The organism is Pseudomonas sp. 9.1(2019) (genome assembly GCF_009910445.1).
Lineage (GTDB): Bacteria > Pseudomonadota > Gammaproteobacteria > Pseudomonadales > Pseudomonadaceae > Aquipseudomonas > Aquipseudomonas paraversuta.
Genome location: NZ_VBWF01000005.1, coordinates 678550 through 735273 on the forward strand (window position 1 = coordinate 678550; position 56724 = coordinate 735273).

51 protein-coding genes, 4 tRNA genes, 1 pseudogene and 1 riboswitch (2 of these 57 cut by a window edge) are annotated in these 56724 nt (G+C 58.5%); of the genes and pseudogenes, 34 read left to right on the top strand and 22 right to left on the bottom strand.

Annotated elements, in window-relative coordinates; genetic code table 11:
• Positions 1-72: riboswitch (cobalamin riboswitch) on the top strand (it extends 172 nt beyond the left edge of the window).
• A 79-nt stretch (positions 73-151) separates the two neighbouring features.
• The 14 genes from cobO to FEZ21_RS09260 all read left to right on the top strand — a co-directional run bounded on the left by cobO (position 152) and on the right by FEZ21_RS09260 (position 11550).
• Complete coding sequence (gene cobO / locus FEZ21_RS09200) at positions 152-763, top strand: cob(I)yrinic acid a,c-diamide adenosyltransferase (RefSeq protein WP_003442773.1); 612 nt, start codon at positions 152-154, stop codon at positions 761-763.
• Between the two features lie 10 nt (positions 764-773).
• A complete protein-coding gene (locus tag FEZ21_RS09205) occupies positions 774-2087 on the top strand; it encodes a cobyrinate a,c-diamide synthase (RefSeq protein ID WP_010655756.1) in 1314 nt (437 codons plus the stop codon).
• Positions 2084-2734, top strand: a complete 651-nt coding sequence (gene bluB, locus FEZ21_RS09210; protein ID WP_003442766.1) for a 5,6-dimethylbenzimidazole synthase — start codon at positions 2084-2086, stop codon at positions 2732-2734. The genes FEZ21_RS09205 and bluB overlap by 4 nt, the downstream gene beginning before the upstream one ends.
• Entirely contained in the window at positions 2731-3639 is a 909-nt protein-coding gene (cbiB, locus tag FEZ21_RS09215) for an adenosylcobinamide-phosphate synthase CbiB (RefSeq protein WP_003442764.1), read from the top strand. Before bluB ends, cbiB begins: the two co-directional genes overlap by 4 nt.
• Positions 3632-4624, top strand: coding sequence for a threonine-phosphate decarboxylase CobD (gene cobD, locus FEZ21_RS09220; protein WP_160626919.1), 993 nt, complete (start codon positions 3632-3634; stop codon positions 4622-4624). The genes cbiB and cobD overlap by 8 nt, the downstream gene beginning before the upstream one ends.
• A complete protein-coding gene (locus FEZ21_RS09225; RefSeq protein ID WP_127196168.1) occupies positions 4621-6072 on the top strand; it encodes a cobyric acid synthase in 1452 nt (483 codons plus the stop codon). The genes cobD and FEZ21_RS09225 overlap by 4 nt, the downstream gene beginning before the upstream one ends.
• 76 nt (positions 6073-6148) lie before the next feature.
• On the top strand, positions 6149-6670 hold the full coding sequence (cobU, locus tag FEZ21_RS09230) for a bifunctional adenosylcobinamide kinase/adenosylcobinamide-phosphate guanylyltransferase (RefSeq protein ID WP_160626921.1): 522 nt from the start codon (positions 6149-6151) through the stop codon (positions 6668-6670).
• Complete coding sequence (gene cobT / locus FEZ21_RS09235) at positions 6667-7722, top strand: nicotinate-nucleotide--dimethylbenzimidazole phosphoribosyltransferase (RefSeq protein WP_003442757.1); 1056 nt, start codon at positions 6667-6669, stop codon at positions 7720-7722. Before cobU ends, cobT begins: the two co-directional genes overlap by 4 nt.
• Positions 7719-8294 (top strand): alpha-ribazole phosphatase family protein, encoded by a 576-nt coding sequence (gene cobC, locus FEZ21_RS09240; RefSeq protein ID WP_003442755.1) that lies wholly within the window; start codon positions 7719-7721, stop codon positions 8292-8294. The genes cobT and cobC overlap by 4 nt, the downstream gene beginning before the upstream one ends.
• A 2-nt stretch (positions 8295-8296) precedes the next feature.
• Positions 8297-9034 (top strand): adenosylcobinamide-GDP ribazoletransferase, encoded by a 738-nt coding sequence (locus tag FEZ21_RS09245; protein ID WP_160626923.1) that lies wholly within the window; start codon positions 8297-8299, stop codon positions 9032-9034.
• Between the two features lie 115 nt (positions 9035-9149).
• The gene (locus FEZ21_RS09250; RefSeq protein WP_003442752.1) at positions 9150-9563 is read left to right on the top strand and encodes a MarR family winged helix-turn-helix transcriptional regulator; all 414 of its coding nucleotides are present in this window, start codon (positions 9150-9152) and stop codon (positions 9561-9563) included.
• A gap of 52 nt (positions 9564-9615) precedes the next feature.
• Positions 9616-10824 carry an MFS transporter gene (locus tag FEZ21_RS09255; protein ID WP_010655760.1) on the top strand — a complete coding sequence of 403 codons (1209 nt, stop codon included), beginning with the start codon at positions 9616-9618 and terminating at the stop codon, positions 10822-10824.
• The gene (locus FEZ21_RS22750; RefSeq protein ID WP_003442738.1) at positions 10821-10943 is read left to right on the top strand and encodes a hypothetical protein; all 123 of its coding nucleotides are present in this window, start codon (positions 10821-10823) and stop codon (positions 10941-10943) included. The genes FEZ21_RS09255 and FEZ21_RS22750 overlap by 4 nt, the downstream gene beginning before the upstream one ends.
• A 55-nt stretch (positions 10944-10998) precedes the next feature.
• Positions 10999-11550 carry a glutathione peroxidase gene (locus tag FEZ21_RS09260; protein WP_010655761.1) on the top strand — a complete coding sequence of 184 codons (552 nt, stop codon included), beginning with the start codon at positions 10999-11001 and terminating at the stop codon, positions 11548-11550.
• A gap of 85 nt (positions 11551-11635) precedes the next feature.
• Here FEZ21_RS09260 and FEZ21_RS09265 read toward each other — a convergent pair whose 3' ends face one another.
• The 3 genes from FEZ21_RS09265 to FEZ21_RS09275 form a co-directional block, all read right to left on the bottom strand.
• Positions 11636-12904 carry an OmpP1/FadL family transporter gene (locus FEZ21_RS09265; protein WP_010655762.1) on the bottom strand — a complete coding sequence of 423 codons (1269 nt, stop codon included), beginning with the start codon at positions 12902-12904 and terminating at the stop codon, positions 11636-11638.
• Positions 12905-13050: 146 nt separating this feature from the next.
• The gene (locus FEZ21_RS09270) at positions 13051-13530 is read right to left on the bottom strand and encodes a hypothetical protein (protein WP_160626925.1); all 480 of its coding nucleotides are present in this window, start codon (positions 13528-13530) and stop codon (positions 13051-13053) included.
• A 266-nt stretch (positions 13531-13796) separates the two neighbouring features.
• Entirely contained in the window at positions 13797-14021 is a 225-nt protein-coding gene (locus FEZ21_RS09275; protein ID WP_003442709.1) for a hypothetical protein, read from the bottom strand.
• 971 nt (positions 14022-14992) lie between these two features.
• Here FEZ21_RS09275 and FEZ21_RS09280 point away from each other — a divergent pair.
• Both FEZ21_RS09280 and rmuC read left to right on the top strand, forming a co-directional pair.
• Positions 14993-15316 carry a hypothetical protein gene (locus tag FEZ21_RS09280; RefSeq protein ID WP_039735148.1) on the top strand — a complete coding sequence of 108 codons (324 nt, stop codon included), beginning with the start codon at positions 14993-14995 and terminating at the stop codon, positions 15314-15316.
• A gap of 173 nt (positions 15317-15489) precedes the next feature.
• Positions 15490-16854 carry a DNA recombination protein RmuC gene (gene rmuC / locus FEZ21_RS09285; RefSeq protein ID WP_177412972.1) on the top strand — a complete coding sequence of 455 codons (1365 nt, stop codon included), beginning with the start codon at positions 15490-15492 and terminating at the stop codon, positions 16852-16854.
• Between the two features lie 99 nt (positions 16855-16953).
• On the opposite strand, the gene FEZ21_RS09290 is transcribed toward rmuC, so the two are convergent.
• Complete coding sequence (locus tag FEZ21_RS09290) at positions 16954-20424, bottom strand: PAS domain-containing hybrid sensor histidine kinase/response regulator (protein WP_160626927.1); 3471 nt, start codon at positions 20422-20424, stop codon at positions 16954-16956.
• Positions 20425-20662: 238 nt separating this feature from the next.
• Here FEZ21_RS09290 and FEZ21_RS09295 point away from each other — a divergent pair, with 238 nt between their 5' ends.
• Positions 20663-21814, top strand: coding sequence for a TDT family transporter (locus FEZ21_RS09295; RefSeq protein ID WP_010655765.1), 1152 nt, complete (start codon positions 20663-20665; stop codon positions 21812-21814).
• A gap of 133 nt (positions 21815-21947) precedes the next feature.
• Positions 21948-23822 (top strand): MFS transporter, encoded by a 1875-nt coding sequence (locus FEZ21_RS09300; protein ID WP_160626972.1) that lies wholly within the window; start codon positions 21948-21950, stop codon positions 23820-23822.
• Between the two features lie 71 nt (positions 23823-23893).
• Here the strand turns inward: FEZ21_RS09300 and sugE are convergent, their stop codons facing one another.
• The 3 genes from sugE to rdgC all read right to left on the bottom strand — a co-directional run bounded on the left by sugE (position 23894) and on the right by rdgC (position 26285).
• A complete protein-coding gene (gene sugE / locus FEZ21_RS09305) occupies positions 23894-24208 on the bottom strand; it encodes a quaternary ammonium compound efflux SMR transporter SugE (protein ID WP_003442696.1) in 315 nt (104 codons plus the stop codon).
• A gap of 118 nt (positions 24209-24326) precedes the next feature.
• Entirely contained in the window at positions 24327-25292 is a 966-nt protein-coding gene (locus FEZ21_RS09310) for a bile acid:sodium symporter family protein (RefSeq protein WP_003442694.1), read from the bottom strand.
• 72 nt (positions 25293-25364) lie between these two features.
• The gene (rdgC, locus tag FEZ21_RS09315; protein ID WP_003442690.1) at positions 25365-26285 is read right to left on the bottom strand and encodes a recombination-associated protein RdgC; all 921 of its coding nucleotides are present in this window, start codon (positions 26283-26285) and stop codon (positions 25365-25367) included.
• 160 nt (positions 26286-26445) lie between these two features.
• On the opposite strand from rdgC, the gene FEZ21_RS09320 reads away from it, so the two are divergent.
• The 4 genes from FEZ21_RS09320 to FEZ21_RS09335 all read left to right on the top strand — a co-directional run bounded on the left by FEZ21_RS09320 (position 26446) and on the right by FEZ21_RS09335 (position 27008).
• Positions 26446-26521 (top strand) — tRNA-Val (locus FEZ21_RS09320).
• A gap of 19 nt (positions 26522-26540) precedes the next feature.
• Positions 26541-26617, top strand: a tRNA-Asp gene (locus FEZ21_RS09325).
• A gap of 219 nt (positions 26618-26836) precedes the next feature.
• Positions 26837-26912 (top strand) — tRNA-Val (locus tag FEZ21_RS09330).
• 19 nt (positions 26913-26931) lie between these two features.
• Positions 26932-27008, top strand: a tRNA-Asp gene (locus tag FEZ21_RS09335).
• A 196-nt stretch (positions 27009-27204) separates the two neighbouring features.
• Here the strand turns inward: FEZ21_RS09335 and FEZ21_RS09340 are convergent.
• The 8 genes from FEZ21_RS09340 to FEZ21_RS09375 form a co-directional block, all read right to left on the bottom strand.
• The gene (locus tag FEZ21_RS09340) at positions 27205-29643 is read right to left on the bottom strand and encodes a TonB-dependent siderophore receptor (protein WP_160626929.1); all 2439 of its coding nucleotides are present in this window, start codon (positions 29641-29643) and stop codon (positions 27205-27207) included.
• A gap of 76 nt (positions 29644-29719) precedes the next feature.
• Positions 29720-30706, bottom strand: a complete 987-nt coding sequence (locus FEZ21_RS09345) for a FecR family protein (protein WP_003442684.1) — start codon at positions 30704-30706, stop codon at positions 29720-29722.
• Between the two features lie 7 nt (positions 30707-30713).
• Positions 30714-31232, bottom strand: a complete 519-nt coding sequence (locus tag FEZ21_RS09350; protein WP_160626931.1) for a sigma-70 family RNA polymerase sigma factor — start codon at positions 31230-31232, stop codon at positions 30714-30716.
• 143 nt (positions 31233-31375) lie between these two features.
• Positions 31376-32110: a phosphoadenylyl-sulfate reductase gene (locus tag FEZ21_RS09355; protein ID WP_003442671.1), complete on the bottom strand. Its 735-nt coding sequence runs from the start codon at positions 32108-32110 to the stop codon at positions 31376-31378.
• 68 nt (positions 32111-32178) lie between these two features.
• Positions 32179-33522, bottom strand: coding sequence for an aminodeoxychorismate synthase component I (pabB, locus tag FEZ21_RS09360; protein ID WP_160626933.1), 1344 nt, complete (start codon positions 33520-33522; stop codon positions 32179-32181).
• 204 nt (positions 33523-33726) lie between these two features.
• Positions 33727-34710, bottom strand: a complete 984-nt coding sequence (locus tag FEZ21_RS09365) for an alpha-L-glutamate ligase-like protein (protein ID WP_003442658.1) — start codon at positions 34708-34710, stop codon at positions 33727-33729.
• Positions 34710-36242 carry an inactive transglutaminase family protein gene (locus FEZ21_RS09370; RefSeq protein ID WP_003442656.1) on the bottom strand — a complete coding sequence of 511 codons (1533 nt, stop codon included), beginning with the start codon at positions 36240-36242 and terminating at the stop codon, positions 34710-34712. Before FEZ21_RS09370 ends, FEZ21_RS09365 begins: the two co-directional genes overlap by 1 nt.
• Before the next feature lie 5 nt (positions 36243-36247).
• Positions 36248-36784: an ATP-dependent zinc protease gene (locus tag FEZ21_RS09375; protein WP_003442655.1), complete on the bottom strand. Its 537-nt coding sequence runs from the start codon at positions 36782-36784 to the stop codon at positions 36248-36250.
• Between the two features lie 279 nt (positions 36785-37063).
• Between FEZ21_RS09375 and FEZ21_RS09380 the strand changes: the two genes are divergently transcribed.
• The 5 genes from FEZ21_RS09380 (at position 37064) to prpF (ending at position 43863) form a co-directional block, all read left to right on the top strand.
• Positions 37064-37786 carry a GntR family transcriptional regulator gene (locus FEZ21_RS09380; RefSeq protein WP_003442652.1) on the top strand — a complete coding sequence of 241 codons (723 nt, stop codon included), beginning with the start codon at positions 37064-37066 and terminating at the stop codon, positions 37784-37786.
• Positions 37783-38670: a methylisocitrate lyase gene (gene prpB, locus FEZ21_RS09385; protein WP_003442649.1), complete on the top strand. Its 888-nt coding sequence runs from the start codon at positions 37783-37785 to the stop codon at positions 38668-38670. Before FEZ21_RS09380 ends, prpB begins: the two co-directional genes overlap by 4 nt.
• A 101-nt stretch (positions 38671-38771) precedes the next feature.
• Complete coding sequence (prpC, locus tag FEZ21_RS09390) at positions 38772-39899, top strand: 2-methylcitrate synthase (RefSeq protein ID WP_003442646.1); 1128 nt, start codon at positions 38772-38774, stop codon at positions 39897-39899.
• Positions 39900-40033: 134 nt separating this feature from the next.
• Positions 40034-42625 carry a Fe/S-dependent 2-methylisocitrate dehydratase AcnD gene (gene acnD, locus FEZ21_RS09395; RefSeq protein WP_003442643.1) on the top strand — a complete coding sequence of 864 codons (2592 nt, stop codon included), beginning with the start codon at positions 40034-40036 and terminating at the stop codon, positions 42623-42625.
• A 47-nt stretch (positions 42626-42672) separates the two neighbouring features.
• Complete coding sequence (gene prpF / locus FEZ21_RS09400) at positions 42673-43863, top strand: 2-methylaconitate cis-trans isomerase PrpF (protein ID WP_003442640.1); 1191 nt, start codon at positions 42673-42675, stop codon at positions 43861-43863.
• 253 nt (positions 43864-44116) lie between these two features.
• On the opposite strand, the gene pyk is transcribed toward prpF, so the two are convergent.
• Positions 44117-45568 (bottom strand): pyruvate kinase, encoded by a 1452-nt coding sequence (gene pyk, locus FEZ21_RS09405; RefSeq protein WP_003442637.1) that lies wholly within the window; start codon positions 45566-45568, stop codon positions 44117-44119.
• Positions 45569-45721: 153 nt separating this feature from the next.
• On the opposite strand from pyk, the gene FEZ21_RS09410 reads away from it, so the two are divergent.
• The 3 genes from FEZ21_RS09410 to sbcB all read left to right on the top strand — a co-directional run bounded on the left by FEZ21_RS09410 (position 45722) and on the right by sbcB (position 48145).
• Entirely contained in the window at positions 45722-46102 is a 381-nt protein-coding gene (locus tag FEZ21_RS09410) for a tol-pal system YbgF family protein (protein WP_003442634.1), read from the top strand.
• Positions 46103-46278: 176 nt separating this feature from the next.
• Complete coding sequence (locus tag FEZ21_RS09415) at positions 46279-46638, top strand: PilZ domain-containing protein (protein WP_003442630.1); 360 nt, start codon at positions 46279-46281, stop codon at positions 46636-46638.
• 61 nt (positions 46639-46699) lie between these two features.
• Entirely contained in the window at positions 46700-48145 is a 1446-nt protein-coding gene (gene sbcB / locus FEZ21_RS09420; protein ID WP_003442627.1) for an exodeoxyribonuclease I, read from the top strand.
• 80 nt (positions 48146-48225) lie between these two features.
• Here sbcB and mvaT read toward each other — a convergent pair whose 3' ends face one another.
• On the bottom strand, positions 48226-48603 hold the full coding sequence (gene mvaT, locus FEZ21_RS09425) for a histone-like nucleoid-structuring protein MvaT (RefSeq protein WP_003442624.1): 378 nt from the start codon (positions 48601-48603) through the stop codon (positions 48226-48228).
• Positions 48604-48951: 348 nt separating this feature from the next.
• Between mvaT and purU the strand changes: the two genes are divergently transcribed.
• Together purU and FEZ21_RS09435 are read left to right on the top strand one after the other, a co-directional pair.
• Positions 48952-49800, top strand: coding sequence for a formyltetrahydrofolate deformylase (gene purU, locus FEZ21_RS09430; protein WP_003442621.1), 849 nt, complete (start codon positions 48952-48954; stop codon positions 49798-49800).
• 115 nt (positions 49801-49915) lie between these two features.
• Positions 49916-50113: a hypothetical protein gene (locus tag FEZ21_RS09435; protein WP_010655774.1), complete on the top strand. Its 198-nt coding sequence runs from the start codon at positions 49916-49918 to the stop codon at positions 50111-50113.
• Positions 50114-50120: 7 nt separating this feature from the next.
• Here FEZ21_RS09435 and FEZ21_RS09440 read toward each other — a convergent pair whose 3' ends face one another.
• The 4 genes and pseudogenes from FEZ21_RS09440 to FEZ21_RS22860 all read right to left on the bottom strand — a co-directional run.
• The gene (locus FEZ21_RS09440; protein WP_160626935.1) at positions 50121-50888 is read right to left on the bottom strand and encodes a DUF2334 domain-containing protein; all 768 of its coding nucleotides are present in this window, start codon (positions 50886-50888) and stop codon (positions 50121-50123) included.
• Positions 50881-51993: a glycosyltransferase family 1 protein gene (locus tag FEZ21_RS09445; RefSeq protein ID WP_160626936.1), complete on the bottom strand. Its 1113-nt coding sequence runs from the start codon at positions 51991-51993 to the stop codon at positions 50881-50883. The genes FEZ21_RS09440 and FEZ21_RS09445 overlap by 8 nt, the downstream gene beginning before the upstream one ends.
• Before the next feature lie 130 nt (positions 51994-52123).
• The gene (locus FEZ21_RS22855) at positions 52124-52963 is read right to left on the bottom strand and encodes a methyl-accepting chemotaxis protein (protein WP_369826387.1); all 840 of its coding nucleotides are present in this window, start codon (positions 52961-52963) and stop codon (positions 52124-52126) included.
• Positions 52964-52981: 18 nt separating this feature from the next.
• Positions 52982-54013: pseudogene (locus tag FEZ21_RS22860) on the bottom strand (cache domain-containing protein); the annotation flags it as partial.
• Between the two features lie 196 nt (positions 54014-54209).
• Here FEZ21_RS22860 and FEZ21_RS09455 point away from each other — a divergent pair.
• The gene (locus tag FEZ21_RS09455) at positions 54210-55682 is read left to right on the top strand and encodes a helicase HerA-like domain-containing protein (protein ID WP_003442606.1); all 1473 of its coding nucleotides are present in this window, start codon (positions 54210-54212) and stop codon (positions 55680-55682) included.
• A 96-nt stretch (positions 55683-55778) separates the two neighbouring features.
• Here the strand turns inward: FEZ21_RS09455 and FEZ21_RS09460 are convergent, their stop codons facing one another.
• Positions 55779-56237, bottom strand: a complete 459-nt coding sequence (locus tag FEZ21_RS09460) for a DUF721 domain-containing protein (protein WP_003442603.1) — start codon at positions 56235-56237, stop codon at positions 55779-55781.
• A 308-nt stretch (positions 56238-56545) separates the two neighbouring features.
• Between FEZ21_RS09460 and secA the strand changes: the two genes are divergently transcribed.
• Positions 56546-56724, top strand: the 5' end (the start) of a protein-coding gene (gene secA / locus FEZ21_RS09465) for a preprotein translocase subunit SecA (RefSeq protein WP_010655778.1). It continues 2575 nt past the right edge of the window; 179 of the gene's 2754 nt are visible here — the first part of the coding sequence; it begins with the start codon at positions 56546-56548; its stop codon lies beyond the right edge, outside the window.

Genomic DNA, 56724 nt, shown 5'->3' on the forward strand with positions numbered 1-56724 from the left:
GTGGTCAGGGTTGCTCCGTCTGGAGTATCCCGCTTGTGAGCCCGGAGACCGGCCTGATCCATCCAACACCTCGCGGCGGGCGATGGTGTGCTTTTTGTTGCAATGTCCCCCGCCTCCCGTTTGCATGATTGAGCCCCAACGGAGAGCTGCCATGAACGAATCCCCCGAACGCGACGAACGTCACCAGGCGCGCATGCTGCGCAAAAAAGCCGTAATGGATGAGCGCATTGCCAGCGCCCCTAACGAGTGCGGGCTGCTGCTGGTACTGACCGGCAACGGTAAAGGCAAAAGCAGTTCGGCCTTTGGCATGCTGGCACGGGCCATGGGCCACGGCATGCAGTGCGGTGTGGTGCAATTCATCAAGGGTCGCAACAGCACCGGCGAAGAGATTTTCTTCCGCCGTTTCCCGGAACAGGTGCGTTACCACGTGATGGGTGAAGGCTTTACCTGGGAAACCCAGGATCGCCAGCGTGATATCGCCGCGGCCGAGGCTGCGTGGGAAGTATCCCGCGAGATGCTGCGCGACCCCTCCATCGGTCTGGTGGTGCTGGATGAACTGAATATTGCGCTCAAGCACGGCTATCTCGACCTCGAGCAAGTGTTGAGCGACCTGCAAGCCCGTCCGCCGATGCAGCATGTATTGGTCACCGGACGCGGCGCTAAACCTGAACTGATAGACCTGGCCGATACCGTGACCGAAATGGGTGTGATCAAACATGCCTTCCAGTCCGGGATCAAAGCCCAGAAAGGCATCGAATTGTGAGTGTTCAAGCATGAGAGAGTCGCGTCATTGCCCGGCGGTATTGATCGCCGCACCGGCCTCGGGCCAGGGCAAGACCACCGTCACCGCCGCCCTGGCCCGATTGCATCGCAATCAAGGGCGCAAGGTGCGGGTATTCAAGTGTGGCCCGGATTTTCTCGATCCCATGATCCTCGAGCGCGCCAGCGGGGCGCCGGTGTATCAGGTGGATTTGTGGATGGTGGGCGCCGATGAAAGCCGCCGCCTGTTGTGGGAAGCCGCAGGTGAAGCGGACCTGATTCTGATTGAAGGGGTGATGGGCTTGTTCGACGGCACGCCGTCCAGCGCTGATCTGGCGCGTCATTTTGGCGTGCCGGTGTTGGGCGTGATTGATGGCACCGCCATGGCCCAGACCTTTGGTGCGCTGGCGTTGGGCCTGGCGCGGTATCAGCCGGACTTGCCGTTTGCCGGGGTGCTGGCCAACCGCGTCGGTACCGTGCGCCATGCGCAGTTGCTGGAGGGAAGCCTGACTGAAGGTCTGCGCTGGTATGGCGCGCTGTCCCGTGAAACCGCAATCGAACTGCCAAGCCGTCACCTGGGCCTGGTCCAGGCCAGCGAGTTGAATGATCTGGATGCACGCCTTGATGCGGCAGCCGCAGCCCTGGCCAGCACCTGTGAGGTAGCGCTGCCACCGGCGGTGGAGTTCGCTGCACCGCAGTTGGTACCTGCCGAGCCATTATTGGCCGGAGTGCGTATTGCCGTGGCCCGGGATGAAGCCTTCGCCTTCACCTATGGCGCGAGCCTGGCGCTGTTGCGGGACATGGGCGCCGAATTGCTGTTCTTCTCGCCGATTCACGATGCCCGCTTGCCCGAGGCTGACAGTCTGTATTTGCCGGGCGGTTATCCTGAACTGCATCACCTTGAGCTGTCGCGTAATACGCCGATGCTGCAGGCCATTCGCGCGCACCATGCTGCGGGCAAACCCTTGCTTGCGGAATGCGGTGGCATGCTCTATCTGCTGGATGCCCTGACCGACGTCGACGGCCAGCGTGCCGAGCTGGTGGGGCTGCTGGCCGGTGAAGCGACCATGCAAAAGCGCCTGGCGGCACTGGCGTTGCAGGCGGTCGAGATGCCCGAAGGGCTGCTGCGCGGTCACACCTACCATCACTCGTTGACCACTACTGAGCTTGAGCCCATTGCCCGGGGCCTGAGCCCCAATGGCGGGCGTGGTGCTGAAGCGGTGTATCGTGACGGGCGGATGACAGCGTCTTATGTGCACTTTTACTTTCCGTCCAATCCCCAGGCCATTGCTGCGTTGTTCGCGCCCTGTGCCGTGAAGGTGTCATGAGCGACAACGCATTCAGTCCTGACGAGCGAGCCGCTGTCTATCGCGCCATCGCCGAACGCCGCGACATGCGGCACTTCAGCGGTGGCACGGTGGCTCCTCAACTGTTATCACGGCTGCTTGAAGCCGCGCATCAGGCCCCCAGTGTGGGCCTGATGCAGCCGTGGCGGTTCATCCGCATCAGCGATCGCCAGTTGCGCAGCAAGGTGCAAGCCCTGGTGGAAGAAGAGCGGGTACGCACTGCTGAAGCGTTGGGTGAGCGCTCCGATGACTTCATGACCCTCAAAGTAGAGGGGATCAACGATTGCGCCGAAGTGTTGGTGGCTGCGTTGATGGATGACCGTGAGAAGCACATTTTCGGTCGCCGGACCTTGCCGGAGATGGACATGGCATCCTTGTCCTGTGCGATCCAGAACCTGTGGCTGGCCGCCCGGGTCGAGGGCTTGGGCATGGGCTGGGTGTCGCTGTTCGAACCCCGGGCGCTGGCAGAGCTGCTGGGTTTGCCTGCGGGCGCCAAGCCGTTGGCTGTACTGTGCCTGGGCCCGGTCGAGAGCTTTTATCCAGCACCTATGCTGATACTCGAAGGATGGGCCAAAGCGCGTCCCTTGAGTGAACTGGTCTATGAGAATTATTGGGGAGTGAGCCCATGAGTGTGGCGTTGCTGTGCGTCGCCGGAGTGGCACTGGACGCGCTGTTCGGTGAGCCCAAGCGCAGGCATCCACTGGTTGCGTTTGGCCGGATGGCTGAGCGTATCGAACAACGTTTCAATTCCGGTGGCCGGGGCTGGCGCAGCCATGGCGTGACAGCCTGGGTGCTGGCGGTTGTGCCATTTACGATCCTGGCCACAGCCTTGTCGTGGCTGCCTTACATCGGCTGGCTGGTGGACATTCTGGCGCTGTATTGCGCGCTGGGCATGCGCAGTCTGGGCGAGCACGTGCAGCCGGTGGCACAAGCCCTGCGCAGCAATGATCTGGACGAAGCCCGTACCCGGGTCGGCTACCTGGTCAGTCGCCAGACCAGCGAACTGGATGCGACTGAAGTGGCCCGCGCCGCCACTGAATCGGTACTGGAGAACGGCAGCGATGCAGTGTTCGCCGCCTTGTTCTGGTTTGCCGTGGCCGGTGCGCCGGGTGTAGTGCTCTATCGTTTGAGTAATACCCTGGATGCCATGTGGGGCTATCGCAACGAACGCTTCGAGCGTTTTGGCTGGGCGGCTGCGCGGATCGATGATGTGCTGAACTACATTCCTGCGCGTCTGGTTGCCTTGACCTACGCCGTACTGGGTAAAACCCGACTGGCCCTTAAGTGCTGGCGCAAACAGGCGCCGCAATGGGACAGCCCTAATGCGGGGCCGGTGATGGCGGCGGGCGCAGGTGCCCTGGAGGTCGAGTTGGGCGGCCCGGCGATTTACCACGGTGAACTGCACGAGCGCGGGCAATTGGGCGAAGGTGCGCCGGCGGATGCCGATTCGATCAATCGCGGCTGGCAGTTGGTGCAACGCGGGGTGTGGTTGTGGTTATTGATCCTGTGCGTGGGGAGTGAATTCTATGCTTGAGCACGGCGGACGTTTACGCCAGGCAGTCCTGCACTACGGCATTGCCGAGGCCGACTGGCTGGACCTGTCCAGTGGCCTGGCGCCCTGGCCATTCGCAATTCCCGAGATTGATCAGCGTGCCTGGGCGCGCTTGCCGGAAACCGACGACGGGCTTGAGCATGCGGCCTGTGCCTATTACGGCGCACCCAATGTGTTGCCGGTGCCGGGTTCGCAGTGCGCCATTCAGTTGCTGCCGCGCCTGCGTCGGGGGGGCAAGGTCGGTGTACTGTCGCCCTGTTATGCCGAGCACGCTGAGGCATGGCGGCGCAGCGGGCACATCGTGCGCGAAATCATGGAACAGGAAGTCGATTTCTACCTCGATACCCTGGATGTACTGGTGGTGGTTAACCCCAATAACCCCACAGGCTTGAGCCTGTCCGCCGAGCGCCTGCTGGAATGGCACGCCAGGCTGGCCCAGCGCGGAGGCTGGCTGGTGGTGGACGAGGCCTTTATGGACAACACGCCGGATTTGAGTCTGTCGGCCCAGAGCTGGCGTACCGGACTGATTGTGTTGCGCTCCTTCGGCAAGTTCTTTGGCCTGGCCGGCATACGCCTGGGCTTTGTTCTGGCGGAGCTCAAATTGCTCAAATTGCTGGCCGAACAAGTCGGGCCATGGGCCGTCAGCGGGCCGACCCGGATTATCGGTCAGGCCTGCCTGCTAGACACCGCAGCCCAGGCGCTGCAGCGCGAGCGCAGCGTACTGGCCAGCGGGCGTCTGGCGCGATTGCTTGGCGTACATGATTTGCCGCCCCAGGGCGGATGCGCGCTGTTTCAGTGGCTGATTACGCCCCATGCCGACCGTCTTTACGAATTCATGGCCCAGCGCGGCATTTTGCTGCGTCTGTTTGCCCATAACAGCAGCGTACGTTTCGGTCTGCCGGCCACCGAGGCTGACTGGTTGCGGCTGGAGCAGACGTTGCTGGCCTACACCAAGGAAGTTGCATGAGTACTTTGATGGTGCAGGGCACCACCTCCGATGCCGGTAAAAGTACCCTGGTCACGGCCTTGTGCCGCTGGCTGACCCGTGAGGGTGTGCGTGTGGTGCCGTTCAAGCCGCAGAACATGGCACTCAACAGTGCCGTAACCGCTGAGGGCGGCGAGATCGGCCGGGCTCAGGCAGTTCAGGCGCAGGCGGCCGGCCTGGCGCCGCACACGGATATGAATCCGGTGCTGCTCAAGCCCAACAGTGACACCGGCGCGCAAGTGATTATCCATGGTCGTGCGGTGACCAGCATGAACGCGGTGGCCTACCACGACTACAAGGCCATTGCCATGCAGGCGGTGCTGGCCTCGCATCGACGTTTGAGTGCCGAGTACCCGGTGGTGATGGTCGAGGGCGCGGGTTCGCCTGCCGAGATCAACCTGCGTGCCGGTGACATCGCCAACATGGGCTTTGCCGAAGCCGTGGATTGCCCGGTGATCCTGATCGCCGATATCAACCGCGGCGGCGTGTTCGCGCATCTGGTCGGCACTCTGGAGTTGCTCAGCGAAACCGAGCAGGCACGGGTCAAGGGCTTCATCATCAACCGTTTTCGTGGCGACATTGCCTTGCTCCAGCCCGGTCTTGACTGGCTCGAGCAGCGCACGGGCAAGCCGGTGATCGGGGTCTTGCCCTATGTGATGGATTTGCACCTCGAGGCCGAAGACGGCATTGATCAGCGTCAGACCGACAAGGCGGATCAAGTGCTCAGGGTGGTAGTGCCGGTGCTGCCGCGTATCAGTAACCACACCGACTTCGACCCGCTGCGTTTACACCCGCAGGTGGACTTGCAGTTTGTCGGGCCGGGCCAGCCCATCCCGGCTGCAGACTTGATCATTCTGCCGGGCTCCAAGAGCGTGCGCAGCGATCTGGCCTATTTGCGGGCCAATGGCTGGGACACTGCCATCAACCGTCACTTGCGCTATGGCGGCAAGTTGCTGGGGATTTGCGGCGGTTTACAGATGCTCGGCGAGCAGGTTCACGACCCGTTGGGCCTGGAAGGTACTGCGGGTTCAAGCGCGGGGCTGGGGTTGCTGGCATTCAGCACCGAGCTCGCCGCCGAGAAGCAGCTGCGCAATGTGCGCGGGCATCTGGCTCTGGAAAACGCTGAAGTCTGTGGTTACGAAATCCATGCGGGGGTGACTACCGGCGTGGCGCTGGAGCGGCCGGCGGTGCAACTGGAAGATGGCCGCTGTGACGGCGCGCAAAGCGCCGACGGGCAAATTTTCGGCACCTATTTGCATGGCTTGTTCGAGTCGCCTGCGGCCTGCAGTGCCTTGCTGCGCTGGGCCGGCTTGCAGGACGTGCAATCGGTGGATTACCACGCCCTGCGTGAGCGGGATATCGAACGCCTGGCGGACCTGGTGCAAAACCATCTGGATACCGGGCTGCTTCGTCAATTATGCGGGCTCTGATATCCCTGCGGGGGCCCGGCTTGCCTGCGTTAGCGTCAGTGGCCAGAGCGCCTTCTTCTGCTAGAGGTTCCAAAACATGCTGCAACTGATTCTGGGCGGAGCCCGCTCGGGGAAAAGTCGCCTGGCCGAGAAGCTCGCGGCCGGGTCCGGTCTGGCCGTCACCTATATTGCCACCAGCCAGCCGCTGGACGGTGAGATGAACGAGCGCGTGCGTCACCATCGTGAGCGCCGCCCCGGGCATTGGGCGCTGGTTGAAGAGCCGGTGGAGCTGGCCCGGGTAGTGCGCGACAACGCCCGGGCAGATTCTTTTCTGCTGGTGGATTGCCTGACGCTATGGCTGACCAACCTGTTGCTGCTTGAAGATCCACAGCGCCTGAGCGCCGAGCGTGATGCGCTGCTGGAGTGCCTGGCTGAACTGCCGGGTGAAATCGTGTTGGTCAGCAACGAAACCGGAATGGGTGTCGTACCGCTGGGCGAATTGACTCGCCGCTATGTCGATGAAGCCGGTTGGTTGCATCAAGCCTTGGCCGAGCGCTGTCAGCGAGTAGTGCTGACGGTGGCGGGCCTGCCCCTGACGTTGAAAGGAACTGCACTATGAATACCCCGTGGTGGCTGACCCCGTGCAAGCCGGTTGATCATGCAATGTCGATGGCAGCGGCCGAGCGTCAGCAGCAATTGACCAAGCCGGCAGGTTCTTTGGGCCAGCTGGAAGCTTTGGCAGTGCAGCTGGCCGGGTTGCAGGGGCAGTTGAAACCCCGTGCCGATCAAATATGGGTTGCGATTTTTGCAGGTGATCACGGCGTGGTGGCGGAGGGTGTATCGGCCTATCCGCAAGCGGTCACCGGGCAAATGCTGCACAACTTTGTCAGCGGCGGCGCGGCAATCAGCGTGCTGGCCCGTCAGTTGGGCGCGCAACTGGATGTGGTGGATCTGGGCACTGTTACCCCGATGCTCAATCTGGCGGGGGTCCGGCATTTGCAGCTGGGGGCCGGCACGGCCAACTTTGCCACGGGCGCGGCGATGACCGACAGTCAGGGCTTGAAAGCTCTGCAGGCGGGTCGTGACAGCGTATTGCGTGCACTGGCAGCGGGCAGTGAGTTGTTTATCGGCGGTGAAATGGGTATCGGCAATACGGCGTCGGCCAGTGCCGTGGCCTGTGCGCTGCTCGATTGCCCGGCTGCGCATTTGACGGGGCCGGGTACCGGTCTGGATGCGGCGGGTGTGAGCCATAAAGCCCGGGTGATCGATCAGGCGCTGGCGTTCCACGACGGGCTGCTGGATGACCCGTTGCAGACTCTGTTTCGCTTGGGCGGCTTTGAAATTGCAGCCTTGGCCGGGGCCTATGTGGCGTGTGCGCAAGAAGGCCTGGTGGCGCTGGTCGATGGCTTTATTTGCACGGTTGCGGCCATGGTCGCCGTACGCTTGAATCCCGAATGCCGAGAGTGGCTGATCTTCGCCCATCGCGGCGCCGAGCAGGGGCATCGCCATGTGCTGGAAAGCCTGCAGGCACAACCGTTGCTCGACCTCGGCTTGCGCCTGGGCGAGGGCAGCGGTGCTGCGCTGGCGGTCCCCTTGGTGCGTCTTGCCTGCGACCTGCACGGGCAGATGGCGACCTTTGCCGAGGCCTCCGTGGCGGACCGCCCGGCATGAGTGTGCAGCTGGATCTGTTGCGCCATGGTGAAACCGAACTGGGCGGCGGTCTGCGTGGCAGTCTCGATGACGCGCTGACGGCCCTGGGCTGGGAGCAGATGCGGGAGGCGGTCAAAGGCCGCGGGCCGTGGGATCGTATTGTCAGCTCGCCATTGCAGCGTTGTGCCTTGTTCGCGCGGGAATTGAGCCAGCAGCTGGCGTTACCGGTGTCTTTCGACAAGGACCTGCAGGAGCTGCATTTTGGTGCATGGGAAGGCTGTAGTCCTGCCGCGCTGATGGAGACCGATGCCGAGGCGCTGGGCTTGTTCTGGACAGACCCCTACGGCTTTACTCCGCCGCAAGGCGAGCCAGTGCTGGCGTTCTCGGCGCGGGTGCTGTCAGCGGTCAGCCGTTTGCAGCAACAGTTTGCCGGCGAGCGGGTGCTGGTGGTGTGCCACGGCGGGGTGATGAAACTGCTGCTGGCCCGGGCCCGGGGTCTGCCCCGTGAGCACTTGTTGCAGGTGCAGGTGGTCAATGGTGCGCTGTTCGGCCTGCGTGTGACAGCGAGCGGCGTATTGAGCGAAGAGGGTTGAGCATGCTGCCATTCTGGATCGCCCTGCAGTTTTTAAGCAGTTTGCCGATTCGCCTGCCCGGCATGCCTGCGCCGCAGGAGCTGGGGCGTTCGCTGCTGTTCTATCCGCTGGTGGGTTTGTTGTTCGGCCTGTTGCTGTGGGGGCTCAATGGCTTGCTGGCCGGTGCACCGTTAATGCTGCACGGGGCCTTGCTGCTGACGGCGTGGATGCTGCTCAGCGGCGGGCTGCACCTGGACGGTCTGGCTGACAGTGCAGATGCCTGGCTGGGCGGTTTTGGTGATCGCGAGCGCACCCTGAGTATCATGAAAGACCCGCGTAGCGGACCGATTGCCGTGGTCACCCTGGTGTTGCTGTTATTGCTCAAGTTTTGCGCGCTGCTGGCACTGATAGAGCAACAACAGACGGCGGTCTTGCTGATTGTGCCGTTGATCGGCCGCAGCGCTTTGCTGGGAGTGTTCCTTACCACGCCCTATGTTCGTGCCGGTGGCCTGGGGCAGGCGCTGGCTGATCACTTGCCACGCAAGGCGGGATGGCAGGTGCTGGGGCTCAGTGCTGTGGCGTGTGTGGTGATAGCCGGTTATGCAGGGTTGTACGCGCTGGTGCTGGCTGCGCTTGGGTTTGTTTGGCTGCGCAAGGTGATGCTGCGTCGTTTGGCCGGCACCACGGGTGATACCGCCGGCGCCTTGCTTGAATTGCTTGAGGTTCTGCTGTTGGTGGGGCTGGCGCTTATTCAAGTGTGACCCTGCTATGCGTCAGCCTGGATATCCTGAGAAGCCGTATCGCTGGCAAACCGGCTCCCTCAAGGGTGTGTTTATAAATCTTGATTCTGTTTAATTGCGGGTATATACATACAAAATGTTACCGACCCAGTGTTTATGCACCAATCTGCGTCGCGCTTCCCGCGGCATCAGCAGGCATTACGACGGCGCTCTTGATGGCTTCGGGATCAACGTTGCCCAGTATTCCTTGTTGTGTAATCTCAAGCGTCTCGATCAGCCGAGTATTTCCACTCTGGCCGAAGCCATGGGGCTGGATCGCAGTACCTTGGGCCGTAATTTGCGGGTGCTCGAAGCTGCAGGCCTGGTGAAGCTGGCCGAGGGCGAAGACCATCGCAATCGACTGGTGTGCCTGACCAAGGCCGGTGAAGAGCGGCTCGAGGCTGCCCTGCCTGCCTGGGAGGCTGCACAACAGCGTCTGATTGACCGTTTGGGTGAAGACCGGCGTGAACAACTGTTGCAGCTGCTGGATGAGTTGGCGGGCGCGGACTGAGCGCCTGTTTCACGAATAGAAATGGGTATATACCCGCATTAGGAGAATAATAATGACATCGGTGTGGCGTACCAGCGGCTGGGTGCTTTTGGGCAGTGCATTGATTCTGGCGCTGTCCCTGGGGGTAAGGCATGGTTTCGGGCTGTTTCTGCCGCCCATGAGTGCGCAGTTTGGCTGGGGCCGTGAGGTTTTTGCGTTTGCCATCGCCCTGCAAAACCTGATCTGGGGCCTGGCACAACCGTTCACCGGTGCTCTGGCTGACCGTTTCGGTGCAGCCAGGGTGGTGATCATCGGGGGCATTTTGTATGCCGCCGGTTTGATTCTGATGGGCATGTCGGACTCATTGATGACCTTGTCACTGAGTGCGGGGTTGTTGATTGGTATCGGTCTGTCCGGTACTTCTTTTTCGGTGATTCTGGGGGTGGTGGGGCGCGCCTTGCCCCCGGAAAAACGCAGCATGGGCATGGGGATTGCCAGTGCGGCGGGGTCGTTCGGTCAGTTCGCCATGCTGCCAGGCACCCTGGGTTTGATCGGCTGGCTCGGCTGGTCGTCGGCTTTGCTGGTTCTGGGCTTGCTGGTGGCGCTGATCGTGCCCCTGGTGAGCATGCTCAAGGATCGCCCGCTGCCGAGTCTGGGTGGCGAGCAAACCCTCAAGGAAGCCCTGGGTGAGGCCTGCTCGCACTCCGGCTTCTGGTTGTTGTCCTTCGGTTTTTTTGTCTGCGGGTTTCAGGTGGTGTTTATCGGCATCCACCTGCCGGCCTATCTGGTAGATCAGCATCTGCCAGCGACCGTTGGTACGACTGTGCTGGCGCTGATTGGGCTGTTCAATATTTTCGGCACCTACACGGCGGGCTGGCTCGGCGGACGCATGTCCAAGCCGCGTTTGCTGACCGCCCTGTATCTGGCGCGAGCGGTAGTGATTGTGCTGTTTTTGTGGGCACCGGTGACGCAATTCAGCGCCTATCTGTTTGGTATGACCATGGGTTTCTTGTGGCTGTCGACGGTGCCGTTGACCAATGGCACGGTCGCCACTCTGTTTGGTGTGCGTAACCTGTCAATGCTGGGAGGCATCGTGTTCCTGTTCCATCAGTTGGGCGCGTTCCTTGGCGGCTGGCTGGGCGGTGTGGTCTATGATCGAACCGGTAGTTACGATCTGATCTGGCAGGTCTCGATATTCTTGAGTCTATTGGCTGCAGCCTTGAACTGGCCGGTGCGTGAGCGTCCTGTTGCCCGTTTGCAGGCGCAGGGGAGTATGGCGTGAGCTCGATGTGGTTGTGGGTCGCGGGCCTGGGCGGCGGTTCATTGCTGCTGGCTCTGGCGTGGTGGGGCTGGCATCAAGGCGGGCTGGCGCTGATGCAGTTGGGCATGGGTGCTTGCTAGTATGTTGTCGGGGCGAGTAAGTTCTGGGTCTGCCTCTATTTAAAGGACTTTCATAATGCTCAAGCGCTGGATTGCGATGCCCGTACTGTTATTGGCGTGCGCCGGTTCGGTATGGGCGACAGATTGCCCACCGTTACTGGAGGGCTCGTTGCCCAAGTTGCGGGCCAAGGAGTCTATCGATCTGTGCCAGCGTTTTGCCGGTAAACCGCTGTTGATCGTCAATACCGCGAGCTTTTGTGGCTTTGCTCCACAGTTCAAAGGGCTTGAGGCGTTGAATCAGCGCTTTAAGGGGCAAGGGCTGGAGTTGATCGGGGTGCCGTCCGATGACTTTAAACAAGAAGCCAAGAGTGGCGAGGAAACAGCCAAGGTCTGCTACGTTAATTACGGCGTCACGTTCACCATGATTGATCCGCAACATGTACGTGGCCCTGACGCCGCACACGTGTTTAAAGTGCTGGCTGAACAGAGCAGTGCTCCGAAGTGGAATTTCTATAAGTACGTTGTTGATCGCAAAGGTAACGTAGTTGCCAACTTTTCGAGTCTGACCAAACCCGACAGTCCCGAGTTGATTGACGCGATAGAAAAAGCCATTGCTTCAAAACCCTGACTTCCGTTCATTAAAAATCCCCGCCTCGGTAACGAGAGCGGGGATTTTTTAATTCAGTTGGCGAGGGGTCAAGTCTCGCGCTGAATTAGAACTTGTAGGTTGCACCTACACCAAACCCGTTTGCACTGTTGTGGTAAGAGGATTTGTAGTTGCCTTTGGCTGGCAGGTTGACGCTAACCGACTCTTCCTTGAGGTAGGAATAAGCGGCATCAATAGTCAGATCATCAGTTGGGCTCCAGCCGACGCCAAAGCTGATTGCTTTACGGTCGCCAGTCGGGATGCGAACCGAACGGTCAGTATTGTTGGTAGGTGACTGATCAACCGACAAGCCGGTACGCACTGTCCATTGCTTGTTGATCTTATAGGCAGCACCAATGGCCGAAGCCCAGGTGTCATGCCAGTTCTGATCTTCTTTAATGGTACCGATCGGGCCGACACTGCCGCCTAGCGCAGGTGGAACACCATTGTTTTCAACGGTGATGTCTTTCAGGCGGCTCCAGCGAGTCCAGGTACTACCTGCATAGATGGTCCACTGGTCATTCAGCTCATGGGTAACCGAGAAGTCAACAGATTCGGGCGTAGTGATATCCAGGCCGGCATCGTATTTAGTGCCATTGAAAGGCCCGAAACCTATGCCCGAGATTTTGGTGTTTCCATCCAGGCTGTATTTGACTTTAGAGTGATAAGTCAGACCCAGGCGCGTCCTGTCAGTGGCCTGAACCAGGATGCCGGCGTTGAAACCAAGTGCAGTATCGTCACCCTTGATTTTAACTTCACCGTCGCTGGCGGGGCCGCGTGGACCAGGCGTAGCGGAAGTCAGGGTGCCGTCAATGCGGTTGATGGTAGGACCAAAACCGATCGAAACTACATCGTTGAAGGCGTAGCTGACAGTAGGCTGGAAGGTAATAACCTGAACCTTGCTCTCTTTACCAGCATAGCGACCGGCAAAGCTGCTTTCGTAGTCAGTGACCAGGCCGAAAGGAGCATACAGGCCTACACCAAATGCCCAGTGCTCATCAATTGGCTTCACGTAGAAGCCCATTGGCACGGCAGTGAAAGGAACCATGTCGCCTTTGTTGGTGCCGCCTGGAGCGCCGCCACTTGCGTGCTTGATATCGGTGCTTGCGTCGATTGCAGCAACACCACCGGTAACTTGTTCGCGCTTGATGCGGGACATGCCTGCCGGGTTGCCGAAAACGGTGCTCGCATCTTCAGCAGAAGACGAACGCCCTGCGAAGCCGGTCCCCATACCGCTAATGCTTTGTTCGTTGAGGGCGAAGCCACTTGCGAAAATATGGCTGGAAGCCAAAGTGACGGCGAGGCTAAGTGTGGTCTTGAGCATTACTTTTTTCATTATTAGAACTCCTTTTGATCACCGGACGAAAACTACCAACATTTTTGTTTAAGCGCTATAGGCTAAATCGCAGAAGTTAGCGTTGTTTTGTAGGACAATCCGACCGGTTTCCGATCATTTAAATATTATTGTAGGTGGGTGAAATCTCAGGCGACATGGCCAAGAGGAGAAACAAAGTTGTTCCATGCGTGAGTGAAATCACGCAAACGTCCTTGTGGTTCAAAGGCTTGGCGCCAAACTCTGGCCATACCGAGCAGGTCATCTGCAGCGGGTATGGTTAGTTGCTGCTGTTCTATCAGCAACCACGCTATGGCCGTTGCGTAACGTAAATTAACCGTGAGTTCCAAATGCGGGTTGCACAAGAATGCATGCTGACTGGCCAGTCCGCGAACCAGGCTCGCCAGTTCGGGGTCTTGCGCCAGGTACTGATCCCACAAGGCGGCGTGACGGGGTTCGCGAATGCAGTACAGGCCATGGCCGCGCCGATCATGCAGGGCTGAGCCCAAACTTGACTGGCTGGCTGCAATACCCAGCAACAATGCTTCTGCATCCGGGTTGTTCTGGCCCAGATACATCAGCGTTGGCCGAATTACATAAAGGCTCAACTCCCTGGCAGCGATACCCATATCGTCCTCGACGCCTGAAAATGGCCGGCGGTCCCAAGAGCTTGGCAGCAGTGGGTCGTAAGGGATCGCCGGAAGCGGATTATGCCGCTTGAGTTGAAGTGTAGTCTCATATCTTTGTTCTAAAGTTCTGTTTTTAAAACATTTATAGCTTCGAGTTGTTAGCTATATATCCGCAAGTAATTAAACGATGCCGGATATTTCTTAAATTTTTAGCAACAAAAAGCCCTGCGGATCAGGCAGGGCTTGTTGGGTTACCGCTTATCAGATCAGGCAATAAGTGCCTGACGAGTACGCTCGATCACAGCTTGCAGAGGTGCTGCGCTGGAATATTGATCGGGGTACAGGCGTTCGCTGTGACGAGCGATGCCGTGTTCGTTGACCAGGGTGAAGCTGAAGCATCCTTTGCGAGCGGCCATAATCAGGCAGTTCATTGGAGCAAAGGCGTTGGTTAGGGTGCGAATGGCATCCTGAGTATGGATTTGAGTAGACATAGTTATTAGGTGTTCCTACAAATGACACGGATTAGAACCGTGCAACGTTAAAACGTTCCAGTGACGTCGAGCCATCTTTGGCTGGACGAAGAACCTGACTGGAACAAAGCCGCCAGTTGGAGCGCATTAAGTATGTGGCGCTTGGGCTGGCAGGTAGGTACTTAGGAGGGCAGGCAATCACAACAGGAGCTAAGGTTCCGTGCTCCGGGTGAAGATCCTGATCAATTTGCAGGTTGGTTCGGTCAGAGTAAGAGCTTCGCGATACCCTTTGCTTTTCAAAGGCAGTATCGTCGCAAGATTTACCTGGAAACCATCGAGGGGGTCGATCCCGTTTTATAAGCGTGTCTTCAATTTATTGAAGAGTGCTTGAGGGATTTGTTCGGCCCGAATTGACTTTCAGCTTGGTACTAACGCTGCGGATACTAACGGGTTGAAAAATTAAACGCAAGTGTGCTAGCGAAAAATACCTCATAAAGCCCTTGGGTATGGGCTTGTCGCGGCTGCCGATGGGCGCTTTTAGCCCATTTTTACCGGTGCGCCAGCCCCGTCCGGCAAGCAATGGCCGCTTGAACCTGCGTTGGAGGCTGCTCATTAGCAGTGCGCAGGCCTACAGGTTCTGCCCTGCATTTGTCCTGTTTACTGGGGGGAGTGTGAACTTGTGCACATTTAAGGTGCTGCGTACAAAATGCCGGCAGGGGCTGGATTTACCCCGCTCATAGCCTGTTCGCCAAATTTAAGTCAATGAAAAACATCGTTTTTTTTAATTGGTGAAAAAATCGTCAGTTTGACCTGAGGCCCCGTAGGGTGGGCGTTTGCGGCGGTTAAATGCAGGTTGTCCACTGACTTATCCACAGGATCTGTGGATTGTCCCGTGGGCTTGCTCTAGATCGCGGGTGTAGTACTTTTTCGACTTTACCCAAGCGAAAAAAGGAGTAGAGTTGCGCGCCTTCTGTTCTGCCCTACAGTGTCATATGAAGTTTCGCACAGCTACTTCCTCCGTTACCCGTCCTGCTACTCCAGCAGAAGCCCCAAAACGCTTTTCTCTGCGGGTGGCAATCTGGTTACTGGATAATCCTCGATTGGGCGCTAACCCCAGCGTCAAGCACGTTGCAGGGCATTTGCTGAAACAACCCGCGCGACAAGGCGTAGTACTGGCCCAGAGTCGTCTGGGGCAATTGATGTGCCGTGATTGCGGGAGTGCCCGGGATCAACGAATCGGTCATGAACTCTTGCGCCAGGCAGCCCGTGCCGGTGACCGCGCCGCACAACAGGAACTGAGCAAAACCGAAGACTGAGCTGTCTTCAGGCCTGTTGCTTGGTTAACCTTGCTCTTTTATCTCGTGCGGAGGGGGCTATGGCCCTGGACTTGAGCAGCATTTTGCTGGGCCTGGCGTTGGCAGGTGTGCCGCTGCTGGCAGTTTTATGGCAGGTGCAGCGTCGCGCCAGTAGCCTTGATGCAGAGCTGGCGATGTTCAGCGAGCGCCTGAGTACGGCGCAGTTGGCCCAGGAAGGCCTGAGCGCCCAACTTGATGCCAGTCGCGATGAAATCAGTGATCTGGGCCAGGCCAATGCGGCCAAGCAGGCAGAGCTCGCGGCATTGCGGCGAGAGGTCGAGTTGTTGCAGCTGGAGCGTGACAATACCCGCGATGCAGCCCATGCCTGGAGCCTGGAGCGCAGCCAGAAAGAAACCGAGTTAAGGCGTCTGGACGCGCATGGGGCCGCCCTGGCCGCTGAACTGCGGGAGCAGCAAGACAGCCATCAACAACGATTGAACGATCTGCAAGGCTCCCGTGATGAGTTGCGGGCTCAATTTGCGGAACTGGCCGGCAAGATTTTCGATGAGCGCGAGCAGCGTTTTGCCGACACCAGCAGTGAACGCCTGGGGCAGTTGCTCGACCCCCTCAAAGAGCGCATCCAGTCGTTTGAAAAGCGGGTCGAAGAAAGCTATCAGCAAGAAGCCCGGGAACGATTTTCCTTGGGTAAAGAGCTGGAGCGTCTGCAGCAGCTCAACCTGCGCCTGAGTGATGAAGCCACCAACCTGACCCGGGCCCTGAAAGGTCAGAAAACCCAGGGCAACTGGGGGGAGCTGATTCTGGAACGGGTGCTTGAACATGCCGGGCTTGAGAAAGGCCGCGAGTACCAGACCCAGGTCAGCCTCAAGGGACCGGACGGCGAGCGTTTTCAGCCCGATGTCCTGATCATGCTGCCGGGTGACAAGCAGGTGGTGGTCGACTCCAAGGTCAGCCTTACGGCGTATCAGCAATATGTAGGGGCAGATGACGAGGTCATCGGCCAGGCGGCACTCAAACAGCATGTACTGTCGTTGCGCAATCATGTGAAGGGGCTGGCCGGTAAGGACTACAAGCGACTCGAGGGGCTGCACAGTCTGGACTTCGTGTTGCTGTTTGTACCGATCGAAGCGGCCTTTTCCGCAGCGTTGCAAGCCGAGCCCAATCTGTTTCAGGAAGCATTCGATCGCAATATCGTGATTGTCAGCCCGACCACCTTGCTCGCGACCTTGCGGGTCATTGACAGCTTGTGGAAGCAGGAGCGGCAAAGTCAGAACGCGCGGGAAATTGCCGAGCGGGCAGGCTGGCTATATGACAAATTCGTGCTGTTTATTCAGGATCTGGATGAGGTCGGCAATCGACTGCAGCAACTGGATAAAGCCTATGCCGCCGCGCGTAACAAGCTGACAGAAGGTCGGGGCAACCTCGTCAGTCGCAGCGAACAGCTCAAACTGCTGGGCGCAAGGGCCAGTAAAAGCCTGCCGGCAGACCTGCTGGAACGAGCGATGACCGATGTGGATGGCGTGGCGCACCCGGCTGAGTGAGCGGGGGATGGTATCTCTGTAGTCGCTGCCGAGGCCCCGTTGCAAAACCCAAGGCCCTTAGGTCCTTTCGGCAGCGACTACAGATTTAATACGGCGTGATCACAGCGGCACGTGCCGACTCAGCAGGGCCCGCAATACTGCGGGTTTTACCGGCTTGGGCAGATACTCCAGACCTGCGGCATGCACTTCGGCAATCATCTCCGGGCGTCCATCAGCGCTGATCACCACTCCAGGCACTGGCTCCCCCAGCTGGGCCCGCAGCCAGCGCATCAGGTCGGTTCCCACTTCGCCGTCATCCAGATGGTAATCAACCAGCACCAGCTGTGGACGTACGCCCTCATTGAGCAGGGCCGCGCATTCGTCGCGATTGCGTGCGGTCCAGACCCGGCAGCCCCAGCGTGTCAGCAAGCTCTGCATGCCGATCAGAATGCTGTCTTCGTTATCGATGCACAGCACTTGGGCGCCATTGACCGGCTGACCATTTTGCTCCGCAGCCACGGGCTGTGGCGCAGCCTGGGTCCTGGCCAGCGGCACCCTGACACTGAACACGCTGCCTTTTCCCTGCCATGAACGCACTTGCAAACTGTGCCCCAGCACGTGGCACAAGCCGTCGGCAATCGCCAGGCCCAGGCCCAGGCCTTTTTCGGCGCGGGTCTGGTGGCTGTCCAGGCGTTTGAACTCTTCAAAAATGACTTGCAGCTTGTCGGCAGGAATACCCGGTCCGCGATCCCACACTTCAAGGCACAGCTCTCCCCCGCGGCGGCGTACGCCCAGCAACACCGGACCTTTGGCGTAGCGGAAGGCATTGGTCAGGAAGTTCTGCAAGATGCGCCGCAGCAGCTTGATATCGCTACTGACGCGCAAACGACTGCTGCGAACCCTGAAACTCAGGCCTTGTTCCTGCGCTTGGGCGGTGAATTCATTGCCCAGGGTCTCAAACAGATCATTCAGTGCAAAAGGCTTGATGTCCGGAGTTATTTTTCCGTTTTCCAGGCGCGAAATATCCAGCAGGTCACTGATCAGGTCTTCGGCGGAACGCAAGGAACTGTCCAGATGCTGCACCAGTTTCTGCGCTTCCGGACTCAGCCCTTCATCCTGGTGGGACAGCGCGGAGGAGAACAGGCGTGCCGCATTCATGGGCTGCATCAGGTCATGGCTGACGGCTGCCAGAAAACGGGTCTTGGACTGGTTGGCCGCTTCGGCGACGCCTTTGGCGTCGGTCAGCTCCTGATTAAGCTGCGACAACTCATGGGTGCGCTCGGCCACCCGTTGCTCAAGACCTTCGTTGGCCTCGGTCAGCGCCTGCTCGGCTTCGCGGAACGCCGTAATGTCGGTGAAGCTCATGACAAAGCCGCCGCCCGGCATGGGGTTGCCAATCAGTTCGATCACCCGGCCATTGGGGAACAGGCGTTCGGATGTATGCGCCCGGCCTTGACGCATCCAGTGCAGGCGGCGGGCCACATGCACTTCGGCTTCACCGGGGCCGCACAGGCCGCGCTCAGCATTGTGGCGAATGATGTCGGCAATCGGCCGTCCTACGCTGATCAGCCCGTCCGGATAGTTGAACAATTCCAGATAGCGACGATTCCAGGCCACCAGCTTGAGCGACTGGTCGACCACGCTAATCCCCTGGGTGATGTTTTCAATGGCGCCCTGCAGTAATGCGCGGTTGAACTGCAGCACTTCCGATGCTTCGTCGGCAATGCGTACCACGTCTTCGAGCTGCATCTCCCGGCCTTCAATGGCCGCTTTGACCACCGCCCGGGTAGAAGAGGCGCCGAGTACCCCGGCCAGCAGGCGTTCGGTGTGGGCGATCCATTCGCCGTTGGCATTCTGGTTCGGATTAAAGCCTTTGCCCTGGCGATAGGCGAAACGGATGAAGCTTTGGTGGGCACGTTCCTCGCCGACAAAACGCGCCGCGAGGGCCAGCAAGTCGTTGATCTGCACCGCGAGCATGGAGCGTCCGCTAGGGTGACTGCTCAGCTCCTGGCCGATAAAGCGTCCGGCTTGCCAGTGCTCCGAAACCCGGGTGCGCGACAGCACCGAAACCCAGGCAAACAGAGTGAAGTTACCGGCCAGCGACAACACCACGCCTTGGGTCAATGGTGTGATCGACAGCCCCAGCGGGTTGCTGTGCAGCCAGGTCAGACCCGGGAAAAGGCTCAAAGGCCAGCCGGCACTGTGGGCGATGAGCGGCAGCACCAGGGTGTAGAACCAAATGAATGTACCGGTGGCGAGGCCGGCAAATACGCCCCGGCGGTTGGCTTGCTTCCAGTACAGGGCGCCGAGCATGGCAGGGGCCAGCTGGGTGACTGCGGCGAAGGCAATCTGGCCGATGGTGGCCAGGCTCGCCGTGGAGCCCAGCAGGCGGTAACTCACATACGCCAGCAGCAAGATCACCACAATCGTTACGCGGCGTACCGATAGCATCCAGTGGCGGAACACCTCGAACGGGCGCTCGGCGTTTTTGTGGCGCAGCAGCCAGGGCAGCAGCATGTCGTTGGAGACCATGGTCGACAATGCCACGCTGGCGACGATCACCATGCCGGTGGCCGCCGATGCGCCGCCAATAAATGCCAGCAATGCCAGTGCCGGGTGAGCCTGGGCCAGTGGCAGGCTGATCACGAACGAATCCGGCAGCACCGAGCTGGGCAGCAGCATTTGCCCGGCCAGTGCAATCGGCACCACGAACAGGCCGGCCAGAATCAAATAGGCCGGAAACACCCATTTGGCCAGTTGCAGGTCCTGCGGCTCGATATTCTCGACCACGGTTACGTGAAACTGTCGGGGCAGGCAGATGATTGCCATCATTGCCACGCCGGTTTGTACCACCATCGACGGCCAGTTGATGGTTTCCTTCCAGTACTGCTCAAGGCGCGGTGCAAGCATGGCCTGGTTGAAAAGATCGTCGAAACCGTCATACAGGCCGTAGGTCACAAAGGCACCTACGGCAAGAAAGGCGAACAGTTTGACCAGCGACTCGAAGGCAATTGCCAGCACCATGCCGCGGTGGTGTTCGGTGGCATCGAGGTTGCGCGTGCCGAATACAATAGTGAACAGCGCCAGAATCAGGGTCACAATCAGGGCCGTGTCCTGGGCGCGGGTCCCCGTGGCGTCAGCTCCGGCACCGATCAGCAGGTTCACGCCGAGCACAATGCCCTTGAGCTGCAGGGCGATGTAGGGCAGCACGCCCACCAGACAGATCAGTGCCACCACAATCGCCAGAGATTGGGACTTCCCGTAGCGCGCGGCAATAAAGTCGGCAATCGAGGTGATGTTCTCCTGCTTGCTGATCAGCACCATCTTTTGCAGGACCCAGGGCGCGCACACCAGCAGCAGCACCGGCCCCAGGTAAATCGGTAAAAAGGCCCAAAGCTGCTCGGCGGCCTGGCCGACGGCGCCGAAGAATGTCCAGCTGGTGCAGTACACCGCCAACGACAAGCTATACACCCACGCGCGGACCCGCGGCGGCAGCGGTGTGCTGCGCCGGTCACCATAAAAGGCAATGGCAAACATAATGGCCATATAGGCCAGGGCGACGGCGGCAATGAGCCCGCTGGACAGCGACATGGTGACTCCTGGAGGTGTAAGGCCACAGCAATCCGGCTGTGGCGGGCTAGTCTCGCATGATGTTTATGCGCCGTCAGTGTCGACCATGGTCTGATCGCGGCCAAGGGTCGCAGGGTTTGCAGCGGGATGCAGTGACGAATATCTGCAAAATAGATAAGTGTTAGAGAAATTACCCGTTATATAGATATTCGATTTGGTTCTACTCTAATTTCACCTCATGAGAGGAAAGGAGGAACCCATGACTTGCCCAAACAAAGCCCAGCCCGGATTTCGGCCATTCAGCCAGTTGCAGCACCCCCGTGAAGTGATTCGCCAGTTCACCCCGAACTGGTTTGCAGCCACCATGGGGACGGGGGTTCTGGCGTTGGCGTTGGCCCAGTTGCCGGTGCATATCCCCGGCATGCATGTCTTTGCCGAAGGGTTGTGGCTGTTCAATATCGGTTTGTTCATTCTGTTCAGCGTGCTCTATGGCGCGCGCTGGGTGCTGTACTTCGACGAAGCGCGGCGGATTTTCGGGCACTCCACCGTGTCGATGTTTTTCGGCACCATTCCCATGGGGCTGGCGACCATCATCAATGGTTTTCTGGTGTTTGGAGTCCCGCGTTGGGGCAGCGACATGGTGCAGGTGGCCGAGTTTTTATGGTGGATAGATGTAGCCATGGCCCTGGGTTTCGGGGTGATCATCCCGTACCTGATGTTCACCCGGCAGGACCACAGCATTGATCAAATGACCGCGGTCTGGTTGCTGCCAGTGGTGGCGGCGGAGGTAGCCGCGGCCAGCGGCGGGCTGTTGGCACCGCATTTGAGCGACACCCTCGCGCAGTTTCATGTGTTGATTACCAGCTATGTACTGTGGGCGTTCTCGGTACCGGTGGCGTTCAGCATTCTGACTATCCTGATTTTGCGCATGGCACTGCATAAATTGCCCCACGAAAGCATGGCCGCTTCAAGCTGGCTGGCTTTGGGGCCGATCGGCACTGGCGCCCTGGGTTTGCTGCTGCTGGGTAGCGATGCTCCGGCGATTTTCGCGGCCAATGGCCTGGGCCGGGTCGGTGAAATTGTCGAGGGCCTGGGCCTTATCTCTGGCGTGATCCTGTGGGGCGTGGGCTTGTGGTGGATTGTGATGGCTTTGATGATCACGGTTCGCTACTTCCGGGCGGGTATCCCGTTCAATCTTGGCTGGTGGGGCTTTACCTTCCCGCTGGGCGTGTACTCATTGGCCACTTTGCGTCTGGGCAGCGTTCTGCATCTGGCATTTTTTGATATTGCCGGCTGCGTGCTGGTGGTGATGCTGGTGCTGATGTGGTTGATCGTTGGCACGCGAACCGTGAAGGGTGCCTACCGTGGCGAGTTGTTTGTGTCGCCCTGCATCGCCGGGTTGAAGAAGTAGATACGGCGCTCAGGTTCTGTGCGAAATGGCTGAACAGGCTGATTTAGTACAGAACCTGAGCAAGCTTGTGCCCTGAGTGATACAACGGCCCTCCAATGAGAAAGCCGTTCGGCGCAACGTGAGTACATGGATGATGAGTCACCCCTCGCAGTTCAGTTTGCTGAGGAAGCGCCGCTTCCTGCCCTTCTTCGTGACCCAGTCCCTGGGCGCACTCAATGACAACCTGTTTAAACAGTCGCTGATTCTGGCCATCCTTTACAAATTGAACATCGAAGGTGATCGCGGGATCTGGATCAACCTGTGTGCGCTGCTCTTTATAGTGCCGTTCTTTTTGTTTTCGGCACTGGCCGGGCAGTTTGGCGAAAAGTACCCGAAGGATCGTTTGATCCGCCTGATTAAACTGGGCGAGATTGCGATCATGGTGGTGGGTGCCATCGGCTTTGCCTTCGATCACCTGGCGTTGATGCTGGTGGCGCTGTTCGCGATGGGGACCCACTCGGCACTGTTTGGGCCGGTGAAGTATTCGATCCTGCCGCAGACCTTGCATGAAGACGAGTTGGTGGGCGGCAATGGCCTGGTCGAGATGGGCACTTTTCTGTCGATTCTGGCCGGCACCATTGGTGCCGGGATCATGCTCTCATCCAGCAACTACACGGCGATTGTGTCCGTGGTGATAGTGTCGGTCGCAGTGCTCGGCTATCTGGCCAGTCGCGCAATTCCGCGGGCGGCGGCGGACACCCCGGACCTGAAGTTGAACTGGAATATCTTCAGCGAGTCCTGGGCCACCTTACGGATGGGGTTGAACCAGACGCCTGCGGTGTCGCGTTCTGTAGTCGGAAACTCATGGTTCTGGTTTGTCGGCGCGATTTACCTGACGCAGATCCCGGCCTACGCCAAAGAGTGGCTGTATGGCGATGAAACCGTGGTCACCCTGATTCTTACGGTGTTTTCGGTGGGGATTGCGCTGGGCTCGATGCTCTGTGAAAAGCTCTCGGGACATAAGGTCGAGATTGGTCTGGTGCCCTTTGGCTCGTTTGGTCTGACCCTGTTTGGCTTGTTGCTGTGGTGGCATTCGGGGCACATGCCACAAAACATTCAAGCCAATGACTGGCTGGGCGTGTTGGGCTTCAGTCAGGCCTGGTGGGTACTGTTGGATATTCTCGGCCTGGGCGTGTTCGGCGGCTTCTACATTGTGCCGCTGTATGCGCTGATTCAGTCGCGCACGGCCGAAAACGAGCGGGCCCGGGTGATTGCGGCCAACAACATCCTCAATGCGCTATTCATGGTGGTGTCGGCAATTGTCACCATCCTGCTGCTGAGCGTGGCCAAGCTGACGATTCCCGAGCTGTTCCTCGTGGTCTCGTTGATGAATATCGCGGTCAACACTTATATCTTCAAAATCGTCCCTGAATTCAGCATGCGTTTCATGATCTGGCTGCTCGGCCATTCCATGTACCGGGTGGAGCACAAGAATCTGCAGCTGATTCCGGATGAAGGCGCCGCGTTGCTGGTGTGTAACCACGTTTCGTTTGTCGATGCGCTCTTGATTGGTGGTGCTGTACGTCGGCCGATTCGCTTTGTGATGTATTACAAAATCTACAACTTGCCGGTACTCAACTTTATCTTTCGCACTGCGGGCACGATTCCGATTGCCGGGCGGGCTGAAGATGAAGCGATTTATGAGAAAGCCTTCAGCCGCATTGCCAGGTATCTGGAAGATGGCGAATTAGTGTGCATCTTTCCCGAGGGCAAGTTGACCACCGATGGCGAGATTGGCGAGTTCAAGGCCGGGGTGACGCGGATTCTGGAGCACACGCCGGTGCCGGTGATTCCGCTGGCGCTGCAGGGGTTGTGGGGCAGCTTCTTCAGCCGGGATCCGCACAAGGGGTTTTTCCATCGACTCTGGTCGCGGGTGACATTGGTTGCAGGTGCACCGATACCGGCCAGTGAGGCCAGTCAAAAGCTGTTGCGCGAAAGGGTCTGTGAGCTGCGGGCGCAGAAGAGGTAGATAGTGCTGGCGGGGCGGGAAGCGGTTTGCCGGCGATGGCGTCGATGCCATCGCCGGCAAATTGTGCCGGATCAAGTGCTTATTTTGAGACCGACCAGGCCGGCAATGATCAGCGCAACACTGGCCAGTCGGAACAGCGCCATGGATTCGCCAAACAGGATGATCCCGGCGATCACGGTACCGACTGCACCTACCCCGGTCCATATGGCGTAGGCAGTGCCCAGCGGCAGGTCTTTCATGGCCAGCCCGAGCAAGCCGAGGCTGATAATCATGGCGCCGACCGTCAGGGCTGTCGGCAGCGGGCGACTGAAGCCGTCGGTGTATTTGAGGCCTACGGCCCAGCCAACTTCAAACAGGCCGGCGAAAAACAGAATAATCCAGGGCATTGCAATCTCCATCAACGGATGGGGCCGTCCCCAGAAAAATCACTCGATGAGTCGCGAGGTCGTCCTCGCAGTGCGCAGTATATTGCACATGATTGATCTGATAGACAACCCCGAAGCGTTAGTCGGTAACAGTTTTTTCTGCCGCGAGGCGGTCTTCTTTCTCGCTCATGCGTCGGAAGTACGTCGAAAGCAGTGCCCCTGAGATGTTGTGCCAAACGCTGAACAGTGCACTGGGTACCGCCGCCAGAGGCGAAAAGTGCGCGCTGGCCAGGGCGGCTCCCAGGCCGGAGTTCTGCATGCCGACTTCCAGAGCCAGGGATTTACGCTGGGCCAGGGGCAGTTTGAACAGGCGGCCGGTAAAGTAGCCAAGCAAATAGCCGAAGCTGTTGTGCAGTATGACCACGGCCATGATCAGCAAACCGGACTTGGCGATCTGGGCCTGACTGGCCGCCACCACGGCCGCCACGATAATCACGATGCTGATCACCGAAACCAGCGGCAGTACGTCCACCGCGAAGCGTACGCGGGCGCCAAGCAGTCGCTGGGCCACAACCCCCAGTACGATCGGCAGCAAAACCACCTGCAGAATCGACCAGAACAGTTCCATGAACGAAACCGGAAGCCATGCCGAAGCCAGCAACCAGATCAGCGCCGGCGTCAGTAGCGGAGCGAGCAGGGTGGTGACGGCAGCAATGGCAACGGACAGGGCCAGGTCGCCCCGGGCCAGCCAGGTCATGACATTGGACGAGGTGCCGCTCGGGCAGCAGCCGACGAGAATCACGCCAACGGCAATTTCGGGCGGCAGGTGGAAAACCTGGCACAGCAACCACGCCACACCGGGCATGATCACGAAATGAGCAACCACGCCCAGTGCCACGCGCCACGGGTGGCGGGCAACTTCGGCGAAGTCTTCGAGTTTGAGGGTCAGGCCCATGCCGAACATCACCAGGCCCAGCAGCGGCACGATGAAGCCTTTAAGGCCGACAAACCAGGCGGGTTCAAGAAACGCCAGTACGGCGAATATCAGTACCCAATAAGCAAAGGTATTACCGACAAAGCGGCTTAAAGCAGCAAGTGCGCGCATGGTGTTCCTTTATTGTGATTATGGGATATCCCCTGCAGTAGCACGCTCGCTCCAGCAGGGGATATGGGTGAGTCAGATTCCCTGGGGAATCTCTTCGCCACCCAGTGCTTCAAACAGCTGCGGCAAGAACTCGCCGAATGTCAGCATCATCAGGGTGAAACTGGCGTCCTGCTGGCCCAGGTCGTCGTCACCGCCGTCCTGTTCAGCCTGGTCTTGCAGCAGGTCTTCAAACTTGAGGCGTTTGACCACCAGTTTGTCGTCCAGTACGAATGACAGCTTGTCCTGCCAGGCCAGTGACAGTTGAGTCACGACTTTTCCGGTGCTCAGATGCAGCTGGATTTCGTCGCTGGTCAGGTCCTGACGTTTGCAGCGAATGATGCCGCCGTCTTCGTGGGTATCGCGCAACTCGCATTCATCAAGGACAAAGAAGTTGTCGGCAGCTTTTTGGGTTTTGACCCATTCGGTCATGACCGCGCTTGGAGCCATTTTCACCGCCAGCGGGCGAACCGGTAATGAACCGATGACTTCCCGCAGGGTGGAGAGCAAGTCTTCGGCACGTTTAGGGCTCGAAGCATTAACCAGGATCAGGCCCTGTTTAGGGGCAATGGCAGCAAAGGTTGCCGAGCGACGAATAAAGGCGCGCGGCAAGAAGGCCTGGATGATTTCATCCTTGAGCTGATCGCGCTCCTTCTTATAGACCTTGCGCATTTGTTCGGCTTCGATCTCTTCGACCTTGTCCTTTAATGCATCGCGAACAACGCTGCCCGGCAGGATGCGTTCTTCTTTACGGGCCGCGATCAGCAGGAAGTCCTGGCTGACGTGAACCAGCGGTGCGTCCTCACCTTTACCGAAAGGGGCAACGAAACCGTAGGTGGCTAATTCCTGGCTTGAACACGAGCGGGCCGGTTTGGTGGCCAGTGCAGTTTCCAGCACCTGCGCATCAAAAGGCAGATCTTGGGTCAGGCGATAGATAAGCAGGTTTTTGAACCACATGGGGTGAATCACTCCTATATACAAAGCAGGCATTATTCGCTTCATGGAGCCATAGGCCAACCCTGCGCTAACCCTTTGGCAGGCTTAGAAAAATTATTTTAAAAAGTGCTTGCCAGACTATAGGTCGCTCCGTAGAATGCGCGCCACACCGAGAGTGAAAGGGTGATTAGCTCAGCTGGGAGAGCATCTGCCTTACAAGCAGAGGGTCGGCGGTTCGATCCCGTCATCACCCACCATTCGCTCACAGTGTTACGCGCAGCGGTAGTTCAGTCGGTTAGAATACCGGCCTGTCACGCCGGGGGTCGCGGGTTCGAGTCCCGTCCGCTGCGCCATATTTTTACCACAAGCCCCTTGAACGCTTGTGGTTGGGGAAAGCCCGCTGAATGCGGGTTTTTTCTTGAAAGTCTTCGGTTCTGCAGTTCGCTGCCGGATCAAAGTGCAGGACGCAGGAAACGGAAGTTTTTACCGGGTTTTGAAAAAAACTTGAATAAAAACAACCACTTACACGAAAAGTGTGAGAGAATGCGCCCCGCAACGAGAGTGAAGTGAAAGGGTGATTAGCTCAGCTGGGAGAGCATCTGCCTTACAAGCAGAGGGTCGGCGGTTCGATCCCGTCATCACCCACCATTCGCTTTCAGTGTTACGCGCAGCGGTAGTTCAGTCGGTTAGAATACCGGCCTGTCACGCCGGGGGTCGCGGGTTCGAGTCCCGTCCGCTGCGCCATATTAGAGTCACAAGCCCCTTGAACGCTTGTGACACGCGAAAAAGCCTGCCTTGTGCAGGCTTTTTTGTGCGCCCGGGTTTTGTAGATCCTGTAGGAGCGAGCTTGCTCGCGAGCATTTCAACGCAGCAACGAAGAGCTCGCGAGCAAGCTCGCTCCTACAGGGGGTTTATTGCAAAAAATTCAGTTCAGCCTGTTTTAGAAATCCCAGCGGGTACTGACCATCACATTGCGCGGGTCACCGTAGTACGACGAGTTATAGAAACCGATGTTGGTGTAGTACGACTTGTCGAACAGGTTGTTCAGGTTGACGCTGGCCGAGAGGTTTTTCGTAAACTGGTAGCGAGCCATCAGGTCAACCAGCCAGTACGGATCCTGTGAAAACTTCTCCTCGACCCCGCCTTTATTCCAGTTGGTCAGCATTTGCCAGCCCGTACCCTGCCAGCGAACCCCGCCACCCAGGGTCAGTTTGTCGAGGTCGCCGGTCAGCTTGTAGCTGGTGTACAGATTGATTTGATCCTCGGGCTCCCAGGTCGATACCTTTTTACCGTTCTGATCACGGCTGATCTTGTGCGTATAACCCGCCTGCAACTGCCAGCCGGGCATGAGCTCGCCAGAAATTTCCGCTTCGTAGCCTCTGGTTTTGGCTTTGATGCCTTTATAGGCGTATTCAATGTCCGGATTGGTCGGATGGGCGTTGTAGGCAGTGTCTGCTTCAGGCCGGTTGTCCTGATGGACCTCGAAGTAGGCCAGACTTGAATTGAGGCGACCATCAAAGAACTCGCCCTTCAAACCCAGTTCATAGTTGGTGCCTTCATCGGGCTCAAGCATCTTGTTGTCGCGATCGCGGTAATACGACTGCGGCAAAAAGATTTCGGTATAGCTGGCATAGGCAGAAATATTTTCGTTGAGGTCGTAGATCACCCCGGCGTAGGGCAGTACCTTGCCGGTGTCTTTTGCATGGCTGGTGCCCGTCAGGGTGTAATCGGCCACCCGTGTACCGAGCATTAGCGTCAGATCATCGGTGAGGCTCAAGCGTGCGGTCATGTAAGTACCGGTCTGGCGCGTTGTTTCATCGTTGTAGGAGGTTACGTTGCCCCAGTCCGGTTCCAGGCTGTCGCCATCCCAGTTGTAGTAGTCATAGGCGTTGTCGACCATTTTGGCGTTGGTGTAGTCCTTGCCGGTCCAGTGCGATTTAGCTACCGAGCCGCCGACCACCAATTGATGTTCGCGCCCCAGCAAGCTGAATGGACCGCTGGCAAACAGGTCGCCACTGTCGCTGACGTATTCGCCGGTGTACTTGCGGGCCAGCATTGGCGCCAGTCCGGTGCTTGCGTCCGGGTCCAGCAATGCGCCGAGCGGTGCGTTGTAGCCGTTGACCTGGTGGTTGTACTGGCCTTTGACTACCCAGCCGTTATCAAAGCTGTGCTCCAGGGTTGAAAAAACCGTGCGTGTGTATTGCTCCCAACTGCTCCATTTGGCGCCGTTGTTGAACGAACGAGGGGTGCTGATGCGCTCGCCGGCGGAGTTGAACAGCGAGGCACTGCCCGACCAGCTGGAGCCTTTTGGATGGTTGTTCTGATAATCGGCGCCGAGAGTCAGCAGGGTGTCCGGGGTCAGGTCCACTTCCACAATGCCGTAGTAAACCTCGCTGTCGCGCTGGTAGTGGTCCATGAACGAGTGCTTGTCCTGATAGGCCGCAACGGCCCGGCCACGCACATTGCCGCTTTCGGTCAGCGGGCCGCTGACGTCGATCTCGGAACGGTAGTTGTCCCAGGATCCTGCGCCCACATCCACGTGGGCCTTGAACTCGCTTGTCGGTTTTTTGCGTACCATATTGATGGTGCCGCCGGGGCCGCCTGCGCCGGTGAGCAACCCGGTTGCACCCTTGAGAACTTCGACCCGGTCGTAAATTGCCGTGTCGGTAAGGGTGTGCCCGGCAGAGTACTGCGGGTCTTGCAGGATCGGGATGCCGTCGTACTGAAAGTTCTTGATCGCAAAACCGCGGGAATAGTAGCTGGTGCGGTCACTGTCATAGGTCGCAACGGTGATGCCGGGGGTGTGGCGCATCACGTCATCGATCGAGTTGAGACCGAAATCGTCCATCGCCTGGCGTGTTACCACAGAGATCGACTGTGGGGTTTCGCGCGGTGTCAGCACCATGCGCGTAGCAGTCGCAATGCTGCCGGGGGTGTAGGAGCCCGAACCTTCAGTGATGGTGCCCAATTGGTTGGCGCTGACTTGGGTGGCGCCCAGTTCCAGGCTGCCGCCCGCCGCAGGCAGTGCCTCGAGCATGTAGCCATTGGCACTTTTGACTGCGGTATAGCCACTGCCACGCAACAAGGCTTCGAATCCGGAAGGCTCGTTGTAGGTGCCGTGCAGGCCGGGAGTCGTCAGCCCCTCAAGGTTGGCGGGCTGAAAAATAATCGCTACCCCGGCCTGTTGTGCAAAACGGTTCAGGGCACTGCTCAGCGGGCCGGATGGAATGTCATAGGTCTGTACCGATGCCGACTGCGCCTGGGCGACGGTGCTGCACAGCACGCCAGTCGCCGAAGCGACAATCAAGTGAATGGCCAGGGCCAGCGGGGTGCAGGCCCGCGGGCTAAAACGCCCGCGAGGGTGGGAGGAAGTCAGCATGGAGAGCGCAGTCCTTTAGGGTTCTATGTATCTACCTTGACGGCTGGCTAGAAAAAAGCGGAACTAATGCGAATAATTATTCTTTAGATTGTTGCGCCTGGCTGATCACCACCAGCCACGGGGTATAGGTTTTTATCGTCAGCGGCAGGGTTTCAGCGATCAATTGCAGCGCCCGATCGGTGTTATCCAGCGGCAATACAGCCGATACGCGCAAATTGGCCAGGGCCTGACGGTCAAACTGGATATGGCCGCGCCGATGTCGGGAAATTTCATCGAGCACCCGGGTCAGGGGCTGGTTATCCACCACCAGTTGGTGATCTCGCCATGCCTGATCAATGCTGGCGGGGTCGAGCGTACCGGAAAGTTCGACCGAGTCGCGGCGGATCAGCGCCCGGGAGCCAGTGTCGACCTCCAGGGTCTGTCGTTCGTCAGCGCTCTGTGCGGCGACGCGCGACTGCAGCATGCTCAACACAGTGGTGTCGTGCAGATGTTTGACCACGAAGCGGGTGCCCAGCGCGCGCATGCTGCCCTCGTCGGTCTGCACAATAAAGGGCCGGGCGCTGTCGTGAGCAACCTCCACCAGGACTTCGCCTAGCAGTACCTCGATACGCCGTTCCTGGCCGTTGAAGTGCACATTCACTGCACTGGTACCGCTAAGAGTGAGCGTTGAGTTGTCGGCCAGACGCAGGGTTTTCCAGTCATTGGGGCCGGTCCTGATGTCGGCCATCCATTGCTTTGGATACTGGCTTTGCAAGAGCAGTGCGCCGGGTAGGCCCAGGCAGCCGGCAATCAGTAATGCGCGTAATACCCGCTTGCCTCGGGCTGCAGGTTTGCGCCCGCCAAAGGCGGCAGTGAGTGCGGCCTTGGCCGGGGCGGATTGCCCGCGCAACGCTTGCAGGCGGCTGATCACCTCTTGCATGCGCAGGGCGGCGGCTGCGTGTTGCGCACTTTGTTGTTTCCAGCACTCGAACTGCAGACGCAGCGCATCGTTGGCGGCCTCTTCATGCAGTTGAAGAATCCACTCGGCGGCTTGCTCGTCAATGGTCGGGTGGGGCTCGGGCATGGCTTTATCAGGTATCCAGGCTATGGCTGCAGTGCAGCAAGGCCTGGATCAGGTACTTGCGCACCGTGCGATCAGACAGTGCCAGTTGCCGGGCGATCTCGCTCTGTTTCAGGCCATCGAGGTAGTACAGGACAAAGGCCTGGCGAACCTTGTCCTGCATGCCTTCCAGAATGAACGCGATGTGTTCGAGAGCTTCCAGTGTGGTGAGGATCTGCTCGGGGGATTGAAAGCCTTCAAGGGCTTGTGCGGTAAGCGCAAGTTCTTGCAGATAGGCGTTTTCGATTTGTTTGCGGCGCACCTGATCAATGATCAGGCGTCGTGCCGTGGTGCTCAAAAACGCCCGGGGCTCACGCAGGGTGGCTACCGACTCGCGGGCGTTGAGGATTCGGGTAAAGGTGTCTTGTGCCAGGTCTGCGGCATTCTGGGCGCAGCCGAGTTTTCTGCGCAGCCAGCCAAACAGCCAGCCGTGATGCTCGCTGTACAGATTGGTAATCGCGGCCTGGAACGCGGGTTCACCCGTTGACATAGGTCGTGGCTCAGACGTTATTGAGAATTATTACTAATTCTGAATGCAAGTCCGGGGTAAACGCAACTGAGAATGAATGCAGGAGCAAGCTTGTTTGTAGGCGCGAGCTGTTCAAGAGCTCGCGCCTACAGGGGAGGGGGGGATCAGTTTTTGGCGATCAGGTTGCCGGCATGCAGGCCGCACTCTTTTTGCGTGGCTTCTTCCCACCACCAGCGACCTTCGCGCTCGTGCTGATTTGGCAGCACCGGGCGGGTGCAGGGTTCGCAGCCGATGCTGATAAAACCGCGCTCGTGCAGGCTGTTGTACGGCAACTCCAGCATGCGGATGTAGCCCCAGACTTCCTCGCTGGTCATTTGTGCCAGCGGGTTGAATTTGTACAACGCACGTTCGGGGGTGGAGAACGCACCGTCAATTTCCAGTGCTGCCACCTGGCTGCGGGTGCCCGGGCTCTGATCGCGACGCTGGCCGGTGGCCCAGGCCTTTACGGTCGACAGTTTGCGGCGTAGCGGCTCGATTTTGCGCACGCCACAGCACTCGCCGTGGCCGTCCTTATAGAAGCTGAACAGGCCTTTTTCTTTAACGAACGGCTCAAGTTTGCTTTGATCCGGCGAAATCAGCTCGATCTGGATCTGGTAGTGCTCGCGCACCTGCTCGATAAACCTGTAGGTCTCGGGGTGCAGCCGGCCGGTGTCGAGGCTGAAGACTTTGACGTTCTTGTTCAGCTTCCAGGCCATGTCCACCAGCACCACATCTTCGGCGCCGCTGAAGGAAATCCAGAGCTCGTCGCCAAAATGTTCAAAGGCGAGTTTGAGAATGTCCTGGGGGGACTTGCTGGCGTATGTCGCGGCGAGTTCGGCGACGTTGAACGTATGGCTCATCAGGCGGCTTCCTACAGTGAATGGCGCTTGGCGCTCTCTAGTGCGGCGATGTTAGCAAAAACCGCGGGCTACAGGGTTTGCAGCGTATCGAGCAGCACTTTGACCTTGGTGATCGATTCCTGGTATTCGTCCTGCCAGTGCGAGTCGGCGACGATACCGCCGCCGCCCCAGCAGCTCACTTGCCCGTCCTTGATCAGCAGGCTGCGAATCGCAATGGAACTGTCCATCTCGCCGCGTACGTCCAGATACATGAGCGAACCGCAGTAAATGCTGCGTCTTGTCGGTTCCAGCTGATCAATGATTTGCATCGCGCGGATTTTCGGGGCGCCGGTAATCGAGCCGCCAGGGAAGCTGTCGCCGATCAGGTCGAGGGCGTCTTTGCCTTCAGCCAGTTGCCCGGTCACGCTGCTCACCAGGTGGTGAACATTGGGATAGCTTTCGAGGCTAAACAGCTGCGGGACGCTGACCGAGCCAGTATGGCAGGTACGCCCCAGGTCATTGCGCAGCAAATCGACAATCATCAGGTTTTCAGCGCGGTCCTTGGGGCTGGCCAGCAGTTCGGCGGCGTTCGCCGCATCTTCGCTGCTGTCTTTGCCCCGCGGGCGGGTGCCTTTGATCGGGCGGGTTTCCACTTGATTGTTGCTGACCCGCACAAAGCGCTCCGGTGACAGGCTCAAAATCGCGTTGCTGTCCGTCAGGCGCATAAATCCTGAAAAGGGTGTCGGGCAGGCGGCCCGCAGTGCGCAATAGGCGGTCCAGCTATCGCCCTGGCAAGGGGCGCTGAAGCGCTGGGTGTAGTTGACCTGGTAGCAGTCGCCGGCCTGGATGTAGCGCTGAATCTGCTCCAGTGCCTGCTCATACTGGCTGGCGCTGATATCCGGCTGCATGGGCCGCTTGAGCGAGAACCCCGGGTTCGCCGCCGGCGCCGGCTGGCTGAACAGCGCAATCAGGCGTTCGCGTTCGCCGTCAGCCAGGCGCGGGTGAAACACCAGTTGGCTGGTGAGTTGCTGGTGATCGCTGATCAATGCCCAGGCGTACAGGCCCAGTTGTGCGTCGGGCAATTGCAGGTCATCCCGTGACCGGGCAGGGAGCTGCTCAAGCCGACGGCCGAAGTCGTAGCTCAGGTAGCCGATCAGGCCGCCGGCAAACGGCAGTTCATAGTTGGCCGGAAGGCTGGCGTTGCCGAGTTGGTTCAGGTTTTCCCGCAGGCGCTGTAAAAATTCGCGCCCCGACTCGCTTGGCCCCACAGTCAGCTCTTGCAGTGGCCAGGCGCTCAGCAGGTCATAACGGCCGCGCTCGGCTGCAGGGCGGCCGCTGTCGAGCAGTACGGCACCGGGCGCATGGCGTACCGCCGCAAAATACTCGGCGGGATTGGCGTGGTAGGGCAGGGGGTGTACAGAGCAGGTCAACATGCGAAGCCAATCAGCCATCGGAGCGGGGTGGCGATTGTAATCCTGTGCAGGGCAGCAACCAAGCCTTGAGGGAGCGGTGGCAAGAGTCTGTGGGAGTCGGCTTGCCAGCGATGCCTGTAATGCGGTTGTCTGTCGGGCCGCATTGAGGCCATCGCCGGCAAGCCGGCCCCCGCCGGGCTTGTCAGCGTCTTGTGCGGGCCGGCTTTATTCGGCGGAGTGAATATGCCCGAACAATTCCTGGGCAAAGCGCATGCGCTCTTCCGGGGTTTCTTTGATGCCTTTGGCGGCCAGCTCTTCGAGGTGTGCTTCTACTGCGTGGGTACGCAGCGTCAGGCCACAGTCGTTGGCAATCTGGATATTCAGGCCCGGGCGGGCATTGAGCTCCAGAATCAGCGGGCCTTTTTCCTGGTCGAGCACCATGTCGACCCCGATATAGCCCAGCCCGCACAATTCATAGCAGCCGGCAGCCAGCTTCATGAAGCCGTCCCAGTTGGGCAGTTGCACGCCGTCCACCGCATTGGTGGTGTCGGGGTGTTTGCTGATGATGTTGTTCAGCCAGGTGCCCCGCAGGGTCAGGCCGGTCGCCAGATCGACACCGACCCCGATTGCACCCTGGTGCAGGTTGGCCTTGCCCCCCGATTGTCGGGTCGGCAGGCGCAACATGGCCATCACCGGGTAGCCCATCAAGACAATGATGCGAATATCCGGCACGCCTTCGTAGCTGATGCTTTTGAATATCTGGTCCGGGATCACCCGGTACTCGATCAGTGCCCGGTCGCGGTGGCCGCCCAGCGAGTAAAGGCCGGTCAGAATGCTCGAAACCTGATGCTCGATTTCTTCGTGGCTGATGATCTTGCCCGAGACCGTGCGAAAACGGTCTTCGAAACGGTCGGCTATCACCAGAATGCCGTCGCCGCCCGCACCCTGGGCGGGCTTGATCACAAAGTCGTTACGGCCACCGATGATCTCGTCGAGTTTTTCGATTTCTTTTTCGGTGGAAATCACGCCATACATTTCCGGTACGTGAATGCCGGCTGCAATGGCGCGTTCCTTGGTGATGATCTTGTCATCCACAATCGGATACAGGCTGCGCTTGTTGTACTTGAGTACATAGTCCGCGTTGCGCCGATTGATGCCCATGATGCCTCGGGCTTCCAGGGCCTTCCAGGTTTTCCAGAAGCCAAACATCAGGAGTCAGCCTTCAGGAAGGCCTTGAAACGCACCAGTTCGGTCAGGCGGTAGCCGCGATAGCGACCCATGGCCAGCATGAAGCCCACCAGAATCAGCAGCACTGCCGGGAAGGTGAAGATGAAGTACACCAGCTCCGGAATGCTCATGATCAGGTACGCCAGCGTAGCGGCAAACAGGGTTCCGACTGCGACTTTCATCGCATGGCCGCCGCCACGTTCTTCCCAGGTAATCGACAGGCGCTCGATGGTCATGGTCAGAATCACCATCGGGAACAGTGCCACCGACAGTCCGCGTTCCAGACCCAGTTTGTGACTGAACAGACTGATGGCAGCGATCAGTATCACCACGAAGGTCAGTACCACGGACAGTCGCGGCAGCATTTGCAGCTTCAGGTGCTCCAGATAGGAGCGCAACATTAATCCGAGTGCCGTTATCACCGTAAACAGGATGATGCCGAACTCCAGCTGGGTTTCGCGGAACGCCAGGGCTATCAGTACCGGGGTGAAGGTACCCAGGGTTTGCAGGCCGATCAGGTTGCGCAGTACCAGAATCACCAGCACGCCAATCGGGATCATCACCATGATCATGAAGGTTTGCTGGGTTTGCAGTGGCAAGCCGTACAGCGAGTACTCAAGGAAGTTGGCGTCGGTGTTCTCGTCCGTCAGCTTGGCCAGGCGAATGGCGTTCATTTCGCTGTTGTTCAGGCTGAAGGTCACGTTGGGCTTCTTGCCGCCATCGACGGTGACCATTGGCTCATCGCCGATCCACCACAGCAGGCGGTCGGAGGGCAGGCCCTGCTCACCGGTTTCCGGGTTGAAATACAGCCAGTCGTTACCGTTGAAGCTGCGCAGCCACAGTTCAGGGTTCTGTGGTTGATCGGCCACCAGGCGGATGGTGTGGACTTTTTCCATCGGCACGTGGGCTATCGACAACAGCAGCTCGATGACCTGGGCTTTGTGCGGGGTGGAGGGGTCACCCGCCAGCAGCAGTTTCACGTTGTCATCGTTAGGGTTGTTCACCCGTTTGATGGTTTCGCTGATAAAGGTTTCGACGTCGGCAGAGTGCTGGCGAATGGGCGCCAGCAGTGCTTCGGCGGCGATTTTTTCCGGGCCTTCAACGGCAATGCTGTCACGGAAGACCGGGCCTTTGAGCTTGGTCTTGTCACCCGAATAGCGCTTGGTCAGCACCAGACGGTAATAAAGGGTCTGCTTGCCGCTGACCCGGCGTGCGGACCAGGTCACCTTGCGGTTGCCATCCACCCGGTTGACGCTGACACCGTAGTTATTGGAGATAAAGCTTTCGTTCAGGCTGACGTAGTCGCGGTTGAGCGGCGGTACGAACATCTGGATCTTGACCGGGTCTTTAGAGCTGGCGACGAACTCGACTTTGGCATCGATGTTCCACAGGTCGTCGGTCGCGTCTTCGGTCACAGGAATGCCGAGAGCAAAAATCTGATAGGCAGTAATCGAAATGCCCAGCACCACGAGGACGGTGATCAGGATTTTCAGGTGAAGGGTAAGCGCGCGCATTTCAATTACTCTGCGGTTTGAGCGTTAGCGACGCAGGCAGGTTTGCCAGCAGCGTATTTAAGACTTGGGTCGACCAGCGCATCAAAGCGCTTGAGTGCTTCGGAGCCGATCAGCAGCGGGTATTGGAACGCACTTCTATCAGTCAAGTTCACTTCGATTGTGCGTAAAGCTTTGCCCATGCAGATTTCCAGGGCAATGACCGGGCGCGAGGTGTAGTTCTTGTCGGACTGGGGATCATAGTCACCCGAGCGGCGTTTGATCTTGCTGACCCGGGCCAGCGGGCGTTCGATGGGGTGCGAGTGGGCGTCATCGATGGCCAGATAAAAGCGGACCCAGCTCTCTCCATCGCGTTTGAAACGCTTTATGTCGCGTGCGCTGAGGGATGCGGTTTTGGCTCCGGTATCGAGTTTGGCGGCCACTTGCAGATCGATGCCGGCCAGTTCGGCATATTCATTGAGGCCGTACACGGTTTTCTCGGCACCAAGGCTCAAGCCCGGTACGCACAGCAGACAAAGAAGGGTGTAGAGGGGGAAAAATTTCATAAATCGGGGCACGTCTCTTGCAATCTTCAGTTCAAGGCACTGGCAGTACAGAGCAAGTTTCCTCGTGCGGCTGCCCGTGGACGGGGCAGGGCGGATGCGGCCGGCATTCTAACATGAAGGTTTTATGGCGCCAGCGTTGCGGCGCTTTTATGGGGGGGAACTGGCTGTCGATTAAACTAAGGTCGTATCGGGATATTGTCGACAATACCTATTTATACTTTGACTATTTGGCGTTGAATCGCTAGTTTTGGCGTCATTGATTTGAAAGGTGTCGACAATATGCTGCAAGCACTAGAGCCCGCCGCTATCGCTCAGGACGATTCTGAAACCCTGTCGGAGAACGTGTTTCGGCGTATTCAGGCGGCTATTGTCAAAGGTGAAATCGCCCCCGGCAGCAAGATCTCCGAGCCCGAACTGGCCCGCACCTACGGCATCAGCCGTGGGCCATTGCGTGAAGCCATTCACCGTCTCGAAGGTCAGCGCCTGCTGGTGCGCATCCCCCATGTCGGGGCCCGGGTGGTGTCGCTGAACCACGCCGAACTGATCGAACTCTACGAAATTCGCGAGTCCCTCGAAGGTATGGCCTGCCGCCTGGCCGCCGAGCGCATGAGTGATGAAGACATCGCCGAGTTGCGTCGGGTGCTCGAAACCCATGAGCGCGATGAGGCGTTCCAGGCGGGTGTCGGTTACTACCAGCAGGAAGGCGACTTCGATTTTCATTACAAGATCATTCAAGGCAGCGGTAATCGCACCCTGACCCAGATGCTGTGCGGCGAGCTGTACCAGCTGGTGCGCATGTACCGCATCCAGTTTTCCACCACCCCCAATCGCCCGCACCAGGCATTCGCCGAGCACCACCGGATTCTTGATGCCATTGCCGATCGCGACGGCGAACTGGCCGAGTTATTGATGCGCCGCCATATCGGCGCGTCGAAACGCAATATTGCGCGTCACTACCAAGACAGCGCCCAGCAGACAGCCACTCCACGAGGTGAGTCATGAGCAATAAAAACAGTCCAGGCCAGCGTTTCCGTGACGCAGTCGCCAGTGAACATCCGCTGCAGGTTGTGGGTGCGATCAACGCCAACCATGCACTGCTGGCCAAGCGTGCCGGCTTCAAGGCAATTTATCTGTCGGGTGGCGGTGTTGCAGCGGGATCTTTGGGGGTGCCGGACCTGGGCATTACCGGCCTGGACGATGTGCTGACCGACGTCCGTCGCATTACCGACGTCTGCGACCTGCCGCTGCTGGTGGACGTGGATACCGGCTTTGGCTCCTCGTTCTTCAACGTGTCGCGCACCGTCAAGTCGATGATCAAGTTTGGCGCGGCGGCGATTCATATCGAAGACCAGGTCGGTGCCAAGCGTTGCGGTCATCGCCCGAACAAGGAAATCGTCTCGCTGCAAGAGATGGTCGACCGCATCAAAGCAGCAGTTGACGCCCGTACCGATGACAGCTTCGTGATCATGGCACGCACCGATGCGCTGGCGGTCGAGGGCCTGGAGTCGGCGCTGGAACGTGCAGCAGCCTGTGTTGAAGCCGGTGCCGACATGGTCTTCCCGGAAGCCATTACCGAACTCGAGATGTACAAACTGTTCGCCAATCGGGTGAAGGCGCCGATTCTGGCCAACATCACCGAGTTTGGCTCGACACCGCTGTACACCACCGAGCAACTGGCCGGTGCCGATGTATCGCTGGTGCTGTACCCGCTCTCGGCTTTCCGGGCGATGAACAAGGCTGCTGAAAACGTCTACGGCGCCATCCGCCGTGACGGCACCCAGCAGAACGTGATCGACACCATGCAAACCCGCATGGAACTGTACGACGCCATCAACTACCACAGCTTCGAGCAAAAGCTCGACGCCGTGTTTGCCGCCAAGAAGTAACACAATTCCATGATCCTGCAGGAGCGAGCTTGCTCCTGCAGGGATAGGTATAGAACCCTGTAGTTGCCGAATCCCTAACAAATTCAAGATTGGAGAGCGCAATGGCCGAAGCAAAAGTATTGAGTGGCGCCGGATTACGCGGCCAGGTGGCCGGGCAAACAGCCTTGTCGACCGTTGGCCAGGAAGGCGCAGGTCTCACTTATCGTGGTTATGACGTCCGTGAGCTGGCCGCCGAAGCCCGCTTTGAAGAAGTAGCCTATCTGCTGCTGTACGGTGAACTGCCGAACAAAACCGAGCTGGCGGCCTATATGGCCAAACTCAAAACCCTGCGTGATTTGCCGCAGGCCCTCAAGGAAGTGCTGGAGCGCATCCCCGCCGACGCCCATCCGATGGATGTGATGCGTACCGGCTGCTCGTTCCTGGGCAACCTTGAGCCCGAGCTGGATTTTGCCCGTGAGCGCGATGTAACCGATCGCCTGCTGGCCGCTTTCCCGGCAATCATGTGCTACTGGTATCGCTTCAGCCATGACGGTCTGCGCATCAATTGCGTGACCGATGAAGAGTCCATTGGCGGGCACTTCCTGCACCTGCTGCACGACAAGAAGCCGAGCGAACTGCACGTCAAAGTGATGAACGTGTCGCTGATTCTGTATGCCGAGCACGAATTCAACGCCTCGACATTCACCGCCCGGGTCTGTGCTTCGACCCTGTCCGACCTGTACTCGTGCGTCACGGCCGCCATCGGCACGTTGCGCGGGCCACTGCACGGTGGCGCCAACGAAGCGGCAATGGAAATGATCGAGCGTTTCGGCTCGGCAGAAGAGGCGGTCAAGGGCACCCTCGAGATGCTGGCGCGCAAAGACAAGATCATGGGCTTTGGCCACGCGATCTATAAAGACAGCGATCCGCGTAACGAAGTGATCAAGGGCTGGTCGAAAAAACTCGCTGACGAAGTGGGTGACACCACGTTGTTCCCGGTTTCCGAAGCCATCGACCAAACCATGTGGGAGCAAAAGAAGCTGTTCCCCAACGCCGACTTCTACCATGCCTCGGCGTATCACTTCATGGGCATTCCAACCAAGCTGTTCACCCCGATCTTTGTCTGCTCACGCCTGACCGGCTGGGCTGCGCACGTGTTCGAACAGCGCGCCAACAACCGCATCATCCGCCCGAGTGCCGAGTACATCGGCGTCGAACAGCGCAAGTTCGTGCCAATCGAGCGCCGCTGACCAGCAGGCGGCTTGAACCTGTCCACCCTGCAGGAGCGAGCTTGCCCGTGAGCTCTTTGAAAAGCTCGCGAGCAAGCCCGCTTCTGCAGGAGGGGTGAGCCGCCTCAGACCTAACCGTGATCGAGTCCCACGCCATGAATACTGAATTTCGCAAAACACTACCGGGCACCCGGCTGGATTATTTCGACACCCGCGCGGCAGTCGATGCGATCAAACCCGGTGCTTATGACACCCTGCCATACACCTCCCGGGTACTGGCCGAAAACCTGGTGCGTCGCTGTGATCCTGCGACCCTGAACGCCTCATTGAGCCAGTTGATTGAACGCAAACGCGATCTCGACTTTCCGTGGTTCCCGGCGCGAGTGGTGTGCCACGACATTCTCGGGCAGACCGCGCTGGTCGACCTCGCCGGTTTGCGCGACGCCATTGCCCTGCAAGGGGGCGACCCGGCGCAAGTGAACCCGGTGGTCCCGACCCAGCTGATTGTCGATCACTCGTTGGCGGTTGAGCGTGACGGCACCGATCCCGAGGCGTTTGAAAAGAACCGCGCCATCGAGGATCGCCGTAACGAAGACCGGTTCCACTTTATCGAGTGGACCAAAAAAGCCTTCAAAAACGTCGATGTGATCCCGCCAGGCAACGGCATCATGCACCAGATCAACCTGGAGAAAATGTCTCCGGTGATTCAGGTGCGTGACGGTGTGGCATTCCCCGATACCTGCGTCGGCACCGACAGCCACACCCCCCACGTTGATTCGCTGGGCGTCATTGCCATTGGCGTCGGCGGTCTTGAAGCCGAGAGCGTGATGCTCGGTCGTGCCTCCTGGATGCGCCTGCCGGAAATCGTCGGCGTCGAGCTGACCGGCAAGCTGCAGCCGGGCATTACCGCTACCGATATGGTGCTGGCGCTGACCGAGTATCTGCGCAAGCAAAAAGTCGTCGGTGCCTGGCTGGAGTTCTTCGGCGAAGGTGCTGCGGCGCTGACCCTGGGGGACCGCGCCACCATCTCCAACATGGCCCCGGAATACGGCGCCACGGCTGCGATGTTCTACATCGACCAACAAACCATCGACTACCTCAAGCTGACCGGTCGTGAAGACCAGCAAGTGCAGTTGGTCGAAAACTACGCCAGGCTCACCGGGCTGTGGGGCGACAGTCTCAAGCATGCTGAGTATGAGCGTGGCTTGAGCTTTGACCTGTCCAGTGTCGTGCGCAACATGGCCGGCCCGAGCAACCCCCACGCCCGCGTCGCCACCAGCGACCTCGCGGCCAAGGGCATTGCCGGTCAGTGGGACGACGTGCCGGGGCAAATGCCTGACGGCGCGGTAATTATTGCGGCCATCACCAGCTGCACCAACACGAGCAACCCGCGTAACGTGATTGCGGCAGGCCTGATCGCCCGCAACGCCAACAAACTGGGGCTGACCCGCAAGCCTTGGGTCAAGTCGTCGTTGGCACCGGGTTCGAAAACCGTCGCGCTGTATCTGGACGAAGCCGGTCTGACCGATGAGCTTGAGCAACTGGGCTTTGGTGTGGTCGCTTTTGCCTGTACCACCTGCAATGGCATGTCCGGTGCGCTGGATCCGCAAGTGCAGCAGGAGATCATCGATCGCGATCTCTACGCGACGGCCGTGCTCTCGGGCAACCGCAACTTTGACGGGCGGATTCACCCGTACGCCAAGCAGGCATTTCTGGCTTCGCCGCCTTTGGTAGTGGCCTATGCAATTGCCGGGACCATCCGTTTCGATATCGAAAAAGATGTGTTGGGCCTGGATGCCAGCGGCAACGAAGTGCGTCTGAAAGATATCTGGCCAAGCGACGAAGAAATCGACGCCGTGGTCAAGCGCTCGGTCAAGCCGGAGCAGTTCCGCCAGGTTTATATTCCGATGTTCGCCATTCACGAAGACACCGGCCCGAAAGTCGAGCCGCTCTACGACTGGCGCCCGCAAAGCACTTACATTCGTCGTCCGCCGTATTGGGAAGGGGCACTGGCCGGTGCACGTCCGCTCAAGGGCATGCGCCCGCTGGCAGTGCTGCCGGACAACATCACCACCGATCACCTGTCGCCGTCCAACGCGATCATGCTCGACAGTGCCGCAGGTGAGTATCTGGCGAAAATGGGCCTGCCGGAAGTCGACTTCAACTCCTATGCAACCCACCGTGGCGACCACCTGACCGCGCAACGTGCCACCTTTGCCAACCCCAAACTGTTCAACGAAATGGTGATCGAGGACGGCAAGGTCAAGCAGGGCTCATTGACCCGTCTTGAGCCTGAAGGCCAGGTGATGCGCATGTGGGAAGCGATTGAAACCTACATGGATCGCAAGCAGCCGTTGATCATCATTGCCGGCGCCGACTACGGTCAGGGCTCGTCCCGTGACTGGGCGGCCAAGGGCGTGCGTCTGGCCGGGGTCGAAGCCATTGCGGCAGAGGGCTTTGAGCGGATTCACCGTACCAACCTGGTCGGCATGGGCGTGTTGCCGCTGGAGTTCATGCCGGGCACCAATCGTAAAACCCTGCAGATTGACGGCAGCGAGACTTACGACGTGATCGGCGAGCGCACCCCGCGTGCCACGCTGACCCTGGTGATTACCCGCAACAACGGCGAGCGCGTCGAGGTGCCGGTGATGTGCCGTCTGGACACCGCTGAAGAAGTCTCGATCTACGAAGCGGGCGGCGTGTTGCAGCGCTTTGCCCAGGACTTCCTGGAATCGGCCACGGCTTAATAGCAGTGCCGGGGCCTGGCGCCCCGGCCCTAACAGGAATCAGTTTTATGGCCTATGCAGCGCAAATCAAAATCCCTGCGACTTATATGCGCGGCGGTACCAGTAAAGGGGTGTTTTTCAGTCTGCTTGACTTGCCCGCCGTGGCCCAGGTTCCGGGCGCGGCCCGTGATGCCCTGTTGTTGCGGGTAATCGGCAGCCCGGACCCGTACGAAAAGCAAATTGACGGCATGGGCGCGGCGACCTCCAGTACCAGCAAAACCGTGATCGTCAGCCAAAGCCTGCAAGCCGATCATGATGTCGACTATCTGTTTGGCCAGGTGTCGATCGACAAGCCGTTCGTGGACTGGAGCGGCAACTGCGGCAACCTGTCGGCGGCCGTCGGTTCGTTTGCCATCAGCAGCGGCCTGGTGGATGCGGCCCGTATCCCGCAAAACGGCACGGCCGTGGTGCGTATCTGGCAAGCCAATATTGGCAAAACCATTATTGCCCATGTACCGATCACCGATGGCGCAGTCCAGGAAACCGGTGATTTCGAGCTCGACGGGGTGACCTTTCCTGCCGCCGAGGTGCAGCTGGAGTTCATTAATCCGGCGGCTGACGAGGAGGGTGCAGGGGGTTCGATGTTCCCTACCGGCAACCTGGTTGACGACCTTGAAGTGCCAGGGCTCGGCACCTTGAAAGTCACCATGATCAACGCCGGTATCCCGACCATTTTCGTCAATGCCCAAGCCATCGGTTACACCGGTGCCGAGCTGCAAAACGACATCAACGGCGATCCGAAAGCCCTGGCCATGTTCGAAACCATTCGTGCCCATGGTGCGTTGCGCATGGGCCTGATTGAAAGGCTCGAAGATGCGGCCAAGCGTCAGCACACGCCCAAGGTGGCCTTTGTTGCCGGGCCGACCGATTACCTGTCATCAAGCGGCAAGCCGGTGCCTGCACAGAGTGTGGACTTGCTGGTGCGGGCATTGTCGATGGGCAAGTTGCACCACGCGATGATGGGGACGGCGGCGGTGGCGATTGGCACTGCGGCAGCGATTCCGGGCACCCTGGTCAACCTTGCCGCGGGCGGCGAGTTGCGCAGCGCCGTGCGTTTTGGTCATCCCTCGGGCACCTTGCGGGTGGGCGCGCAGGCGCAGCAGGTTGATGGCGAATGGACAGTTACCAAAGCCATCATGAGCCGCAGCGCGCGGGTTTTGATGGAAGGTTGGGTGCGGGTACCGGGCGATGCCTTTTAACCCTGATTGCTGAATCCGACGCATAAAAAAGCCCCGCATCGCTGCGCAATGCTGTTCGCCTAAACGACTGCTATCTCAACTGTAGGAGCGAGCTTGCCTCGCGATGGTCTCGAAATGCCGTGTTTAATCTGTAAACACGGCGTTTTCGTTAACAATCATCGCGAGACAAGCTCGCTCCTACAACGGCAGGGTTTAGTTCTGTGAACAGCTTTGCTCATCGTTGCGGGGCTTTTTAGTTCAAGTCCTGTGGGACTTAAACCATTTTGTCGCCGACATGCAGAATCTTCATGCCGTTGGTGCCACCGATGGTGTGGTAGCTGTCGCCCTTGGTCAGGATGACCCAGTCGCCATTTTCTACGACGCCACGCTTGAGCAGTTCGTCGATGGCAGCCTGGCTGACTTGTTCTGGCGGCAGCGATGCCGGGTCGAACGGCACGGTGTAAACGCCACGGAACATGGCAGCACGGGCCTGGGTTTCACGGTGCGGGGAGAACGCGTAGATCGGCACCGAAGAACGGATGCGCGACATGATCAACGGCGTGTAACCACTTTCGGTCAGAGCGATGATCGCTTTGACGCCAGGGAAATGGTTGGCGGTGTACATGGCCGCCAGCGCAATGCTCTGGTCGCAGCTTTCGAAAACCTTGCCGATACGGTGGCTGGAGGTTTTGCTGGTCGGATGCTTTTCAGCGCCGACACAGATCCGCGCCATGGCCTGTACCGCTTCCAGCGGGTAAGCGCCGGCAGCACTTTCAGCCGAGAGCATCACGGCGTCGGTGTAGTCGAGAACGGCGTTGGCAACGTCGGACACTTCGGCGCGAGTGGGCATCGGGTTCTGGATCATCGACTCCATCATCTGGGTCGCAACGATCACCGCTTTATTGTGGCGGCGTGCATGCAGAATGATTTTCTTCTGAATGCCCACCAGCTCGGCATCGCCGATTTCCACGCCCAGGTCGCCACGGGCAACCATTACTGCGTCACTGGCCTTGATCAGCCCGTCGAGGGTTTCGTCATCCGCTACGGCTTCAGCGCGTTCAATCTTCGCGACCAGCCAGGCAGTACCGCCGGCTTCGTCACGCAGTTGACGGGCGTATTCCATGTCGGCGGCGTCCCGCGGGAACGACACGGCCAGGTAGTCGACTTGCATTTCGGCAGCCAGCTTGATGTCAGCCTTGTCTTTTTCAGTCAGGGCCGGCGCGGTCAGACCACCGCCGCGACGGTTGATGCCCTTGTGGTCAGACAGTGGGCCGCCGATCAGCACGGTGCAGTGCAGGGCGTCATCGGTGGCGGTGTCTACACGCATTACGACACGGCCGTCATCGAGCAGCAGCTCGTCGCCGACGCCGCAGTCCTTGACCAGATCCGGGTAGTCGATGCCGACTACTTGCTGGGTGCCTTCGGTCAACGGATGGCTGGTGGAGAAGGTGAATTGATCACCGACCTTCAGCTCGATCTTCTTGTTGGCGAATTTGGCGATACGAATTTTCGGGCCTTGCAGGTCACCCAAGAGGGCAACGAAACGGCCATGTTTGGCAGCGATTTCACGCACCAGCTTGGCACGAGCCTTATGCTCATCCGGGGTTCCGTGGGAAAAGTTCAGACGGGCGACGTCCAGGCCAGCGAGGATCAGCTGTTCCAGCATCTCCGGTGAATTGCTGGCAGGGCCAAGTGTGGCAACGATTTTAGTTCGACGAACGGACATGCAAAGACTCCTGAGTTCAAGCGCAGCCAAAGGCTACTATGGTCTTTGGCTGTAGTCATTGTTCCTCTGCACTACTTTCGACTTAAGTTGTGGTGCCGCAGCTTGAAGAATTTTCCCGCGGGGTCGATACAGTGTTAAGAACAGGAGATCCCCATGCGTTTTTTGCTCATTCTATTGATGGCCGGCAGTGTCGTCGGTTGTACCCGCTGGTCGATGAATCATCACCTGAACAGTGCCTACCGTGCCTATGACCGGGGTAATTGCGAAGCGGTGATGCTGGAGTTGTCCGAGGTGGATCGCGAGAGCCGCAGTCGCCCGTATATCTGGCCGCAGACTGCAATGTTGCGCGGACTATGCCTGGAACGAACCAAGTTCTATCTGGACGCTGCCCAGACCTATCAGTACATCATCAATGAGTTCCCGAAGAGCGAGTATGCCTATCGCGCCAAGGCGAGGATCGAGACGTTGAGAATTCTTAAATTCATTCCGGGCCCCGGTGCAGGAGCGACTCCGGCACTGCCTGCTACCATTTGATGAAGTATCAACTGGCTAGTGGCTATATGATATCGCTGTGCTGCTGTTAGAGTATTCCGGGCTTTTTATGGATTAATAAAGGTATCGATGTCTGCTGGTTGGCCTGAGAGCGAGCTGCGGAACATTTCAGGCAGTAGCGCGGTCATGCTTAATGGCCTTTCAAAGTGATATTCGCCATGGTTATAGATCGCCGTATCCAGCGTCATCAACTGACAGGCTTCCTGGGCGTGCTCAACCGGTTTACAGGCAAACCTATCGGGTATCTGGGCAATGTGTCCGAGGGTGGGCTGATGCTGATCAGCCAGTTGCCGCTGCTGGTGGGAGCTGATTTTGAACTCAGGCTGCAAGTGCCCGGGCCTGACGGGGAGCTGCAGCTGGTGGATCTGACGGCACGATGCCTGTGGTGCATTGAAGACGTCAGCCCACAGTGCTACGACTCCGGTTTTATGCTGTATCAGCCTCCTGCGCAATACCTCGTGCTGATCGACAGCTTGCGCGAGTATTTCAGTTTCCTGCCGTTACAGGCCTCGGCTTAGGTCTGGCCTTGCACCGGTTTGAGCGCCTAGACTGACGGGGTCTACAGCTCAGGAACACCCCGTGACCTCTATTTTTTGGTACGACTATGAAACCACCGGCATCAACCCGCGCTGCGATCGGGCTGTGCAGGTTGCCGGTATCCGCACCGATGTCGACCTCAATGAGATTGATCAGCCGCTCAATCTGTATTGCCAGCCCAGTGACGATATTCTTCCTCACCCCATGGCTTGCCTGATCACCGGTATTACCCCCGGGCGCCTGGAAGACAAGGGCCTGGGGGAGGCCGAGTTCATGACCCGCACCCACGCGCAACTGGCATTGCCCGGCACCTGTGGCGCAGGCTACAACTCCTTGCGTTTCGATGACGAAGTCACGCGCTACAGCCTGTACCGGAATTTCTTCGATCCTTATGCCCGCGAGTGGCAGGGCGGCAACAGTCGCTGGGATTTGATTGATGTAGTGCGAACCGCGTATGCCCTGCGTCCGGAAGGAATTGTCTGGCCTGAAGACGAGGGGCGAGTGACCCTCAAGCTCGAGCGTTTGACGGCTGCCAACGGGATTGATCATGGCCAGGCCCATGATGCCTTGTCCGATGTGAGGGCCACCATCGCGTTGGCGCGGCTGATTCGTGACAAGCAACCCAAGTTGTATGAGTGGTTATTCAAGCTGCGCACGAAACAGCGGGTGCTTGATCAAGTTCGGTTATTGCAACCCATGCTGCATATTTCGGGGCGCTTCTCTGCGGCCAGGCATTATGCGGGGGTGGTATTGCCGCTGGCCTGGCATCCAAAAAACCGCAATGCACTGATTGTGTACGATCTGCATTTTGATCCTCAGCCATTACTGGACATGGATGCAGAGTCCTTGCGCCAGATGCTCTATACCCGGCGCGAAGACTTGGCTGAAGGCCAGCAGCCGGTTGCGCTGAAGCTGATACATGTTAACCGTTGTCCGGTGGTGGCCCCCTTGAATGTAGTGCGGGCCCAGGATCAACAGCGTTTGCAACTGGACATGGCGCTTTATCAAGCGCGTGCGGCGACGCTTATTGAGGCTCAGCAAGTTTGGCAGGACAAGTTATCGGCTATTTATGCCAGCGAAGATTTCGTCCCCGCTGCCGATCCCGAGCAACAGTTGTATGACGGTTTTCTCGGTGAGCGTGATCGTCGATTGTGTGAGCAAGTCAGGCTCAGTGATCCGGAGCAATTAGCAGGTACTACTTGGCCTTTTGATGACGAGCGTTTACCTGAATTATTGTTTCGCTACCGTGCGCGAAACTTCCCCCATACCTTGAGCGCGGAAGAACTTGAGCGTTGGCAATTGTTCTGTCGGCAGCGCTTGACCGACCCGGCCATGGGCGCACCCCTGACCCTGGATGATTTCACCCGCGCAGCGCTGGAGCTGTCACGCAGTGCCAAGCCCGCCCAACTGAAGCTGTTGAGTGAATGGCAGCGCTATGCGCAAGGTCTTGGCCGCCGTCTGGGGATGAACTCGCAGGCGCAGGACTGACACTAAAAGGCAGGCAATAAAAAACGCCAGCAAGCTGGCGTTTTTTATTAGCGGTGCATAACGCAGCGCGAAGGGGGCACTTAGTCCAGCAGAGTTGCCCAGCCTTCAACTACGTCGCCGCCCCACTTGGCTTTCCACTCTTTCAGGGTCTTGTGGTTGCCACCTTTGGTTTCAATCACTTCACCGTTATGCGGGTTTTTGTATTGTTTAACCTTGCGGGCACGTTTGGTGCCGGTGGTTTTAACAACACCGCGTGGTGCTTTGCTTACTTTGGCTTCCGGATCCAGAAGGGCGATAATATCGCGCAGCGATTTTTGGTATTCGCCCATCAGCGTGCGCAGTTTGCCTTCGAATTCCAGCTCGGTTTGAAGTTTGTCGTCTTCCGACAGGTTTTTCAGGCGAGCTTGCAGTTCTTTGATCGCTTCTTCAGTTGCACGGTATTCGTTGATCAGGGACATGAGGATAACCTTATGTTGGAAAGGGTTTACAGGGAGACAGTGATGCAATAATAGTCAGACAGTTACTGCAAGTAAATATGCAAGGCTCGATTAATTTTAAAATTTAATTATTAACATTTTCCCATTCCTATATCAGCGCTATTAAATAAGCCGTTGTCAGGTGAATGTTAAGAAAGATTAATAAATGTCCTGGTTCACCAATAAAAACCCTGAAGGCCCCGCTCCCGAAGGCGTAGCAGGTGGGTGATGCGACCCTGGGGCGCACGCAATAAGCCTCAAGGAAGACTGTAGTTTTGCTGCGCACTCGCTAGAATGGCGGCCTTAGTAAAGTTTTGGAGTTTTTCCCTGATGCGCACTTTTCGGTTGGTGATCGCCTGCCCCGACGGCGTTGGTATTGTTGCCAAGGTCAGTAATTTCCTGGCCTCACACAATGGCTGGATCACTGAAGCGAGCCACCACTCGGATGATCAAAGCGGCTGGTTCTTTATGCGTCACGAGATTCGTGCCGACTCCCTGCCATTTGGACTTGACGCTTTTCGCGAGGCGTTTGCCCCGATCGCCGAAGAGTTTTCGATGGAGTGGCGCATTACCGATACCGCACAAAAAAAACGCGTGGTCTTGATGGCCAGCCGCGAATCCCACTGTCTGGCAGATTTGTTGCACCGCTGGCACAGCGATGAACTGGACTGTGATATCTCGTGCGTGATTTCCAACCACAATGACTTGCGCAGTATGGTCGAGTGGCACGGCATTCCTTTTTACCATGTGCCGGTTGACCCGAAAGACAAAGAGCCGGCCTTCGCCGAAGTCTCGCGTCTGGTTAAGCATCATGCTGCCGAGGTCGTGGTTCTGGCGCGCTACATGCAAATTCTGCCGCCGGATCTGTGTCGCGAATATGCCGGCCAGGTCATCAACATTCACCACAGCTTCCTGCCGTCATTTGTCGGGGCCAAGCCTTATCACCAGGCTTCGATGCGCGGTGTAAAGTTGATTGGTGCAACCTGCCACTATGTGACCGAAGAACTGGACGCCGGTCCCATCATCGAGCAGGACGTCGTACGCGTCAGCCATAGCGACAGTATTGAAGACATGGTGCGTTTCGGTCGTGATGTCGAGAAGATGGTGCTGGCCCGTGGCCTGCGCTATCACCTCGAAGACCGTGTACTGGTGCACGGCAATAAAACCGTAGTGTTCTGATGCCGCAATCGATTACAGGGGCCGGCTGACCGGCTCCTGTATCGCAGTCTTCGTTGCTCTGCAGCGACTACACCCAGGGTTAGTGCAACATAAAATCTTTCAAAGGATTTGTGTCATGACCGATCCGTTCGATAAAGCCACTTCCACGGCACCGGCAACCCTGGGTGAGGGCTGTCTAAGCCGTTACGACCCGCAAGCGTTAAGCCCGCAGGACGGCACAGAGTTTTCAGATGCCCGGGCCTTGTGGCTGGCGTTACACCCGCAACTTCCCGACGATCAACCCCCGGATACGCTCTCACCGACTGCTGACTGAGATGAACTCATGCTGGCGACGAGCCTGTGGGCGCACTTAAAGAGTCGAGCCATGCGCTTTTGGTGACGGGCCTGCGGCCGCTGTCGATCAGACGCTTGAGGGTTTCAAGCCAGTAATCGCGGGAGAATCCATGGCGCATATCCACAGGATGCAGGCCCAGTCGTATCAAGGGTGCATTTTGCCACTGGCGTTCACGCAGATCGCACACCACTTTTGACACCCCTCGACGCCATGCACTGCCAGCACTCCAGACCAGCCCCGGCGCATCAATGGCTGAAAAATCGGGCAGACGATAAAGGTGCTGTTGATCGCTGGTATAACTCAAGGGCAGTTGGCGCAAGGCCAGGCGTGTGCCTTCGCTCATCAACCACGCCGGGGCAACAAAGCCGCGGACTGGCCATTGATAGCGCTCAAATACTTCAAGCCCACGCTCCAGCCGGTTCAGTGCCTGGGTTTCGGACAATTTGTAGAACTCCCCCTCCCAGGTATACACCCGGCGCATGAACCAATCGCGCGGGGTGCGCGGTGCAGGCATGTCATCGGCATGGAAGTAACCATGCAGTACCAGTTCGTCGCCCCTGGCCACGCGGCTGTCGAGCATGTTGCGCAATTGGTCGGCACTGGCCAAAGAGCCGCCATGGTGAAAGTCCGGAACCACCAGCCAGGTGATCGGGATTGCGCCCATGGCATCGACAGCTTCGACAAACGGTTGATAATCGGCCCAGGTTTGCGGGGCGACATCGTGCAGCACCAGCGCCACCACCGGATCAGACATGGACAGGTACCGCCTGATGGGTGCCGGTCAATGCGTGATAATGAACCAGCAGATCCTGCACCACGCGATCCCAGGAGTAATGCAGTTCGGCCCGTTGGCGGGCCTGCCGGCCAAGTTGCGCCGGATTGTTGGCGAACAGCTCACGGACGGCGTTGGCCATCGCCTCAGGGTTGTTCGGTTGGCACAGCAGACCCACCTCATCGTGCACGATTTCCCTGAAGGCCCCGGCGTCAACGGCCACCACCGGAATGCCGCTGGCCATGGCCTCGAGAATGACCAGGCCAAAGGTTTCCTGGTCTCCGGCATGTACCAGAGCATCGGCACTGGCCATGAGGCGGGCCAGTTGAGCGGGGGGGCAGAAGTCGTCAATGACTGTCACGTTATCCGGCACCAGGGATGGCATCTGTGAGCCCACCAGCAGCAGGTGCCAGTTCTGGCCCAAGTCGCGCATGCAGTCGAGCAGAACCGGGAGATTTTTTTCCTTGGCGCCGCGCCCGGCAAAAATCAGCAAATGGGCGTCAGGGCTTATCTGCAGCTCTGCACGCAGATCGGGGTCACGGTGCTGAGGATTGAATGTCTGCAAGTCGACGCCCAGGGGTTGCACGAACACATTGTCGACCCCCAGGCCGATAAGTTTGTTGGCCATGACCTGGCTCGGGGCCAGGACCCGGTCGAAATGCCGGTACAGCCGGCTGACATAGGCTTCTACATTGGGTGTCAGCCAGTTGCCCATGCGGTTGCGCACCAGCAGCGGCAGATCCGAGTGATAAAAGCCAATGACCGGTATGTCCAGCTGCCGCCGGGCATCGAGTGCGGCCCAGGCGGTGAGGTAGGGGTCGCCGACTTCGATCAGGTCCGGTTGCAGGTCTTGCAAAATATTGCACCAGGGCGCCAGGCGGATCGGGAACCGAAAACCGTTGCCAAATGGCAGGGCCGGGGAGGGGACCTGGTATATGCCGTCGTGCACTGTCCGGTTGCTGCCCGGCACCAGCAGGCTGTGACGGGTGCCCGGCAAACGGCTCAGGCGTCGGTGCTTGGCGTCCAGATAAGTGCGCACGCCGCCACTGGCGGGCGCATAGAACATGGTGATGTCAGCAATATGCACGGCCTTGAGCCCTTTAAATGTCTATCGTCCATGGGGTTGACCTTAATGGATGATAGATGTTCGCAGGAATTGAGCCGGGTAAAAAACGCGTAACCGCCAAGTGCGGGGTTACGCGTTGAGTGCAGGGCGATCAGATGCGGAAACTGCCCACCAGTTGCTTGAGGCGTGCGGCCTGTTGTTCAAGGTCCGTACAGGCTCGCAGGGTGGATTGCAGGTTCTCGACGCCCTCCTGGTTCAGGGTGTTGATCTCGGTGATGTCCATATTGATCGACTCAACCACCGAGGTTTGCTCTTCCGTGGCGGTAGCGACCGACTGGTTCATGCCGTCAATTTCGCCAATGCGCTCGGTGACGCTGACCAGACGTTCGCCTGCACGGTTGGCGATTTCCACACTGTCCTGACTGTGGCGCTGACTTTCCTCCATGGTGCTCACCGATGCGCGCGCGCTGACTTGCAGCTCCTCGATCATGGTTTGTACTTGCTGCGCCGACTCCTGGGTGCGGTGCGCCAGGTTGCGCACCTCGTCAGCGACCACGGCAAAGCCGCGTCCGGCTTCACCGGCGCGGGCGGCTTCAATCGCGGCATTGAGCGCCAACAGGTTGGTTTGCCGGGAAATGCTGGTAATCACTTCAAGGATCTGGCCGATGTTCACTGTCTTGTCATTCAGTGATTCGATGTGGCTACTGGAGGTGCCCAGCATTTGCGACAGCTGCTGCATCGAGCCGATGCTGCGCTCGACCACTTGCTGACCTTCTTCTGCCAGGCCGCGGGCGTCGCTGGCTTGATGCGAGGCCAGGGCAGCGTTGCGGGCGATTTCCTGGGCAGCTGCGCCCAGCTCGTTGATCGCTGCTGCAACACTGTTAGTGCGGCTTGCCTGTTCGTCAGAGTTGAGCATCGATGAATTGGAAGCACTGACCACCCGCAGGGCGACTTCGTTTACCTGTTCGGTAGCCGATGATACTTCGCTCATGGAGGTATGAATGCGCTCGACAAAGCGGTTGAAAGCGCTGCCCAGGGTGCCGAACTCGTCGTTGGATTCAACCACCAGGCGCCGGGTCAGGTCACCTTCACCTTCAGCGATGTCTTGCATCGCGCGGGTCATCACATGCAAAGGTTGCAACAACAGGCGAATCAACAGGCCGAGCAGGGCGATGATCGAGACCAGGGCAATGCTGGTGGCAATGATCGCTGACGTGCGAAATGTGCTGAGCATTGCGAAGGCTTGTTCTTTATCTATAGACAGCCCGACATACCAGTTGACCGAACCCAGCCCTTTGACCGGGCTAAAGGTCACGATCCGTGTTTTGCCATTGGCTTCGGTTTCGCTGATAACCGGACTGATCGATGGTGTGTTTTGCGGGTAAATATCCTTCAGGTTCTTCGACACCAGATCCTTGTCCGGGTGAACCAGGATTTTGCCGTCGGCACTCACCAGGAAGGCAAAGCCCATGCCATCGAAATCCAGGGTGTTGATACTGTCAGCGATGGTTTTCAGGGTCAGGTCCGAGCCGACCACGCCCAGGGTTTGCCCGGCCTTTTTCACCGCGGTACCGATGGAGATAATCATCTGCCCGGTTACAGCATCTATATAAGGTTCGGTCAGGCTTGCGCTGCTGCTGTTGAGCGCGTCCTTGTACCAGGGCCGCGTGCGGGCGTCGAAGCCCTCGGGCATCTTGCTGTTGGGGCGAATGGTAAAGTCGCCCTGGCTGTCGCCAAAGTAGACTGCCATAAAGGTGCTGCCCAGGGCTTTTTGTTCCAGCAGGCTGGCCACTTGCGCTGGGTCTGAAGCAATGGCTATGGATTCTGCAAGATTTTCCGTGAGCAGAATCCGCCCTCCCATCCAGGTTTGAATGTTATTGGCTGTGATGTTGCCCATCTCGTGCAGATAGTTATCCAGATCATTGCGAATGGCATTGCGTTGCAGGTAATCGTTGTACAGCGTAAATAGCGAGAAGGCGGCTATTACGATCAGGGACGCGGCAAGCAGGATTTTATGGCTGAAACGCAGGTTTTTATTCATGGCTTGAAGGGTCCGCTAAGGTCTAAAAGTTTGAGGCCTACTCTGTGGAAACATGCCCATGCGACAAATCACTGTCAGAACCTGAATGGGCTCTATATTTGTCAGTACTGTTTCCTACGCTAAATCCGGTTTTATCTGATCTAGCATTAAGGATGTATCGACTCGCGATCGCGAAAGATTAATCAAAGGTGGAAAAATGCCGGACTTATCTGCTCTTGTTCTTGGTGCTGACCTTGCGGGTCAGCCCGTAGCCCAGTCTTTGCGCCTGGCAAACCGTCATGGCCTGGTGGCGGGCGCCACGGGGACAGGTAAAACCGTGACCCTTCAGCGCCTGGCTGAACAGTTCAGCGATGCTGGCGTGGCTGTATTTGCCGCTGACATCAAGGGCGATCTTTGTGGGCTGGGTGCGGCCGGCAACCCTCAGGGCAAAATTGCCGAGCGGATTGCCGGCATGCCATGGCTCGATTATCAGCCGAAGGCGTATCCGGTTACGTTGTGGGACATACAAGGCAAGACCGGTCATCCATTACGCACAACATTGAGTGAAATGGGACCGCTGCTACTGGGCAGTCTGCTGGAGTTGACGGACAGCCAGCAGTCGGCCCTGTATGCCGCGTTCAAAGTGGCAGATCGCGAGGGTTTGCTGCTGCTTGATCTAAAAGACCTGAAAGCTTTGCTTAATCATCTGCGCGACAACCCCCAGGTGCTGGGCGATGACGCGGCTTTGATGACCACCGGTTCCAGCCAGGCCCTGCTGCGGCGCCTGGCAACACTTGAACAGCAGGGCGCCGAGGCCTTGTTCGGCGAGCCGGCGCTGCAACTGGAAGACATTCTGCAGCCGACCAGTGACGGTCGCGGCCGGATTCACCTGCTCGATGCCAGTCGCCTGGTGCATGAAGCGCCCAAGGTTTACGCCACGTTCCTGTTGTGGCTGTTGGCGGAGCTTTTTGAACAGTTGCCGGAGCGCGGGGATGCCGACAAGCCTTTGCTGGCGCTGTTTTTCGATGAGGCCCATTTGCTGTTTGCCGGGACGCCCAAAGCATTGCAGGACCGCCTTGAGCAAGTGGTACGTCTGATTCGTTCCAAAGGTGTTGGTGTGTACTTTGTAACGCAATCGCCAGCGGACTTGCCGGACACTGTGCTCGCGCAACTGGGTTTGCGGATTCAGCATGGACTGCGGGCTTTTACCTCTAAAGAGCAGAGATCGTTACGGGCTGTAGCCGACGGATTTCGGCCTAACCCGGCTTTCGATGCGCTGGCGGTGCTGACCGAGTTGGGCACCGGCGAAGCGTTGGTGGGCATGCTTGAAGAAAAAGGCACGCCGGCCATGGTTCAGCGAGTATTGATTGCACCGCCGCAATCGCGGATCGGCCCGCTGACCGAGGCTGAGCGGGCGGCCTTGATTGTCGGTTCGCCGTTGCAAGGGCGCTATGACAAACCGATTGACCGGGAGTCGGCCTACGAAGTGTTGCTGGCCCGCAAGGGCGTAGCACCGCAGGAGCAAGTCAAGCCACAGGAACCGGGTCTTCTGGATCAGGCCGGGGACTTCCTGGGCTCAACGGCTGGCAAAGCATTGCAATCCATGGCGCGTCAGGCGGCGGGCCAGATGGGGCGGCAGTTGGTTCGCGGGTTGCTGGGCTCATTGCTGGGTGGCAGCAAACGCAAGTAGTGGCTGGCGTAGGCTGGGAAGGGTTGCGCAGCAGCCCGACTCAGCTGATTGGCCGGGCATTTTCATCGCTGGCAAGCCAGCTCCCGCACGTATCGGTTACTGAGGCTTGGGCTTGGCGTGACTGGCCAGCCGCTCAAGGGCGGCGCGCAGGGCCGGGTCGCTGATACCATCGGCCGTTGCCTGGATGGTCTGGGCGGCATTGACCGAAAGGTCGAGCGTATGTCCGGCAACTTTGGCCTGCACCGTCGGTGGCTGCACTTTAAACAGGATCCGGGTCAGGCTGGCGAACTCGTCAAATGCCTGCAACTGGCGTTGCAGGCGCTTTTGCTGATAACGCAGGCGAGTGGCCCAGTGGCCATCGGTCACAATCAGCAACAGGCTGCCTTCACGCCATGAAGCGACGTGGCAATGTTCGCGGGCGGCCGGCTGGAGCTGGCTTTCAAGAAGGCGTTGCAAGTGTGCCAGACGTTTGGCGTGGCCAAAAATGGCCTTCAGGGGCTTGGCCTCGCGGAGCAGAACGGAGGGTGCCCGTGCTGGGTGTGGGCGAAATGCCATGTTCAGACACCTGAGGAAACAGAGCCGCAATCTTAGCAGAAACCGCCTGTTTCACTCGATATGATCCTGATTTCAAAAACTTTATTTGTGGAATCAATGAGTAACTTCTGCTCTCCATGGGTTGAAGTTCAGCAAAAAGCCCTTATTTTAGTGAGGCCCCGTCACAACGCTGCACCAGTATCGTGGAATAACGCCACTTTCCTCACCGACGTTTCCGGGTAGAATGCTCGCTCGCATGCGGCCATCAGGGCTGCTCGGGCGACTCTCGGGGCCGCCCTCCATCCCTATGTGTGGAAGATCCTGCCGATATGTTTGCGCCTTTGTTAAAGAAACTTTTTGGAAGCAAGAACGAGCGCGAAGTCAAACGCATGCTCAAGACAGTACAGGTCGTCAATTCCTTCGAAGAGCAGATGGTTGCCCTGACCGATGAGCAATTGCGCGCCAAGACCGAAGAGTTCAAGGCCCGCATAGCCAAAGGTGAGACCCT

Bases quoted from the DNA above. Each gene is read 5' to 3' on its own strand.
- FEZ21_RS09435 (WP_010655774.1), top strand. From the start codon at position 49,916: ATGACCGATCCGTTCGATAAAGCCACTTCCACGGCACCGGCAACCCTG.
- FEZ21_RS09340 (WP_160626929.1), bottom strand. From the start codon at position 29,643: ATGCTGACTTCCTCCCACCCTCGCGGGCGTTTTAGCCCGCGGGCCTGC.
- FEZ21_RS09440 (WP_160626935.1), bottom strand. From the start codon at position 50,888: ATGTCTGATCCGGTGGTGGCGCTGGTGCTGCACGATGTCGCCCCGCAA.
- FEZ21_RS09415 (WP_003442630.1), top strand. From the start codon at position 46,279: ATGGTTATAGATCGCCGTATCCAGCGTCATCAACTGACAGGCTTCCTG.
- cobD (WP_160626919.1), top strand. From the start codon at position 3,632: ATGCTTGAGCACGGCGGACGTTTACGCCAGGCAGTCCTGCACTACGGC.
- FEZ21_RS09245 (WP_160626923.1), top strand. From the start codon at position 8,297: ATGCTGCCATTCTGGATCGCCCTGCAGTTTTTAAGCAGTTTGCCGATT.
- FEZ21_RS09260 (WP_010655761.1), top strand. From the start codon at position 10,999: ATGCTCAAGCGCTGGATTGCGATGCCCGTACTGTTATTGGCGTGCGCC.
- FEZ21_RS09270 (WP_160626925.1), bottom strand. From the start codon at position 13,530: ATGGGTATCGCTGCCAGGGAGTTGAGCCTTTATGTAATTCGGCCAACG.
- FEZ21_RS22855 (WP_369826387.1), bottom strand. From the start codon at position 52,963: ATGAGCGAAGTATCATCGGCTACCGAACAGGTAAACGAAGTCGCCCTG.
- FEZ21_RS09255 (WP_010655760.1), top strand. From the start codon at position 9,616: ATGACATCGGTGTGGCGTACCAGCGGCTGGGTGCTTTTGGGCAGTGCA.
- pyk (WP_003442637.1), bottom strand. From the start codon at position 45,568: ATGTCCGTTCGTCGAACTAAAATCGTTGCCACACTTGGCCCTGCCAGC.
- cobT (WP_003442757.1), top strand. From the start codon at position 6,667: ATGAATACCCCGTGGTGGCTGACCCCGTGCAAGCCGGTTGATCATGCA.
- FEZ21_RS09280 (WP_039735148.1), top strand. From the start codon at position 14,993: ATGAAGTTTCGCACAGCTACTTCCTCCGTTACCCGTCCTGCTACTCCA.
- FEZ21_RS09460 (WP_003442603.1), bottom strand. From the start codon at position 56,237: ATGGCATTTCGCCCACACCCAGCACGGGCACCCTCCGTTCTGCTCCGC.
- FEZ21_RS09225 (WP_127196168.1), top strand. From the start codon at position 4,621: ATGAGTACTTTGATGGTGCAGGGCACCACCTCCGATGCCGGTAAAAGT.
- cobU (WP_160626921.1), top strand. From the start codon at position 6,149: ATGCTGCAACTGATTCTGGGCGGAGCCCGCTCGGGGAAAAGTCGCCTG.
- FEZ21_RS09295 (WP_010655765.1), top strand. From the start codon at position 20,663: ATGACTTGCCCAAACAAAGCCCAGCCCGGATTTCGGCCATTCAGCCAG.
- bluB (WP_003442766.1), top strand. From the start codon at position 2,084: ATGAGCGACAACGCATTCAGTCCTGACGAGCGAGCCGCTGTCTATCGC.
- FEZ21_RS09455 (WP_003442606.1), top strand. From the start codon at position 54,210: ATGCCGGACTTATCTGCTCTTGTTCTTGGTGCTGACCTTGCGGGTCAG.
- prpF (WP_003442640.1), top strand. From the start codon at position 42,673: ATGGCCTATGCAGCGCAAATCAAAATCCCTGCGACTTATATGCGCGGC.
- mvaT (WP_003442624.1), bottom strand. From the start codon at position 48,603: ATGTCCCTGATCAACGAATACCGTGCAACTGAAGAAGCGATCAAAGAA.
- FEZ21_RS09410 (WP_003442634.1), top strand. From the start codon at position 45,722: ATGCGTTTTTTGCTCATTCTATTGATGGCCGGCAGTGTCGTCGGTTGT.
- FEZ21_RS09365 (WP_003442658.1), bottom strand. From the start codon at position 34,710: ATGTTTGGCTTCTGGAAAACCTGGAAGGCCCTGGAAGCCCGAGGCATC.
- prpB (WP_003442649.1), top strand. From the start codon at position 37,783: ATGAGCAATAAAAACAGTCCAGGCCAGCGTTTCCGTGACGCAGTCGCC.
- FEZ21_RS09370 (WP_003442656.1), bottom strand. From the start codon at position 36,242: ATGCGCGCGCTTACCCTTCACCTGAAAATCCTGATCACCGTCCTCGTG.
- FEZ21_RS09350 (WP_160626931.1), bottom strand. From the start codon at position 31,232: ATGTCAACGGGTGAACCCGCGTTCCAGGCCGCGATTACCAATCTGTAC.
- FEZ21_RS09300 (WP_160626972.1), top strand. From the start codon at position 21,948: ATGAGTCACCCCTCGCAGTTCAGTTTGCTGAGGAAGCGCCGCTTCCTG.
- rdgC (WP_003442690.1), bottom strand. From the start codon at position 26,285: ATGTGGTTCAAAAACCTGCTTATCTATCGCCTGACCCAAGATCTGCCT.
- FEZ21_RS09275 (WP_003442709.1), bottom strand. From the start codon at position 14,021: ATGTCTACTCAAATCCATACTCAGGATGCCATTCGCACCCTAACCAAC.
- acnD (WP_003442643.1), top strand. From the start codon at position 40,034: ATGAATACTGAATTTCGCAAAACACTACCGGGCACCCGGCTGGATTAT.
- prpC (WP_003442646.1), top strand. From the start codon at position 38,772: ATGGCCGAAGCAAAAGTATTGAGTGGCGCCGGATTACGCGGCCAGGTG.
- cbiB (WP_003442764.1), top strand. From the start codon at position 2,731: ATGAGTGTGGCGTTGCTGTGCGTCGCCGGAGTGGCACTGGACGCGCTG.
- pabB (WP_160626933.1), bottom strand. From the start codon at position 33,522: ATGTTGACCTGCTCTGTACACCCCCTGCCCTACCACGCCAATCCCGCC.
- FEZ21_RS09375 (WP_003442655.1), bottom strand. From the start codon at position 36,784: ATGAAATTTTTCCCCCTCTACACCCTTCTTTGTCTGCTGTGCGTACCG.
- cobO (WP_003442773.1), top strand. From the start codon at position 152: ATGAACGAATCCCCCGAACGCGACGAACGTCACCAGGCGCGCATGCTG.
- FEZ21_RS09345 (WP_003442684.1), bottom strand. From the start codon at position 30,706: ATGCCCGAGCCCCACCCGACCATTGACGAGCAAGCCGCCGAGTGGATT.
- rmuC (WP_177412972.1), top strand. From the start codon at position 15,490: ATGTTCAGCGAGCGCCTGAGTACGGCGCAGTTGGCCCAGGAAGGCCTG.
- cobC (WP_003442755.1), top strand. From the start codon at position 7,719: ATGAGTGTGCAGCTGGATCTGTTGCGCCATGGTGAAACCGAACTGGGC.
- FEZ21_RS09290 (WP_160626927.1), bottom strand. From the start codon at position 20,424: ATGTCGCTGTCCAGCGGGCTCATTGCCGCCGTCGCCCTGGCCTATATG.
- sugE (WP_003442696.1), bottom strand. From the start codon at position 24,208: ATGCCCTGGATTATTCTGTTTTTCGCCGGCCTGTTTGAAGTTGGCTGG.
- FEZ21_RS09310 (WP_003442694.1), bottom strand. From the start codon at position 25,292: ATGCGCGCACTTGCTGCTTTAAGCCGCTTTGTCGGTAATACCTTTGCT.
- FEZ21_RS09265 (WP_010655762.1), bottom strand. From the start codon at position 12,904: ATGAAAAAAGTAATGCTCAAGACCACACTTAGCCTCGCCGTCACTTTG.
- FEZ21_RS09250 (WP_003442752.1), top strand. From the start codon at position 9,150: ATGTTACCGACCCAGTGTTTATGCACCAATCTGCGTCGCGCTTCCCGC.
- FEZ21_RS09205 (WP_010655756.1), top strand. From the start codon at position 774: ATGAGAGAGTCGCGTCATTGCCCGGCGGTATTGATCGCCGCACCGGCC.
- purU (WP_003442621.1), top strand. From the start codon at position 48,952: ATGCGCACTTTTCGGTTGGTGATCGCCTGCCCCGACGGCGTTGGTATT.
- FEZ21_RS09355 (WP_003442671.1), bottom strand. From the start codon at position 32,110: ATGAGCCATACGTTCAACGTCGCCGAACTCGCCGCGACATACGCCAGC.
- FEZ21_RS09380 (WP_003442652.1), top strand. From the start codon at position 37,064: ATGCTGCAAGCACTAGAGCCCGCCGCTATCGCTCAGGACGATTCTGAA.